Genomic DNA, 57,671 nt, shown 5'->3' on the forward strand with positions numbered 1-57,671 from the left:
GACCATCTGACCGAAGATCCCGGTCATGTCCGTGGTGAGGAACTCCCAGCTGAACCTCGTCAGCCCGTCCCCGACGACGATCCAGAGCAGGGACACCAGCGGGATGAGCGCGATGATGAAGGCGAACGTGACGAGGGTGGTGGCGAGCCGGTCCTTGGCCCAACGCTCCCCCTCGACCACGCGCGAGGTCACGGTCATCACGATCGCGAACAGGATCGCGCCGATGAAGAAGACGCCGGCGATGGTGGGCCCTTCACCGAGGAACTGGATCCCCACGGCGAGCAGCAGCGAGACGGCGAGGACCGGGATCGGTGCCCACTTCGGGAGCCTGCGGGTGGTCCGGACCGGGACCGGGGGCGTGGTGACAGTCATCAGTTGGCTCCCGAGAACTCGGCGCGGCGCGCGATGATCCAGCGGGCGATGAGGTTCACGCCGAAGGTCATGACGAACAGGATCAGCCCGGACGCGATCAGGGCGTCGACGCCGAGGCCGCTGGCCTCCGGGAAGTGGCTGGCGATGTTCGCCGCGATCGACTGGTGCTGCCCGGGTTGGAGCAGGTAGAAGTTGATCAGGTACCCGGGCGAGAGGACCATCAGCACGGCCATCGTCTCACCGAGCGCCCGCCCGAGCCCGAGCATGGTCGCCGAGATGAGGCCGGAGCGCCCGAACGGCAGCACCGCCTGGCGGATCATCTCCCACCGGGTGGCGCCAAGGGCCAGGGAGGCCTCCTCGTGCAGCCGAGGGGTCTGCAGGAACACCTCGCGGACCGTCGCGGTGATGATCGGCAGGATCATGATCGCGAGCACGAGTCCGGCGGTGAGGATGTTGCGGGCCGGGGCCTGGTACCCGGTGAAGATCGTCGGGCCGACGTTCTCCTCCAGCCACGCGGTCGCGGGGTTCGTGCTGAGCCAGGTGAACAGCGGGCTGACCAGCGGCTGCAGCCATTGGATGCCCCACAGGCCGAAGATCACGGACGGGATCGCGGCGAGGAGGTCGATCAGGTAGCCGAGGCCCTGGGCGAGCCGGCGCGGCGCGTAATGCGAGATGAACAGGCCGATGCCGATGCTCAGCGGCACCGCGACGACGAGCGCGATGACCGAGGAGATCGCCGTGCCGAACAGCAGCGGCCAGACCCAGGACCACAGGTCCCGGCCGAGCATGAAGCCGATGTCCTCGAACTCCGAGGAGGCCGCGGTGAGTGCCGGCCACGCGCGGACGAGCAGGAAGATCGCGACCGCCGCGAGGATGATCAGGATGAAGATCCCACTGGCAGTGGAGATCCCCTGGAACACACGGTTGCCGAGCCGTCCTGGGGTCCGGCCGACCCGCACCTTCGGCGGCGCTTCGGGTTCCGAGGGGGGTGATTCGGCGACTGCCACTGGTCCTCCGGGGCGATTTGGGGGGATGGGAGGTTACGACGTGCGTCAGGCGAGTCGGTGCTCAGCGTACTGAGGCACCGACCCGCCTGACCTGGTGGGCTGGATCAGCCGGCGACCGTGATCTGCTCGAGGGCCGCGGTGACCTGCTCGCGCAGGTCGTCCGAGATCGGGGCAGAACCCGCGACGTCCGGCTGTGCGGCGCGGTCCTGACCCTCAGGGCTCGCCACATACGTGAGGTAGGCCGCCACGTTCGCAGCGTCCTCCTCGGTCTCGTAGACCGAGCACGCGATCGAGTAGGAGACCAGCACGATCGGGTAGGTACCGGCCTCGGTGGTGTCGCGGGCCAGATCGATCGTCAGGCGCAGGTCGGTCGCACCCTCGGCCGCCGGGGAGGCGTCGATGATGGCGGCCGCGGCCTCCGGGGAGAACGGCACGAACTCGTCGCCCACACCCACCGCGACCGTACCGAGGTCACCCGCACGCGAGGCGTCGGCGTAGCCGATGGTGCCCTCGGCGCCGCTGACCGTGTCGATCATGCCGGAAGTCTGGGCGCCGGACTGGGTGCCCTCGATCGGCCAGGTGCCGGACGCCTCGTTGGTCCACACGTCGGGGGCGGTCGCCACGAGGTACTCGGTGAAGTTCTCGGTGGTGCCGGACTCGTCGGAGCGGTTCACCGGCACGATGGCCAGGTCGGGCAGCCCGACGTCAGGGTTCGACTCGGCAATGGCCGGGTCGTTCCAGTTCGTGATCTCACCGGCGAAGATGCCGGCGATGGTGGCCGGGGTCATGTTGATGTTCTCGGCGTCCACGCCGGGGAGGTTGTAGATGACGGCGATCGGGCTGATGTACAGGGGCAGCTCGATGACCTCGCCGCCGAAGCAGCGGTCCACGCCCGCGGCCAGCTCCTCGTCGTCCATCGCGGCGTCCGAACCGGCGAACAGCACGGTGCCGTTGAGGAACTGCTCGCGACCGGTGCCCGAGCCCGTGGGGTCGTAGCTCACCGTGACGCCCGGGTTCGCCTCGGTGAAGCCGGCGATCCAGCCGCCCACCGCGTTCTCCTGGGAGCTCGCGCCGGAACCGGCGATGGAGCCGGAGAGGTCGCTGGTGGCGTCGCCACCGTTGTCGCCACCGGTGTCGCCGTCGGTGGACGTGTCGTCGCCGTCGCCGCCACCACAGGCAGCGAGGGTGAGCGCGAGGGCGCTGATCACAGAGATGCCCGCCAGGCGGCGGCTAGGTGCAAGCTTCACGTTCGAATCCCGTTTCTGTTGGCTGGGTCGGGACTGCGCACCCGGTGATATCCCACGGCGTGCCGCAGCCACGCTTGACGGTAGGGAGCGTGGGTGTATGCGCCTCCTGATTCAGGTGAACAGCAGGTGAACGAGCCACAACAATGGGCGTGACCTTCGCCACGCGTCAATGGCACGGCGCTCGACCTTGAGCCGCTGGTGGGAACAGTCGAACCTTGGATTACTGCTCAGGCCTCGAGACCACGCTGGCGCTCCAGGGCGACCAGACGGGCCTTTCCCGAGGACCTCCGCGCCATATGGATCACCAGGAGCTCACCGGTACGCAGGTACGGGTCCCGGTCCGGGATGGCCTTCGAGAGCCGGTAGGGGCTGCGAGCCGAGATGCTGGTGAGGATGATCGGCAGCACCGGACGATGGGTGGAGACCACCGTGGGCCGGTGCCGTGCGCCGAGCAGCGAACCCATGAACGAGCGCACGCCGGACCTGTTCTGCTTGGCCGCGGTCTCGGTGAGTTGTGGCGCCGTCATCAGGTCCAGGCCGCTCGCGTCCAGGTACGGCCGCACGGTGGCCACGCACCGTTCCCACGGCGAGGAGATGACCTCCTCGACCCCATAAGCCGCGAGGATCGGCACGATCGCCGTCGCCTGCTTCGCGCCGACGGGGGTGAGCGGCCGAGACTCCTCGCCGCCCTTCCAGGAGGATCGGCTCCTGGCCCGCCCGTGCCGGGCCACGATCACCGTCCAGGTGTCCAGCAGGCCGTCCTCCCAGAGGTCGAGCAGGGCCCCGAGGGGCTCGACGTCATCGGACCGGGTGAGGAGCTTGCGGGCCGCCCTGGCCTCGACCCAGCGGGACTCGTCCACCTCATGCTTGGACGCGTCCTTGATCTTGCCGCGCGGCGCGATCGCGTGGCTTTCGTCGGAGATCTGCCTCGCCGCCCAGTACGTGCAGACCTTCACGCGGCCGTCCGTGAGCTTGTACTTCACCAACGGCAGCGGGACGCCGAGGAGCACCGAGAGACCCGTCTCCTCCTTGACCTCCCGCACGGCGCACATCGGTAGCGACTCGCCGTCGCCGTCGAGCTTGCCCTTGGGCCAGGACCAGTCGTCGTACCGCGGCCGGTGGATCAGCAGCACCTCGAGGCGCCGCCCCACCACGCGCCAGATCAACGCCCCGGCGGCCTGTACCACCGGCACAGACGAGTTGCCCACGCCTCAGCGATCCACGCTCGCGCGGCGCCGATGCGCCGCCATGAGGGACTCCTGCAGGTCCACCAGCCGGTTCCCGTCGTCGTCGAGGTAGCGCCTGGTCCACACGTGCCGGCCGTCGCCTTCCGGAGCGAGGTGCCAGGCTGCCGTGGTGTCGGCAGCCGACCGATCGATCAGGCCGACGAGCTCGGCGACGTGGTCGGGGTCGATCACCCGGATCAGCACCTCCACCCGCCGGTCCAGGTTGCGGTGCATGAGGTCGGCGCTGCCGATGAAGACCTCGGGATCGCCATCGCCGGCGAACGCGTAGATCCGGGAGTGCTCCAGGAAGCGCCCGAGGATCGAGCGCACCCGGATGTTCTCGCTGAGCCCGGGGATCCCCGGTTTGATCGCGCAGATCCCGCGGACGATGACGTCCACCGGGACTCCGGCCTGGGACGCGCGGTAGAGGGCGTCGATGGTGACCTCGTCCACGACCGAGTTCATCTTGAACTTGACCCACGCCTCGCGGCCGGCCCGCTTGTTCTCGATCTCCCGGTCGATCCGTTCCACGAGCCCGTTCCGGATGGAGCGCGGGGCGACCAGGAGCCGGTGGAACCGGGACTTCGGGGCATACCCGGAGAGCTGGTTGAAAAGCCGGGTGAGGTCCTGGCCCACCTCGGAGTTGCACGTGAGCAGCCCGTGGTCCTCGTAGAGGCGAGCCGTCTTCGGGTTGTAGTTCCCGGTGCCCACGTGACAGTAGCGGCGGAGCCCGTCCGCCTCCTGGCGCACCACCAGGGAGAGCTTGCAGTGGGTCTTCAGGCCGACGATGCCGTACACGACGTGCACGCCCGCCTGCTCGAGCTTGCGGGCCCAGGTGATGTTCGCCTGCTCGTCGAAGCGCGCCTTGATCTCCACGATGGCGAGCACCTGCTTGCCGGCCTCGGCGGCGTCGATGAGTGCGTCGATGATCGGGGAGTCACCGGAGGTCCGGTACAGGGTCTGCTTGATCGCGAGCACGTTCGGGTCCGCCGCCGCCTGGGCGAGGAACTGCTGCACGCTCGTCGAGAACGAGTCGTAGGGGTGGTGCAGCAGGATGTCGTGGTTGCGGATCGCTGCGAAGAAGTCGGTCGGGTTCGCGCTCTCCACCTCGGCCAGGCCGCGGGCGGTGGCGGCCACGAACCGGGGGTACTTCAGCTCGGGCCGGTCGACGTCCGTGAGCACGCCGAGGCCGGTCAGGTCCAGTGGGGGCGGCAACTCGTAGACGTCCGCATCACCGATGTCCAGCTCGCGGATCAGCATCTCCCGGAGTCGGTCGGTGAACCCGGCCGCGAGCTCGAGCCGAACCGGGGGCCCGAAACGGCGCCGCAGGAGCTCCTTCTCGAGCGCCTTCAGGAGGTTCTCCGCGTCGTCCTCCTCGACCTCGAGGTCTTCGTTGCGGGTGACCCGGAAGATGTGGTGCTCCACCACCTCCATGCCCGGGAACAGGTAGTACAGGAACGACGCGATGACGTCCTCGATCGGCACGAACGAGGCGATCTCGGTGGTGTCGGTGGCGTCCTCGGGGCGCACTGGCCGGCCGGTGGCGTCGACGGCGATGAACCGGGGCAGCAGCGGCGGCACCTTCACCCGCGCGAAGTGCTCCTTGCCGGTGCTCGGGTTGCGCACGATCACGGCCAGGTTGAGGGAGAGCCCGGAGATGTACGGGAACGGGTGCGCCGGGTCCACGGCGAGCGGGGTGAGCACCGGGAAGATCATCTTCCGGAAGTACCGGTGCAGCCGCTCCTTCTCGGTCTCGTGGAGATCGTCGAAGTGCACCAGGGTGATGCCCTCGGCCGCGAGCGCGGGCTGCACCAGGTCCGTGAACACAGCCGCATGCCGGGCGGTCAGTTCGTGGGCCTTGACCGAGATGGCGTCGAGCACCTGGCGCGGCAGCAGCCCGGACGCGCCCGGCACCGCCATGCCGGTGGCGATACGACGCTTCAGACCGGCGACCCGGACCATGAAGAACTCATCGAGGTTGGACGCGAAGATGGACAGGAACTGGACCCGTTCGAGCAGGGGCAGTCCCTCGTCCTCGGCGAGCTCGAGCACCCGCTCGTTGAACGCGAGCCAGCTCAGCTCCCGGTCGGCGAACCGGTCCTCGGGCAGCTCGTGCGGCTCCGCGTCGTTGAACGCGTCGACGTCGAGGGTGATCGAGTTGACGCCGTCCAGACTGTCCACCTGCTCGCTCATGAGCCCCATCGTGGCACCTCCCGGCGCTCAGTGTGAACCGGTGCGTGCGTACTGGACGTGGGCGCGGGCCCGATGGAATCCGGCGCGCTCGTACACGGCGATCGCCGGGGCGTTCTCCCCCTCCACATACAGCTCGAGCCCGGTGAGATCCCGGGCCGCGAACGCCGCCATCGCGTGCGCGGTGAGCAGCCCGCCGATGCCGCGACCCTGCGCGTCCGGGTCCACGCCGAGCACATAGATCTCCCCGACCCGATCGGAGATCTTCACCCACATGGAACCGAGTGTTCGGCCGCTGTTCACGTCCTCGGCGAGCCAGAACAGTCGTCCGTCGAACCACGGCTGGGCCATCCGAGCCTCGAGGTCGGCGCGCGTCATCCGGCCCTGCTCGGGGTGGTCGGCGAACGCGCGGGCGTTCACGGTCAGCCAGGCCTGTTCGTCGCTGCCGGGTTCGAACGTGCGCACCCGAACGCCGTCGACGGCGGAGGTCGGTTCGCTCTGTGACGGCACCTTCGTGGGCTCGGGCACGGTCGGTGCGGGTGCGGTCATCACCCAGAGGTCACGAACCACGCCGAGCCCGCGGGTCGCCGCCAGAGCCCGTGCGGGCGCGAGGTCACCGTGCGCCCAGACGCGCACGTCCTCCGGGCCGTGCAGCCCGTCCGCGCCGTCCGGCGTATCCAGCCCGTCCAGCCCGTCCAGCCCGTCCAGCACCGCGTCCAGGAGTGCCCCGCCGATCCCCCGGCGACGCGCTGCCGGATCCACGGCGAGCTCGCCCGACCCGTCGGCCACCTGGGCGTACCCGAGGATCGGGACCGGCCCCCCGCCGTCGGGCCCTTCCGGCCCACCTCGCACGATCAGGTGCCGCACGGGCCGGCCGCCGCCCAGGTTCAGCAGCGACTGCTCGTCGAACGCGGCCTCACCGTCGGCGGCGGCGACCCGGGCGGCCAGGTCCCGCACGGCGGCGACGTCCGCGGCTGGCAGCGCCCGCGCGACCTCGATCGCCATCAGTCCAGCCGCCCGGCCCGCCACAGGGCCGCGGCGTTCTCCAGGTCGGTGGCGGTGTCCAGCAGCGCTCCGGCGTTGCGGGTGAGCCGGGTGGCCCGATCCCGGTCGTCGAGCTCGACCCAGTCCGCGTCCATGGCAGAGCCGGTCGCGAGCACCCGCAGGAACGCGGCGGCGCGGTCAAGGGTCACGTCGAGGTCGCCCCGGAACACACCGGAGAGCACGGCGTCGGCGAGCTCGCGGATCTGGTCCGGGCCGGGCGGGGACGCGACGCCGGCGACGACCCCGGCGACCTCCGCGCGGTGCAGGCCGAGGTGGTAGCGCTCGGCGATGGTGTGCGGGTCCCGCCGGGTCCACTCACGCAGGAGGTAGAGGCGCCAGAGCGCCCCGGGCAGGGTGTCAGCCGGGCTCTGGGACCACATCGAGGCGACCGTGTCCAGACCCTCGGTGTCCACGAGCGTGATCAGGCGCCGCACCAGGTCCGGGTCCTCGGCGCCGTCCCGGCCGCCGAGCACGAGCGCGCCGGCCGTCGTGTGCGCGAGTTCGGACCGGACCGCCGGGTCGATGTCACCGGCGATCTGCTCTGCCTCCTGCGGGCTCAACATCGCAGGGCGGCGGAAACGGTGCGTGCTCAACATGCTCCTCGAGGTCGGCGATCATGGGCCTGGCGACCCGGACGCCTCGACAACGCCGCGACGCCACCGGGCATTCCGGGTGGAGCGGATCGGCACTCACCCGAAATTTCGGCCCTCACCACGATACGTGGGCACCGTCTCGCGCACACGTTCGCCCCGGACCAGGTGCACGGCGTCGAACCTCTCCAGCAGCTCCCCGGCCTTCGCGTGCCGGAACCAGACCCGGGAGCCGATGGCGGGCACGCGGTGCCCACGCCGATAACGCAGCGGGGTCTGCACCTCGCCCGCACCCTCGGAGCGCAGCAGCGCCGAACCATCGACGGCGCGCGGCAGCCGGTCCTTGCCGGGCGGTCCGGACGCCGCGTACCCACCGCCGAACGCGGTCGCGATCCGGGCCGCCGGCCGCCGGACCACGTCCAGCCCGAAGAAGGCGGCCGGACGGGCGGTGAAGCCGGAGTAGTCGTCGAACAGGGTCGGACAGAACAGGCCGGATCCGGCGGTCACCTCGGTCACGGTCGGGTCCGGTGCGACGTCGTGCACGGACCCGCTGCCACCTGCGTTGACCAGCAGCTGCCTGCCCAGATGATCCTCGAGGGCGGCCACCACGGCGGGGCGACGGCCGGCGAGCTCGCGCAGCGAGGCCCGCTTGAGGATCCGGACCCCCACACCGCGCAGCCCGGCCTCGCCAAGACCCGCCACCTGCGCGTCGTAGAACATCACCCCGCGGACCCGGACCCGTCCGGTGCGCTCGACCGCCCGGGCCAGCGCGACGGCGTCGGCCGGGCTGCGCAGCGGTGAGCGCCGCACGCCCAGGTGGACCCCGAGCGGGGCGATCCGCAGCGAGGCGTCCACATCGATGCAGACCTGCACGGCCGGACCGCCCGGGGACCCGGCCCGGATCAGGGCCCGCTCGATCAGCGCGATCTGGGCGACGTCGTCGACCATCAGCGTGATGGCCTCCCGGGCCGCCGGGTTCGAGGCGAGCGCTACCAGCGAGGCGGTGTCCACGCTCGGGTATCCGACGAGTACGTCCGAGATGCCGTCCTCGGCGAGCCAGAGCGCCTCGGCGAGTGAGTAGGCCATCACGCCGGAGAAGCCGTGCACGTCCAGGGCCCGGTGCACCAGGTGCCGCACCCGGACCGACTTGGTCGCCAGCCGCACCGGGGTGTCGCCGGCGCGGGCGATCAGATCCCGTGCGTTGATGTCGAAGGTGTCCAGGTCCACGACGGCGAGCGGTGCACTGAGGGAGCGGGTCGCGTCACGCCATGGCGCGGGCCGGCCGACGGCCCCTGATCGACTCATGCCCCCATTGTCACGTGTGCGGGCAAGTCCGCGCGATGATGTCCCGATGACCGCACCTGCGACGTGGCGGAACTGGGCCGGGACCGCGTCGGCCGAGCCCAGCCGGTTCGCCCGCCCTGCCTCCGAGGATGAGGCCGCGGCGCTGGTCCGGGCGGCCGCCGAGAGCGGCGGGCGGGTCCGGGCCGTCGGGGCCGGGCACTCGTTCAGCCCGGCCGTCGTCACCGACGGCACCCTGATCAGCCTCGACCACCTCGACCGGGTGGAGTGGGTGGGACCCGAGGAGGCCGACGGCGCCCGCGAGGTCCGCGTCGGAGCGGGCATCCGGCTGTCGGCGCTGTGCGAGGAGCTCGCGCGGCGTGGCCTGGCCCTGGAGAACATGGGCGACATCGACGCCCAGTCGCTGGCCGGGGCGATCTCCACCGGAACCCACGGCACCGGCGCCGCCTTCACCGGGTTCGCGGCCCAGGTGCGCGCGGTGCGGCTGATCACGCCCGACGGCGACGTGGTCGCGGCGAGCGTTGCGCAGCGCCCGGAGCTGTTCGAGGCGGCCCGGCTCGGGCTGGGTGCCGTGGGGCTGCTCACCGCGATCACGATGCGGTGCGTGCCCGCGTTCGGGCTGCGTGCGGTGGAGGCGCCGATGCCGCTCGGGCAGGTGCTGGAGTCGCTGCCCGAGGCGGACGGACCGGTCGCCACGAACGAGCACTTCGAGTTCTACTGGTTCCCGTACACGGAGATCGCCCTGACGAAGGCGAACAACACCGTTCGGCCCGGTGAGGGCGGGACGCCGCTGCCCACCTGGCGCCGCGTCCTCGACGACGAGGTGCTCTCCAACGGCATCTTCAGCGCCACGAACGCGCTCACCGCGAGGCTGCCGGCGCTCACCCCGACCGTGAACCGGGTGGCGTCGCGGCTGCTGACCGCCCGGACCTACACGGCGTCGTCGGCGGCCGTGTTCACGTCCCCGCGCCGGGTGGTGTTCAAGGAGATGGAGTACGCGCTGCCCGTCGAGGCCGTGGTGCCGGCGCTGCGCGAGGTGGACGCCTGGGTGCGCCGGACCGGGGAGAACGTGCCGTTCCCGGTGGAGGTGCGGTTCGCCGCGGCGGACGACGTGTGGCTCTCCACCGCGCACGGGCGCGCGACCGGGTACATCGCGGTGCACCAGTTCCACACCCTGGCGCACGAGCGGTACTTCCGCGCGGTCGAGGACATCATGATCGCCCACGCCGGCCGGCCGCACTGGGGCAAGATGCACCGCCGCGACGCGGCCGGCCTGGCCGACCTCTACCCGAGGTTCGCCGACTTCCTCGCGGTACGGGACGCCGTCGACCCCCGAGGGCTGTTCGCGAACGGCTACACCGACACGGTGTTCGGCCCCGCTGGGAGGTAGCATCGCCGGGTCCGCCTCGCCGACCTTGAGAGGTGCCCGCCCATGCGCCGGTCCGTGAGCGCCGACCTCGACTTCAGCACCGGTGAGGGCGCCACCCAGGTGGCCCTGCTGATCGCCGTCGCCCGCGCGCCGGGGCTCGAGATCACCGACGAGCTGGCCGTCACCAAGGACGGCGACCCGGTCGAGGTCGTGGAGATCGGAGCGCCGCACCACGGCGTGATGCACCTCGTCGAGTTCGACGCCGCGACCGTCCGCGGCGCCGAGGTGCGGATCCGGTACCGCGCCACGATCGACGGCGACCCCGCATCGGCGCTCGCCCTCGCGCCGGCGCCGAGCACGTCCGACCTGCTCACCTACCTGCGCCCGAGCCGGTACGCCGAGTCCGACGAACTGCTCCCGACGGCGCGGCGCGAGTTCCGTGGGCTGAGCGGTCTCGCGCTGCTCGACGCCGTCGCCGCGTGGGTCCGCGAGCGCCTGTTCTACGTGCCCGGGTCGAGCCGGGTGACCGACGGCGCCGTGTCCACGATGCTGCTCGGGCAGGGCGTCTGCCGTGACTACGCGCACCTGGTGGTGGCGTTGCTGCGCGCGATGGACACCCCGGCCAGGCTGACCGCGGTGTACGCGCCCGGGCTGAGCCCGATGGACTTCCACGCGGTCGCGGAGGCCTGGGTGGCGGGCCACTGGCACGTGGTGGACGCCACCGGGCTGGCGCCGCGCGAGTCCCTGGTGCGGATCGCCACCGGCCGCGACGCCGCCGACACCGCGTTCCTGTCCAGCTACGGCGGCGGCCTGCGGATGGGTCCACAGCGGGTGCTGGCCACGGTGGCTGGCGACCTGCCCGTGGACGAGCCGTCAGCGGCGGTCCGGCTGCCCTGACGCCCCGCTCGGGACGGGCAGAGGTGCCCCCGCGATCCGGACCGGGACGTCCGGGCCCGGGCCTAGAGTTGGTGGGCACCCGGCGTGGGCCGCCGGGCGACCAGCGAGGGGACCGGCAGATGTCATACAACAACCAGTACGGCCAGCCGCCGCAGGATCCCTACCAGGCGAGCGGCCCGCAGTCCTGGGCCGGCAGCGGCCCCGCGGTGCCGGGCGGAGAGGCCTACGGGCAGGGGGTCGTCCCGCACGCGTACGGGCAGAACTCCTACGGGGACCCCGGTCCCCACGGACCTGCCGCCGGCGCGTACGGCCCGCAGCCGGGCGCGTATGGCCCGTCGCCCGGGACGTATGGGCCGCCACCCGGTGCCTACGGCGCGTACGGTCCGATCGCACCACCACACAAGGACACCACCACCGCGTACCTGCTCTGGTTCTTCCTCGGCGGATTCGGTGTGCACAACTTCTACCTGAACCGTGTCGGGCCAGGGATCGGCCAGATCGGACTGAACCTGCTCGGGTGGCTGACGGTGTGGATCCTCATCGGCTGGTTCGCGTTTGTCGCTCTGGCCATCTGGTGGATCATCGACGCGTTCATGATCCCCGGCATCATCCGGGAGCAGAACTACCGGGCCACCGGCTACCCGCAGCCCTGGTAGCCCGAGAGGACAGGCACCGCGAGCCGCCGAGTAGACTTCCCCGGCGAGTACGAGCCGGCGTGCCGCTCGCGGGCCTCTAGCTCAATCGGTAGAGCTGCGGACTTTTAATCCGTAGGTTGTGGGTTCGAGCCCCACGGGGCCCACTCACCGGTTCTGCACCCAGCCGCTCTCATCAGCGCGAGGCGAGCTGATCTATGTGGTGGCAGTGGAACCAGACCATCAGGAGAGCCCTGTGTCCGGCCCGCGTTCGTGCTCTGCGGGACCAGGATCATCCCGATGAAGCGGTTGATCGTGACCGTCACGGCCCAGCCTGCGGCGAATGCGCACGCCGACAGCGTGTACGCGCGGGACCCGGCGGGTGCGAGCAGGTGGACCGAGCACCAGATCGGGATGCCGATGAGCGGGCCGACGAGGTTGAGGACGTTGAACACCGTCCCCAGGGCGCAACCGTCGGGTCGTCGGCTCCGGAGACGATCATCACGACGAGCGCGACGAGATAGACCACCGCGGCGACGACGAAGACTCCGCACGCCCATAGTCCCAGGAGCGGACTCGGCGCCTCGCGACGATCCATCACGCTCTCCATTCGATTCACGCCGCGGCGGCGAAGCCTGACGAGGCCGCACGCCGTCGTTTGGCGATCGCATGTCGGTCGCGTACATACTAGTTGTTACACTGTTCCCATGAACTCACGCGATCAACTCACGGACGCGATGGCGGAGCTCCTGTGGGAGCGCGGCTACGCGGCGACGAGCCCACGCGAGGTGATGGTGCGCGCCGGGGTCGGCCAGGGCAGCATGTACCACCACTTCAGCGGCAAGCACGAGCTGGCCGTCGAGGCACTGTCGGCGGTCACCGGAGAGATGACGGGCGAGTCCTCGTTGCTCGAGGGAGGCGCCTCGCCGCTGGAGCGGATGAAGCGCTACCTGTCGATCCCCCGCGCGGGGACCCTCGGCTGCCGGGTGGGCCGGATGACCCAGGATCCGCAGGTGGTGGTGGATGCGGAGCTCATCGCGATCGTCGCGAACGCCTTCGACACGATGCTGGGCCGTTGGGAGCAGACGATCACCGCTGCGATCGCGGTTGGAGAACTGCCCGCGAGCATCGTCCCGGCCGACCTCGCCCGAACGCTGGCCGCGGTCATCCAGGGCGGCTATGTGCTCGCCCGGGCGAAGGGCGAACAGGGCCCCATGGACGCCGCGATCCGGGGCGCCGTGTCCCTGCTCGACGCCGCGCACGCTGCCGGCAACGACAACTGACCAACCCGAGAAGGAGAACCCCATGACAGTACGAGTCGGAATCAACGGATTCGGCCGCATCGGCCGCAGCTACCTGCGCGCCGCCCTACGCAGCGGCGCCGACGTCGAGGTAGTCGCGATCAACGACATCGCCGACGCCGCGACCCTCGCCTCGCTCCTGGAGTGGGACTCGCTGGCCGGGCATCTCGACGGCGTCCAGGTCGACGAGGACGCCATCGTCGTCAACGGTGCTCGCATCCGCGTCACCGCGGAACGAGAGCCGGCCACCATCCCGTGGGGCGAAGAGCGCGTCGACGTCGTCATCGAGTCCACCGGCCGGTTCGCTGACTCTGAGAGCGCGCGTCAGCACCTGGTGGCGGGTGCACGAAAGGTCATCATCTCCGCGCCCGCGTCCGGCGATGTGCCGGCGGTCGTGCTCGGCGTCAACGACGAGGCGATCGACGTGGCGCAGGACGTGTTCTCCAACGGCTCCTGCACCACCAACTGCCTCGCCCCGATGGTGAAGGTGCTGCACGAGGCGTTCGGCATCGAGTCCGGGATCATGACGACGATCCACGCCTACACCAGCGACCAGCGTCTGCACGATGCCCCGCACGGCGACCTGCGGCGTGCCCGCGCCGCGGGCCTGTCCACGATTCCGACGTCCTCGGGCGCCGCAGGCACGATCGGGCGCATCATCCCCGAGCTCGACGGGAGGCTCACGGGCCTGGCCCTGCGCGTGCCGGTGCCCGTCGGATCCATCACGGACCTCACGGTCAAGCTCACGCGGCCGGCGACCGTCGACGAGGTCAACTCGGCCTTCCACACCGCGGCAACGACCCCCGGACTCTCGCCCTACCTCGCCTACTCCGAGGCACCCATCGTGTCGGCCGACATCGTGGGCAACCCCCACTCGGCGATCTTCGACGCGCCGCTGACCCAGGTCGTCGGCGATCAGGTCAAGGTCTTCGCCTGGTACGACAACGAATGGGGATTCTCGAACCGGCTCGTCGAGCTGTCCGAGCGCATCAGCGGGTGAGTGCGGACCCACGAGACAGGTTAGGCTTGCCTTACGGGAGCGCCGCTGACATGTGAGCGTCTCCTGCGTCCTCACCTTGACGTGGAAGGCATCACATGACTGTGTCCGAACGCCCTCAGCGCGCCCAGCGGGTCCAGCGCCCCCAGATCGTGCTGCAGGTCCTCGAGCGCATCCAGCTGACCCCGCACATGGTCCGCATCGTCGCCGGCGGACCCGGGATCGCCGATGTCGCGGACAACGGTTCCACGGATGCGTACACGAAGATGGTCTTCGCGCACCCGGAGACGGACCTCACGCCGCCCTACGACCTCGCCGCGCTGCGTGAGGAGCTGCCGACCTCGCTGCTGCCCTCGATGCGCACCTACACGATCCGCCACTTCGACCTGGCGAACGGTCACATCTGGATCGACTTCGTGGTGCATGGCGCCGAGGGCCTCGCCGGTCCGTGGGCGGATGCCGCCCGACCCGGTGACGCGGTGGTGCTCGGCGGCATCGGCGGCGGCTACGCTCCGGACCCGGATGCCGACTGGCACCTGCTCGCCGGTGACGACTCGGCACTGCCTGCGATCGCCGCCGCGCTGGAAGCAATGCCTTCCGACGCCCGCGGTGTCGCACTGCTCGAGGTGGACGGCGTCGCCGACCGGCTCGAACTCACGGCCCCCCACGGCATCCGGATCGAGTGGTTGCACCGGGATGGCCGCGAAGCGGGCACCACCACCCTGTTGGCCGACGCGGTGCGCGCCCTCGACTGGCGGGAGGGCCGCGTGCAGGTCTTCGCCCATGGTGAGCGCGGTGCGATGAAGTCGCTGCGCCCGTACCTGACCGACGAGCGCGCCCTCGACCGCTCACAACTCTCACTCTCGGCATACTGGGCCCACGGTCGCAAGGAGGACACCTTCCAGGCCGAGAAGCGCGAGCCGATCGGACAGATCTAGCCACCGCCCGCCTCACACCGGCTAGCGTCAGCCCACATGAGTCACCTCGATTCCACGCCGCCGGACCGGCTGAGCCGGTTCACGCGGACGCGGCACGTCGCCAACTGGGCCAACCTCTCCACCGCACTCGGACTCGGCGTGGCCACGGCCGGCGGGGCGACGATCCGCCGCGGCCCGCAGCTGCTGTACCTGGCCGAGCACTACCGGTGGCACTTCCCGACCGGCGGCGCGTTCACCGTCGGTGACGTCGTGATCAGCCGTCACGACATCAGCAAGCTGACGGCCAGGAACCCCACCCTCCTCAGGCACGAGGAACGGCACAGCCGGCAGTGGATGGCCTGCCTCGGTCTGCCGTTCATCCCGCTGTACCTGCTGTCGATGGGCTGGTCCTGGCTGCGCACCGGGGACCGCGCCGCACGGTGCTTCTTCGAACGCAACGCGGGCCTCGCCGACGGCGGGTACCTCGAGGTGCCGCCCCGCCCCATCGGGCCCGTGCTCGCGCGGTCCGTGACAGTGCTCGCACGTCGGGTCCGGCGCGCACCAGCGACGGGACCGACCGCGTGACCGGCCGCGATCACGCCCTCGACCGGCTCGCGCACGCCGTCCTCTGGCCCGGCTTCGCGGGCACCACGGCCCCGGCCTGGTTGTTGCGGGCACGGGCGGCCGGCGCACCCGGCGCGGTGCTGTTCGCCACGAACATCGACGACGGCGACCCGCACCAGGCGGCGCGTCTGGTCGCCGAGCTCGGTGGTCAGGATGCCGTGACGGGCATCGACGAGGAGGGCGGGTCGGTCACCCGGCTGCACGCGCGCACCGGGTCCCCCGTGCCCGGTCACGCCGTGCTCGGCCGCGCGGACGACGTCAAGGCGACCGCCGCCGTCGCCGCCCGGATCGGGACCGAACTCGCCGAGCGGGGCATCGGGGTGGACCTCGCCCCGGTCGCGGACGTGAACAGCAACCCGGCGAACCCGGTGATCGGAGTGCGCTCGTTCGGCGCCGATCCGGACCTGGTGGCCCGGCACACGGCCGCCTATGTGCGCGGCCTGCAGAGCACCGGCACGGCCGCCTGCGCCAAGCACTTCCCAGGACATGGGGACACCGCGACCGACTCCCACTTGGGCGGCGCCCGCTCCTCCGCAACCGTGGCGGAGCTCGAGGAGATCCACCTCGCGCCGTTCCGCGCCGCGATCGACGCCGGCGTCCGCGCCGTGCTCACCGCGCATCTGGTGGTCGATCACCTCGGCCCCGAACCGGCCACGGTCAATCCTCGGGCGACCGCGCTGCTGCGCGGCCTCGGGTTCGACGGCCTGATCGTCTCGGATGCGCTGGACATGCGCGCGATCTCGGCGACCCTCGGGATCGGGGGTGGCGCCGTCGCCGCACTGCGGGCCGGCGTGGACCTGCTCTGCCTCGGCAACGCCGGCGTCTACCCGGTCACGGCGGCGGACCCACACCCGGACGAGCGCACGTACGCCGAGACCCAGCACGCCATCGTCGAGGCGATGCGCTCGGGCGCGCTCGATCCCGAGGTCCTCGAGGCGGCGGCTGCCCGGATCGAGGCACTGCGGTCCTGGATCGCCCAGCAGCGGGCAGCCCACGCCACCGCTCCGATCACCGACCGGGCCGCCGTCGACGTGGCCCGCGACGCCTGCGAGGTGCACGGCGACGTCGCCCTGCGGACCGGATCGACCGTGGTGGTCGTGGACGGCCGCGCGGGCCGGAACGAGGCTGCGGGGGTCGTCCCCGATCCCGTGGCAGCGGCACTCGCGGAGCGTCGGTCGGTCACCGCGATCACCGCCGCCGGGACGGCCTCCGGTGACCTCCTCGATGCGACCCGCGACGCCCAGCTGGTCCTCGTCCTGGACCAGCCACACCTGCATGACGTCGAGCGGGAGCTGCTCGGGTCGGTGCTGGCCGCACGTCCGGACGCGGTGGTGGTGCGCCTGGGCTGGCCCGACGAGCTCGCGTCCGCCCCGGCGCGGATGGTGACCACGTACGGGTCGGGTGCCGCGAGCGGCCGGGCGGTGGCGGACCTGCTCTGCGGGCCGCAGTAGCCGCCCTCTGGCGCTGCCGACAGCGCGCGCCCGAGAGCAGCGTCGGCGGGAGACGACGGAGCGCCTACCCCGAGGGCGACCCCTGCCGCCAAGAAACGCCAGACACTGCACTCCTCAGGCTCACAACGAGAGCTCACCTGGCACGGTCCACCCACCCAAGGGGACGATCTCGGGCAACGGTGGCACCGCCGCGCCGTCGACGACTGGGTCGAACACGACCGCCAACGCGAAGCACGAAGCCTCACTCACGCGAATCGTCAGCTTCGACTGCGCATTTGCCGCCTGACCATCCGGGTTGGGCGATGTCGGCAGCGGCACCGTGTCCAGCACCGAGAACACAGCCCCCGCAGGAGCGTCCGCGATGCGTGCCAGCAGGGTCCGCCCATCGAACGTCAGCACCGCCGACCGGCCATCCGGTGCGATGTCGACCGTGGCCGAGGTGTGCATGAACCACCACGCATCCGCCGGCTCCGAGGCCTGCACCTCATCCTGCACGACCACACGGGTGCGGTCATCGATCATCGCAACCCCGCGCAGCCAGGCATCGACACCGCGATCAGCGTAGGCAGATGTGAGGTCGGCGACCGTGAAGGCGGCGATCGGAGCAGAACCCTTGGCGATCACCTCCCCCGCGCCCGTCACCGACTGATCGGGTCCGCCGCCGGGATTGATGACGAGCGTGTTCTGCCCTTCCGCACGCTTGCGGTAATAGGTCCAGCGCTGGCTGCCGAAGTAGCCCGGCAGGCTGTAGGAGTCCGCACCCAGATCCTCCGCCCAGCGGACGCCCCCGGCATCGAGCACGAAGGTCCCCATGTCCAGGTCGCCGTGGCTGCTGGCGTTGTCACCGGGTCTGAAGCCGGTGAACAGGCCGGTCGAGCCTGCCCAGGCCGACCTGGAGAGCGCGATGCCGACGTGTTCGTACACGACGTCGGTCGCCAGCCCTGCCTGCGCCGGTGTCGCTCGGTCCGAGAGTCCGTACCAGACCATCGCCGCGGCTGGATCGACCGACGCCAGCCCCTCGTCCGCCCACCACGCGTACTCAGGGTGCTCGTACCGCTCCGCCAACCAGTACATCTCCGGTAGAGGTACCTGGGCAGGCGACGCGTCAGCGACGTTGAAGCTGAGGCCGCTCGTGCCAGCCATGTGAAGCGCGAACGCCCCGGTCTCAGCAAGGCCGGGGGCATCCGACATGCCGAAGTCGCGGCCCGTGGCCGATACCAGGCTCGCGATGTACTGGACAAGGAACTTGGTCGCGTACTTCCAGTAGACGATCCCCTCGGGGAACCCGCCCGAGGGGGCGTACTCGTCGATCGCCGGGCCGACGTGCCTCATGCCCAGCTGCAGGAGCCTCTCGGTGAGTCCCGGATCGACCTCGGCCAGGGCCAGGCTCGCCATCGCGATCCCACCCACGCACACGATCTGCCAGTTGTTCGTCTCGGTTGTCCAACCGGCACCGTTCTCGTAGGCCTCCAGCGCAGGTAGCAGACCCCTGTCGAGCATCGCGGCCGCGATGCTCGATCGCCGTTCGTCATCGAGGTAGGCATGGAGCCAGTCGTAGCCGATGGCGAAGCCGTTCAACAGCTCCGCCACCGACAGGAAGCTCTCCGGGTTCCAGTCCGGGAACGCGGCAGCAGCCTCGAGTTCGACGGCGGCGCGCTCGGCGTATGCCCGGTCCTCAGTCAGCCGGTAACTCAGTGCGAGCGTCCACACGCGAGTCTTGACCTGACGCGCCGGCCACAGCAGGGACCGCCCGTTGGTGAACTCGTACACCGTCGTCGGCTCGTCCAGGAGCGCGTCGGCGCCGGCCAGCAGCCGCCCCTGCAGGGCGGCAGCACCACCGCCCGACTCGACCCACGCGTGGATCTGGGCCAACCGGTCGTCGTCAGCGATCAACCGTGGATGGTCGCTACGGACCAGTTCGATCACACGCTCCGGCACAACCGGCGCGAAGCCCCCGCGTGGCGACCTCATCGGCCACACCCGCTCGTCGGACCTGTGGCCGTGGGTGAGTGCGCAGCGCCGACGTCGACCGTGGCCCAGGACGAGCGCAGCAAGACGGTGCGCGGCGCGGAGGTCGAGGTCACGGTGTCCTTCCGTCGGCATCGGTGCCCGCTGCTGGTTGTCGCCTCCGACGAACCTCTGACGAAACATTGCGGACGCATCGGTGCGGCACACGGTAACGCTTGACGCAACGTCGCGTCAAGGAGCCCGAACTGGGCCCGACACGGCCCGCGCTCTCCTTCTGGGTGGCCACTCCGCTCCTGGATGGCCGAGCCCACCTCGTCCGGGACCGGGGTATTCACCACCGTTCAGGTAAGGCTATCCTTAGCGCCTATGAGTGAGCGTTCCGAGACCCAGGGACCACCGCGCGTGCCCGTCGCGGTGCTGGCGAGCGTCGACCCGATAGACCGGGAGATCGCGCTCGGCAGCGCCCTCGTCGACCGCCCCGACGTGGTCGCCGTGGTCCACGACCTGGAAGGCCACCGGCTCCGCCGTCGGGTCCTGCACGCCGGCACCGCCCTCGAGGACACGTTCGTCGACCTCGACCACGTCTGCCCGGCCTGCGCGGTCCGTGAGGACGCCGTGCCGGTGCTGGCCCGACTCGCGCAGACCGGCTCGTACGGCGGCATGATCCTCGCGCTGCCCGCCGCTGCCGAGCTGCTGCCGGCGGTGCGCGGCCTCGCCCAGCACCTCGGGTCGGACGGCGACCTGCGCACGGTCCGCCTCGGCGCCACGGTCAGCCTGGTGAACCCGGACACGCTCGCCACGGACCTGCTCGGCGAGGAGGACCTCGCCGACCGTGGCCTGATGCTGACCCATGGTGATCACCGGACGATCGGCGAGGTGCTGCTCGGCCAGCTGCCGGTCGCGGACGCGGTGCTGCTCACCGCACCGGCGCAGACCACCCTGCCCGAGCGGGTCGGCGTCAGCCCGACCACCCACGCCACCCACGGGGCGCACCTCGGCGCGGACCTGCTCGAGGCGCTCCGCGCCCCCGAGAGCACCCGCTGGGACGACGCGCACGAGCCGTGGCTGAGCGGCGTGCTCGGCCACCCGCACTCCACGCTCGCCACCGAACGCCGCGCGCACCCGCTGAGCATGACGCCCGGACCGGGCATGCTCGCCGACGCTGCCGGGGCCGACGCGGAGGGTGCCGGTACCCACCCGGGCGAGGCAACGCCGTCGGGCGTGTGGACCCTCGACCTGCGCTCCCCCGCCGCCGTGCACCCGAGCCGCCTGCTCACCCACATCGACGCCCTCATCAACGGCCCGCGAGTGGTCCGAGGCCGGTTCTGGGTGCCGAACCGGCCCGACTCCGTGTGCGGTGTGCTGGGCGCCGGCCGGCAGCTGAGCGTCGGGATCGCCTCGCGGTGGAACCACCACGCCCCGCACACCCGGTTCCTGGTGGTCGGCGCCGGCCCGCACCGCGCCGCGGTGGCGCAGGCGTTCGAGGAGTCGTTGCTCACCCCGGCCGAGCAGGCCGAGGGCCTCGCCGCGTGGCTCGACCGGGAGGACGACCTCGAGCCGTTCCTCGGCGCCCGGTCCTCCTCCGGGATGGCCTGAGCCGGGCGGGCTCGCCGGTGCCACACGCGTCGGCACCGGCAACAAATGCCGTGCGCGGGCGCGCGTCCAGGCCTACCGTCCGTGACATGCCTCTGCGACTGCTGGCCGTGACCTTCGATGTTCGTGACCCCGCCCGGGTGGCGGAGTTCTGGGCCGGCATGCTGGGACGGGCCGTCGTCGACGACGCGCGCGGGCGGCTCCTGCCCGGCTCCGAGACCCAGGTCGGGCTGCGGTTCTCGCACACCGCGGCCGAGAAGCCCGGTCCGAACCGGGTCCACCTCCACCTGACCAGCACGACTCCCGCGGACCAGCAGGACACGGTCACCGCGGCGGTCGAGCGTGGTGCCGCCCACCTCGACGTGGGCCAGCTGCCGGAGGAGGGCCACATCGTGCTGGCCGACACCGGCGGCAACGAGTTCTGTGTGATCGAGGCCGGCAACCAGTTCCTGGCCGGCTGCGGCTTCCTCGGCGAGGTCGCCTGCGACGGCAGCCGCGAGGTCGGCCTGTTCTGGGCGCAGGCACTGGGCTGGCCGCTCGTCTGGGACCGGGACTCCGAGACCGCGGTCCAGTCCCCGCACGGCGGCACGAAGGTCGCCTGGGGCGGCCAGCCACAGACCCCGGGACAGCGGCACGACCGCCAGCGGTTCGATCTCGTCGCCGAGGGCGACCCAGCCACCGAGGTCGACCGGCTGGTCTCCCTCGGCGCACGCAGGGTCGGCGACGGCGACGACGGCTCCGTGGCGCTGGCCGATCCCGACGGCACGGTGTTCACCGTCTCGCCGCGCTGACCTGCACCCCACTGTCCCGGACCGACCGACCCGGCCCGGCAGGGCTCCGTCAGAGCGCCCGCACCTCCAGCAGCACCGCGTGCTCGGGGTTCAGCCGCGGCAGTACCAGGCCCACCCGGTGCAGCATCCGCCCGGACAGCCGCACCCCGTGCTCGGCCCACGGCAGCGGCCGACCCCAGCCCCCGCCGTCGTCCGTCCCTACGCCGACCAGCGTGACCTCATAGGTGAGGTCCTCGTCCAGCCCGGCCAGCGTGACGGGCGGCGTGGGCTGGTGCGCCGACGTCGCCAGCATGACGCCCGCGAACAGGCCGTGCCGTCGGTCCGGCGCGACGACGCCGTGCACGAACCGGCTCGGGTCCGGCTCGTCCGCGCGGACCGTGCGGCCGGTGTGCAGGAGCTCGCGGTAGCGCTTGTGCGCGGCGATCCACTCGGCCACCCGGGCCCGCTCGGTCTCCGAGGCGGCCGTCAGGTCCCACTCGAGCCCGAAGTGCCCGAACATGGCGGTCGCGGCCCGGAAGGACAGGTCGTGGGTGCGTCCGGTGCTGTGCGAGGTGGGCGAGGCGACGTGCGCCCCGACGAGCTCGGGCGGCAGCAACAGCCCGGTCCAGCGCTGGATGTGCTGGCGTTCGAGCGGGTCGATGCAGTCCGAGGCCCAGACCCGGTCGGTGCGTTCCAGGACCTCGAGGTCCACCCGCCCGCCGCCGGAGGCGCAGCTCTCGATCTCGACCTCGGGGTGCGCGGCCTTGAGGTCGTCCACGAGCCGGTAGAACGCCGCGGTCTGGGCGTGCACGAGCGCCTTCCCGGTGGCCGGGTCGCACGCCTCGATCAGGTCGCGGTTGTGGTCCCACTTCAAGTAGGCGATGTCATAGGTGTCCAGCAGCGCGATCAGCCGGCCGCGGATGTGCGCGAACGCCTCCGGGATGGTCAGGTTCAGCACCTGCTGGCTGCGGAACTCCATCGGCAACCGGCCCACCGGCGCGAGGATCCAGTCCGGGTGCGCGCGGGCCAGGTCGGAGTCGACGTTGATCATCTCCGGCTCCACCCACAGCCCGAACTCCATGCCGGTGCCGCGCACGTGGTCGATGAGCGGGCCGAGCCCGTCCGGCCACACGTCGGCGGAGACCTCCCAGTCCCCCAGCCCCGAGGTGTCGTCACGGCGCGAGCCGAACCAGCCGTCGTCGAGCACGAACCGCTCCACCCCGACGGCGGCGCCCGCGTCCGCGAGCTCCGTCAACTTCTCGAGCCTCTGGTCGAAGTAGACGGCCTCCCAGGTGTTCAGGGCGACCGGCCGGGGCCGGGTCGCCCGGCCCGGGCGGGCGCGCAGCCACTCGTGGAATCGCGCGGACAGCTCGTCCAGGCCGACACCGTAGGAGTAGTAGAGCCACGGGGTGGTGTAGTCCTCGCCCGGGGCGAGCACGATCTCACCGGGCAGCAGGAGCTCGCCCCCGCCGAGCAGCTTGCGTCCGTCGTTGTGGTGCTCGGCGTACATGCGGTGGTTGCCGCTCCACGCCGTGTGCACGCCCCAGACCTCACCACCGCCGAAGGAGAACCCGGCCTCCCCGGCGATCATCAGCGTGGTCGAGGACAGACCGGTCCGGCCGCGCCTGCTGTCCTGGCTGCGTACGCCGAGCTGCCACGGGGCGCGCTGCGGTGCGCGTTCGCGCAGGTGGTGACCGGTGAAGTCGAGGACCTCGGTGGCCCGGGCCGGCACCGGCAGGATCAGGTGGGCGGCGTCCAGGGTGTAGGGCGCGGCCGCGTGGTTGGTCACCGTGGCACGCTGGCGGACCAGGCCCTGGGGCGACAGCTCGAGGACGACGGCGAGGCCGAGTCCGCTCGGGTCGCTCGCCTCCAGCTCGGCGCGGTCGGCGTCGAAGCGCGCGTCCGTGACGGCGAACCGGTGGCTCGAGCGGGCACCGGCGAAGTGGCCGCTCAGCCCGGGCGTGCCGAGCCAGCCCGCGGACAGCTCCGGCAGCAGGCTCACCTGGACCGGGTCGTTCGTCTGGTCGGTGACCTGCTGGGGGCGCGAGGCGAGGTCCAGGTCAGCCAGTGCGGCGCCCGGCACGTCACCGAGGTCGGCGCCCCAGTGCAGCACCTCGGGCAGCCGGTCGCCGATGGTGCGCAGCACGACGGAGACCCCGCCGGCGCGCAGGTGATGGAGCACGGGCTCGGACAAGGTTGACCTCCGGCAGGGTTCTGGATCGGGCGTGTGGACCGTGGCTAGCCCGGTCCGCACCGCTGGTTAGGCTACCGACCGTGACCCGCACCGACGCCCCGGCCGCCCCTGTCCTGAGGTCCACCTTCGACCCGGACCGCATCGCCGAGGCCCTCTCCCGTGGTGGGGCCCGGGTGCCGTTCCCGAGGGCCGGGGACCGGGCGGCGTGGGCGGCGATCACTCCCGCGAACTCGGCGATCCTCACCCGGGTGAGCTCCGCCGTCGCCGACCGGCCCTGGCCGGCGCCCACCTACTCGCAGCGCCTCGCCTTCACCCGCAGCGGCAGTCGGCGCGCGTTCGAGGAACCGTACTTCGACCGCCGCCGGAGGCTGACCGCGCTCGCGCTCGCGCTGGCCGCCGAGCCGGGCCGCCACGACGTCGACGACCTGATCGACGGCCTCGGGTTCGTCCTCGAGGAGGCGAGCTGGTGTCTGCCCGCCCATGACACGCAGCCCGGGCAGCAGCGCCGCGACCTCCCCGACCCGCAGGACCCGGTGCTCGACCTGTTCGCCGGTGAGACCGCCGCGACCCTGTCCTGGATCGCGTGGCTGCACGCCGACCGGCTCGCCGCCGCCGGAGGGCTGCTGGAGCGGATCCGTGCGGAGATCTCGCGCCGCGTGCTGGTCCCGTTCGAGACCTTCGGCCCCGCGTACACCTGGTACGCGGTCGGCACGAACTGGAACCCCTGGATCGTGGCCAACGTGCTCACCGCCACGGTGCTGCACCCTCCTTCCCCCGAGCGCACCCGCGCGATCGTCGCCTCCGCCCTGACGAGCCTTGACGGCTACCTCGCGCACGCACCGCAGGACGGCGGTTGCACCGAGGGGATCATGTACTGGTGGCAGTCGGCGGCCCGGCTGTACGAGGCCGTCGACGTGCTCGGCTGGGCCGATCCCGACGGCGCCGCTCAGGTCCTCGCGCATCCACTGCTGCGGTCGATGGTGCGCTACCCGCTCGTGGTGCACCTGGGCGGCGAGTGGTCCGCGAGTTTCGGCGACGGCGTCGGCCGGGTCCCACAGCCCGGTCCCGGCATCGACAAGGACCGGCACCCGCCGGCGCTGCTGCACCGGTTCGCGCTGGCCGTCGGCGACGACGACGTGGTCGCCATGGCCCGCACCCTCACGCCCGAGCTCGAACTGCCGGTCGCGATGTACCGCTCGCTGGTCACGTTGTTCGATCCGACCTGGCCCGACGGCGGCGCCTCCGGCCCCGAGCAGCCGTCGCCTCCCACGGCGGTCGGCTCGTACTGGCTCGGTGAGTCCGAGGTGGTCGCCCTCGGCAGCGCCGACGGCCGGCTCCGGCTGGTGGCCAAGGGTGGTCACAACGACGAGCCGCACAACCACAACGACGTCGGCAGCTTCGTGCTGGCGGTCGACGGGCAGCAGTTGCTCATCGACGTGGGCACCGGCCAGTACACCGCCGCCAGTTTCTCGCCGTCGCGCTACGACACCTGGTACCTGCGGTCCGAGTTCCACTCGGTGCCGCAGGTGGACGGAGTCGGGCAGTCCCCGGGCGCGCAGTTCCGCGGCGAGGTGTTGGCCCGGGACTCCTCCTCCATCCGGCTCGAGCTCGCCGGCGCCTACCCGGCGCAGGCGGGCCTGACGTCCTGGCAGCGGGAGCTGCGCCTGGCCGACGACGGCCTGCGGATCACCGAGCAGTGGGCCCTGGCCGGTCGGGCCGACGGCGCCGAGGACGACGCCGAGGACCCGGACGTGCGCGTGCACCTGCTGCTGGCGCGACCGCCGCTACGAGCCGCGGACGGCTCGCTCGGACTCCGCGGCCCGGACGGCGACGCGGTCCTGGCGCACCTGCACATGGACGCCGGCGACTTCGAGCTGAGCGTCGAGACGATCGGCCTCGAGGACGCCATCCTGCGTGGCGTCTGGGGCCCGGAGATCGCCAGGGTGGTGCTGCGCGCGACCGGAGGTGGCCGCACGGGCCGCGGGCGGGTCACGATCTCGCTGCCCTGAGTCGCGGCCTACCTACTGGGCGATCCACACGTGGTCGTCGTTCTTCACCGCGTGCGAGCGAACCAGGTGGCGCTGCCCGGCCCTGCTGACCAGCCCGTTCTCGGCGGCGGACGTGGCGATCCGCTCCCGGAACCTGCGCCACTGCTTGGACCCGTTCACGGTGCCCATGAACTCGATCGTCTCGGCCACGTAAACCTCGGAGCCGTCCGCGACCGGCGCGATCCGGTAGGTGATGTCGTCGTCGTGGTACATCTTCTGGGTCCACTCGGTCGGTGACTTCTGCGTGACCCAGGTGCCGGTGAGGATCGGAGCCACGAGGCCGGCGACGACGTCGACGGGCGCGTTGACGACCACGCTCTCGCCGAGAGAGCCCGCCTTGCCCGACTGCCGGCCCGCGGAGCGCCGGGCGCCAATCTCGGCGCCCTTCGCCACCGCCTTGCGCTTGACGATGGTGCCGACGACGGACATCACGAGAATCAGCGCGACCACGCCGATCCCGAGAAGGGTGGGGGTATCCATGGGGGTCAATATGTCACGGCGGTCACCGGCGGCGGTACCGCCCGGGAGGCACACCGTGGTGGGCGCGGAACCGCCGGGAGAAGTGGAACTCGTCGACGTAGCCCAGGGCACGCGCGACCGCCCGATTGGTCAGGTCCGTGTGCCGGAGCAGGGTCGCGGCCGCGGCGAGGCGTCGCTCGTTGCGGAACGCCAGGGGCGAGCGGCCCACCTCGGCCGAGAACCGTCGTCGGAACGCGTCGTAGGAAAGCCCCACCTCGGCCGCCAGGGCGCGCAGGTCGACCGGCGCGTCGAGGGTGCCCGAGAGCCGTTCCACCGCGGTCTGGATCGGTGCCGTGAGCGACTCCCCGGCGTCGGACCGGCCGGCGTCGAGCAGCCAGTCCGCGAGCGCCATGAGCTGGTGCTCGGCCGCGAGGCGACCCGAGGGGGTCATCCGCAGCACGGCCTGCAGGGCTGCCATCGCCGGCGTCGGGGACGGGTGCTGCGGGCCGGGCGCGGGCAGCGCCCCGGCTGCGTCGAGGCCTTCGAACAGTGGTCCGTCGAACACGGCGAAGACCTCCGTCCACCGTTCGCCGGGCGCCGTCGCGTACCGGTGCGGCACCCCGGGCCGGACCACCGTGACGGTGCCCGGGCGGATCGGCCGCGTGCCCTCGGCATCCTCGTAGACGCCGTGCCCGGCGAACACCGCGGACAGCACGTAGGGGCTCATGACCCGCAGATTCGCGGGCATCACAGGTTCGTCATCGATGACCTGACCGGCCAGCACGAGCCGGCCGATCCTGGTCACCGGCGCGTCCGCGACGAGCAGACGGGTGCGCTGGTCCATGGTCCGATTGAACCGCGATCGCGCCAGAACGTACATGGCATTGTCCACTCCGAGCATTCCGGCCCGGGTGTCCAACTGCCTAGCGTGGACGGTTCAGATCCGATCGATGGTGAGGTCCCGATGAGCAGCGTCCAGCACACCCACACACCCCTGGTCACCGAGCAGATGCGTGCGCAGTACCGTGACGAGGGCTACTTCATCCTGGAGAACGTCCTCAGTGACACCGAGCTCGAGCTGCTGCGCGGGGGCGCCCAGTTCGCCGTCGACCGGCTCGACGCCGAGATGGACGCCCAGGGCGTGGATCGGATCGGCATCAATGCCCGGGGCAAGCGGTACTTCTCCGCGATGGTCTACCAGCAGCGGCCCGAGCTGAGGCAGTTCCTGTTCGGGGACACGATGGCACAGATCTGCCGCGCGACCCTCGGGGACGACGCGTACCTGTTCTGGGAGCAGTACGTCCTCAAGGCGGGCGATCCGGACACCGCGTTCGCCTGGCACCAGGACTCCGGGTACGTCCATGAGAACCACGAGCCGTACCTGACCTGCTGGATCGCCCTCGACGACGTCACCGAGGAGAACGGCTCGGTGTACCTGCTGCCGTACTCACGGTCCGGGATCCGCTCCTACATCAAGCACATCCCGGACCCGCAGGTCAATGACAAGGTCTGCTACTTCGGGTCGGACCCGGGGATGCCCGTCGTGGTCCCGGCCGGGTCCATCGCCGTGTTCTCCAGCATGGTGATCCACCGCAGCGGGCCGAACCTGACCGACCGGATGCGGAGGGTCTACCTGGCGCAGTACTCGGCGGAGGTGATCATGTCCGCGGACGGCTCCGAGCCGTGGGGATCGTTCGACCCGTTCCTGCGCGACGGGGCCGTCATCGCCTGACGGCGCTCGTCGCGCGGGTGCGCGAACGGCGGATGCTCTCGCGGCCGGTCCTCGCCCGACGAGGCTCGCCCCCGACCGACGAACGGTCGCTCAGATGCCCTGCCAGGCCGGCTTTGACTCGTACGTCTGGCGGTAGTAGCTCGCGAGCTGCAGGCGGGACGCGGCGGCCTCGTCCACGAGCACGGTCGCGTGCGGGTGGTGCTGCAGGATCGTGGCCGGCCACATCGCGCTGACGCTGCCCTCGACCATGTGGTGCACGGCCTCGGCCTTGGCCAGGCCGGTGGCGACGAGCACGAGGTGCCGGGCACTCATGATGGTGGCGAGGCCCTGGGTGAGGCAGTGGGTGGGCACCTGCTCGAGGTCGCCGTCGAAGAACCGGGCGTTGTCCGCCCGGGTCTGCACGGTGAGCGTCTTGATCCGGGTGCGCGAGGCGAGCGAGGAGCCCGGCTCGTTGAAGGCGATGTGCCCGTCGGTGCCGATCCCGAGGATCTGCAGGTCCACCCCGCCGGCGTCCACGATGGCCTGCTCGTAGGCGGCGCAGGCCGCGGGGATGTCCGCGGCGAGCCCGTCGGGGCCCTGCACGTTGGCGGGGTCGATGTCCACCCGGCCGGCGAACTCCGTGTCGATCACGTTCCGGTACCGCTGCGGGTGGTCCGCGGCAAGTCCCACGTACTCGTCCAGCATGAACGCACGTGCGCCGGCGAGCGAGATCGCACCGGCGGCGTACCGGGTGGCGAGCTCGTCGTAGATCGCGAGCGGGGAGGACCCGGTGGCGACGCCGAGCACGGCATCGGGCTTGCGATCCAGCAGCGCGGCGATCGCGTCGGCGACGATGGTGGCGATGGCCCGGGAATCCGGCGCGATGATGAGCTCCATGGGCCCACTCTCCCAGAATCGCGGCATCGATCTCACCTGCGTCCGGACAGTGCCCCACAGGGCGAGGGTCCGGCGGCCGACCGGCCACCGGACCCTCGCTTCGCGGACCTCGATCCCACCAGGACCGAGGTCGGCGATCACTTCCTGACGGAGTTCCCGCCCGTGCTCTTCGCGGTCAGCCCCAGGTAGACACCGAGCAGCACGACGGCCGCGACGATCGAGATGACCCAGCGGATCCAGTCGATCCCCGAAGTGTCCTGGACGCCGAGCCAGCCGGAGATCAGGTAGCCGAGCAGGGCGCCGACGATCCCGATGATGACCGTCCAGAGCATCCCGATCTTCTGTGGCCCGGGCCGGACGAGGCGTGCGATGACGCCGATGACAGCGCCGAAGATGATGACACCGATGACTTCGCCCATGGATGAACCTCGATCCTTCTCGAACAGACATTCGCAGCGATGGCTGCAGTCGAAAGCGTGGCACAGGCGGTCCCGTCCCGCCCGTTGGGCGGATTCGGCGGCAGCTTCAGCCCGGCTCCACCGCGGGCCGTCGCCCGCTTCCCGAGATCCACACCGCAGCACTGACCGCGAGGACGCCGACCACCTCGCCGGCCGTGGGCAGCTGGGCCAGCGCGATCACGCCGATGATGGTGGCCGAGACCGGGAGCAGGGCATTCATGAGCGCGAACGTGGCCGTGCCGAGCCGCTTCAGGGTGACCTGGTCCAGCACGTACGGCACCACGCTGGAGAGCACCCCCACGGCGGCCGCGGTCACGAGGATCTCCGGGCGGACGGCGGCGCCGGCGAACGGTGCGGAGAACGGCGCGAACGCGACCGCGGCGATCGTGAGCCCCACCGCGAGGGAGGACAGTCCGTCCCGCGCCCGCACGATCCGGCCACCGATGACCATGTAGGCGGCCCAGAGCACCCCGGCGGCAAGCGCCGCAGCGAGACCGAGGAGGAGGTCCGCCGTCGACCCCGTCACCGACCAGTCCAGGCCGACGAGGCTGATCGAGAGCACCCCGAACAGTGCCAGCCCGATCGCGATCCGGGCCCGCGCCGTCCGGCCGCCCCACGCGGCCACGGCCACGGGGCCGGTGAACTCGACGGCGACGGCGGCGCCGAGCGGCAGGTGCTCGATCGCCACGTAGAACAGCATGTTCATGCCGAGCAGGACGAGCCCGAAGACGCCGGTCTGGGTGAGCGTGCGGCGGTTCCAGTCGGCGCGCCAGGGGCGCACCACGAGCAGGAGGACGACGGCGGCGAACACCGCGCGCAGCCAGGCGACGGCGTGCGGGGGCATCGTCGGGTACAGGCCCACCGCGAGGGCGGCGCCGATGTACTGCGAGAAGCCGCCGACCAGGAAGAGCAGTGGTGCCGGGGTCCGGTCCACCAGTTGTCTCATCGCTGCCCGCTCACCCGGTTCATGATGCCAGCGCACCCGGCCCGCCACGGCCGGCGGTCCGAGTCCCGGGACGGCCCCACGCCCGGCGAGGGTCAGGCCAGGTCGATCGTCACCTCGAGGGCCCGGTGGTCGGAGACCGGCAGCCGGGTGGCCGACGTCGAGACGATCCGGGCGCCGCGGACCAGAGCGTGGTCGATCTGGCGGCGGGGGTGATCGGCCGGGAACGTGTCCGCACGGGCGGTGCCGTAACGGCGCGCGAGTCGCGCCACCGTGGCGTGATTCAGGTTGAGGTCGCCGCAGACGATCCGCGCGCCGGGGAGGGTCTCGACCGACCGGAGCAGCCGGGGCAGCTGCAGCGCCGCCATCGGGCCGGCCTGGGACAGGTGCGTGCTGCAGAACCCGAGCGGCCCGTCCGGGGTGGCAAGGACTGCCGCCAGGGCGCCCCGGGGCTCGTCGCGCCAGGTGAACGGCGCCGAGGCCTTCCAGCCCGGCAGCGGGATCCGGACCCGGGGCAGCGGCCGCGCGAACCAGGCCGTGATCGGGTACCGGGACAGGATCGCCAGCCCGTACCCGGCGCCGGGGTGGTCCCCGAGGCGCGTGGTGGCGTGCTTGCCGAGGCGGACGTCGCCGCCGAGCACCGCGGCGAACCGCACGTGCGCCAGCCCCAGGGCATCGGCGATCACGTGCGCCTGGTCGAGGTGGCGCGACCGGGGCTGGTCGCGGTCCACCTCCTGCAGTGCCACCACGTCCGCGCTCACGCCGGCGAACGCGTCGGCGAGCGTGCGCTCGTCGGTGGCGCCGCCCGCGGACGCCAGGCCCCTCTGGATGTTGAAGGAGAGGACCCGCAGCCGGGTCATCCCTGGGTGGGCTCGAACGTCATCGACACCGAGTTCATGCAGAACCGGTCCCCGGTCGGGGTCTGCGGGGCGTCGTCGAAGACGTGACCCAGGTGCGAGCCGCAGTTGGCGCAGCGCACCTCGGTGCGGACCATGCCCAGCGTGCGGTCCTCGTTCAGCTCGACCGCGTCCGACTCCTTCGGCTGGTAGAAGCTCGGCCAGCCGCAGTGTGCCTCGAACTTGGTCTCGCTGCGGAACAGTTCGGCGCCGCACGCGCGGCAGTGGTAGACGCCCACCCGCTCCTCGTTCAGGAGCTCGCCGGTGCCGGGGCGCTCGGTCCCGGCCTGCCGCAGCACCTGGTACTCCTGCGGGCTGAGCTCGTTACGCCATTCGTCCTCGGACTTCGTGACCTTGTACATGCGGCCATTGTCTCTCGGGATCCACCTCGAGGCTCCTCACGGCCGAGATCGCACGTCCCACCTCGAGATCGCCCGTAACGACGTGCGATCTCGAGGGCGGGACGTGCGATCTCGGTGCGCGGGAACACGCGGGGTTGGGGACGGGTCAGCGCTTGCCGCCGCCGAGCAGGCCACCGAGCAGGTCCCCGAGGCCGCCGCCGGACTGGGCCGAGCCGGACCCGCCCGAGCCGGAACCACCGCCGAGCAGGCCACCGAGGAGGTCGCCGAGGCCACCACCGCCCGATCCGGACCCGGTCGAGCCTCCGGCGGCACCGCCGAGCAGCCCGCCGAGGAGGTCGCCGATTCCCCCGCCGCCCGACTCCGCGTCGGCACCCGTTCCGCCGCCCTGCCCGAACTTCTTCGCGAGGAAGGACAGCACGATCGGAGCCAGGATCGGCAGCAGCTTCGGCAACAGGTCGCCGAGCCCGCCACCGGAGCCCTCCGCGCCGGAATCCGCCTCGGAGAGCGTGTTGACGACGGCGTCGGTGTTCTGTCCGAACACGTTGCGGACGATCTTCGCGCCGTCGTCGGTGTCCACCTGGTCGAGGTCCACGCCGCCCTCCACGAGGGCGGATCGTGGTTGGAGATGGCTCCGACGAGGGACCGGGCGCCGTCCGGGTCCGCGGCGTTCGCGTTCATGCCGGCGAGCAGGGTGGGCAGCGCCGCGCGGGTGGCGCGCTCGGCGGTGGCGCGGTCCACGCCGAGCCGGGCGGCGACCTGGTCCATCGGGACGGCGTCGAGGATCTCTTCGGTGGTCGACATCACGGGCCTCTCATCATCGAGTGTGGGCGCCGACGGCGTCCCATCGGCGAGCGTAGCGAGCCCCGCCCGGCATGGCACCCCCTCGCGGTGCCCACCGGCACGCCCGGGCGAGGCACCGCCGTCGGGCACGTGGACGCCCGACCCACGATCTCTGCGAGCGGGGCAGAATGGGAGCAGAACCCGCGCCGGGCGCGGGCCGGCCACCAGCCACCTCTCAAGGGAGTTCCACCGCGATGCGGGTCCTGATCACGAACGACGACGGCATCGATTCACCCGGGTTGGTGACCCTGGCGCACGTCGCCGCGGACGCCGGTCACGACGTGATCGTCGCCGCCCCCAACCACCAGTACTCCGGCTACAGCGCCGCGCTGAGCGGTGAGAGCGAGAACGGCGCCGTGAAGACGTCACCCGGCCGCCCGGACGGCCTGCGGGAGGACATCGAGTCGATCGCGGTGCACGCCAGCCCCGCCCTGATCGCCTACGCGGCGGGCCTCGGTGCCTTCGGCCAGCGCCCCGACCTGCTGCTCTCCGGCATCAATCTCGGCCCGAACGTCGGGCCCGCGGTGATCCACTCCGGCACGGTCGGCGCGGCCCTGTCCGCCTCCGCCCAGGGCATCCCGGCGCTGGCGAGCTCGATCGCGGCCGAGCACCCGAAGCACTGGGACACCGCATACCTGGTGCTGACGCGGGCCTTCGAGTGGTTCACCAGCCAGACCCAGGACGCCCGCGTCCTGAACGTGAACATCCCGGACGTGCCACCGGCCGAGCTGCGTGGGCTGCGGGCGGCGCGGCTGGCCACCTTCGACGTCGACACCGACGTGGTGAACCAGCAGATCGACAAGCTCCTGTTCCGCCCGTTCGCCTCTCATGACGTGCACTTCGAGGACGACACCGACGCGGGCTACCTCGCGCGCGGGTGGGCCACCATGTCGCTGCTGCGCTCACACTCCCACGACGACGGCGCCGTGGTGCTGCCCGGCTTCGACACCGAGAGCGAGGAGGCCCGGCGATGACCTGGTTGGTGACCGGCGGGGCCGGCTACATCGGCGCGCACGTGGTCCATGCGTTCCGGGACGCAAACATCGGCGTCGTGGTGCTGGACGACCTGTCCAGTGGTCACGAGGAGTTCGTGCCCGACGGCGTCCCGTTCGTCCGCTCATCCATCCTCGACACCGACGTGGTCGCCCGGACCCTCGAGGAGCACAACTGCATCGGCGTGGTGCACGTGGCCGGGTTCAAGTACGCGGGCGTCTCCGTGCAGCAGCCGCTGCACACGTACACGCAGAACGTGACCGGGACCGTGTCGGTCCTGGAGGCGATGCAACGCGCCGGGGTCGAGGCGATCGTGTTCTCCTCCTCGGCGGCCACCTACGGCACCCCGGACGTGGACCTGGTCACCGAGGCGACCCCCACTCACCCGGAGTCGCCGTACGGGGAGTCCAAGCTGATCGGCGAGTGGCTGCTCGCCGACCAGGGCCGAGCCAGCGAGCTGCGGCACACCTCGCTGCGGTACTTCAACGTGGTCGGCTCCGGCTCGATGGAACTGCGGGACACCTCCCCGCACAACCTGTTCCCGCTGGTGCTCGAGGCCCTCGCGCAGGGGCGCACGCCGCGGATCAACGGCACCGACTACCCGACGCCGGACGGTACCTGCGTGCGCGACTACATCCACGTCGCCGACCTCGCGGACGCCCACGTGGGCGCCGCCAAGGCACTCGCGCAGGGCCGGGAACTGCTGCCCGTGTACAACCTCGGCAGCGGCGACGGCGTCTCGGTCCGGCAGATCATGGACACGATGGCGGCAGTCACGAAGATCCCGTTCGAGCCGACCGTCGCCGCGCGTCGGCCCGGGGACCCGGCGCGGATCGTCGCGTCCGGCGAGGCGGCCGCGCGGGATCTGGGCTGGCGGATGAGCTACTCGCTGGAGCAGATGGTGGCGACGGCCTGGGAGGCCCGGCAGTCCGCGCAGGCCTGACCGGACCTTCCCACGCCCCCACCCAACCGCCCCAAGGCAAGTTCCGCCGTCGAGCGCGAGGTTGTTGGCTGCCAAAAGAGCTCGCGGGCCAACAACCTCGCGCTCGGCGACCGGCAGCCCGCGGCGTCAGGCCCAGCCGAGCTCGTGGAGCCGGTCGTCGTCGATCCCGAAGTGGTGGGCGATCTCGTGGATGACGGTGACCGCGACCTCCTCGGCCACCTCGTCCGTGGACTCGCAGAAGCGCAGCGTCGGGTTGCGGAAGATCGTGATCCGGTCCGGCAGCGAGCCGGCCGCCCACCACTCCCCACGCTCGGTGAGCGGAGTGCCCTCGTAGAGGCCGAGCAGGTCCGGGTCGTCGGAGTCGGTGGGCGGTTCGTCCTCGACCAGGATCACGACGTTGCTGATGTGCCTGGCAAGTTCCTCGGGGATCAGGTCGAGGCCGTCGGCGACGGCCTCCTCGAACTCCTCGCGGGACATCTCGATCACCGCCCCAGTGTGACAGCAGATGGCGGATCTCCCAGGTCCACGGCGGCCATGCGTGCCCGCCGGACCGCCCCGGAACCACCCCGACGTGACCTCGCACACAGAGGGCCCGGGCGTTTTGCTCCGCGGGCCTCGCGTACCGTATGCTTTCGGAGGTCTTGGGGCGCCGAACAGCGTCACGGGCGCTCAGCTTCAACCGGGCCCCCATCGTCTAGCGGCCTAGGACCCCGCCCTTTCACGGCGGTAGCACGGGTTCGAATCCCGTTGGGGGTACGCACCACAATTGCATCGCACGTAGACTCAAGCCTCACCTGAGGCCCCGTAGCTCAGTTGGTTAGAGCGCCGCCCTGTCACGGCGGAGGTCGCCGGTTCAAGTCCGGTCGGGGTCGCGAAACATCCGCCCGGTCATGCAGATGACCGGGCGTTCGTTTCAAGGCTCTGTAGCTCAGTTGGTAGAGCGTTCGACTGAAAATCGAAAGGTCACCGGATCGACGCCGGTCGGAGCCACACACGGAGCAGACGCCGCGAACCACTCGGTCCGCGGCGTTTCTCATGCCCGACGGCGGAGCGCGGCCCGGGCGGTCGGGCTCGGGTGGCTGAGGGTCCGGCTCACCTCGCACCGGTCCGCGGCCGACGCCCTGGGAACTCGTCCACCGGCAGCCGACGCAGCCCGCTCTGCGCCCCCGGTCGTAGGACGCCGCAGGGATCTCACCCTCCTGAGTGATCCCCTCGCGCGACCGGACCACGAATAATCGCACCATGGGCCGACACGCCGCTCCCGCCTCCAGCTCCCCCGAACCCGCTGATGACCCGATCGCCTCGGCCCGTGGGCTGACCAAGGTCTACGGCGCCGGCGCCACGGCCGTGCACGCCCTGCGCGGCGTGGACGTCGACCTGGGCCGTGGCCGGCTCACCGCGATCATGGGCCCCTCGGGCTCGGGCAAGTCCACCCTGATGCACTGCATGGCCGGTCTGGACACCCCCACCTCCGGCACGGTCGAGGTCGACGGCCAGGTCATCTCCTCGATGTCCCAGCGTCAGCTCACCAACCTGCGCCGCACCCGGATCGGCTTCGTCTTCCAGGCCTACAACCTGGTCCCCACCCTGACCGCGGCGGAGAACATCACGCTGCCGCTCGACATCGCCCGCACCCCGGTCGACCGCGACCGCTTCGACACGGTCATCAACACCCTCGGCCTGGGCGATCGGCTCACCCACCGACCCACCGAACTCTCCGGCGGCCAGCAGCAGCGGGTCGCCTGCGCGCGCGCCCTGGTCGCCAAGCCGTCGATCGTGTTCGCCGACGAACCCACCGGCAACCTCGACTCCAAGGCGGCCGGCGAGGTGCTCGGGTTCCTGCGCCGCAGCGTCGACGACCTCGGCCAGAGCGTCGTGATGGTCACCCACGACCCCCGGTCGGCCTCCTACGCCCACCGGGTGATTTTCCTCGCCGACGGCGCCCTGGTCGGCGAGCTCCATGACCCGGCCGAGGCGGACATCCTCGAGGCCCTCGCCGCGTTCGGTGAGGCGCGGGAGCAGGACGCCTCCTGATGCTGCGGGTCAGCCTTCGCGAGATCCGCGCACACGGGGTCCGGTTCGCCCTGTCCGTGCTCGCCGTGATCCTCGGCGTCGCGTTCGTCGCCGGCACGTTCATCCTGAGGGCGATGCTCTCGGACACCTTCGACTCCATCGTCGAGAGCTCCCTCCAGGGCGACGCCTACCTGCGCAGCGTCGCCACCACCACCGACGACGGCCTTCCGGACGGCCCGCCGGACCCGGGTGCCGGCTTCGGTGGCGCCCGGGACGGCATCGACATCACCCTCGCTGACGAGGTGGCCGCCGTCGACGGCGTCTCGCGGGCCCTGCCCGACGTCCAGGGACCGATCGTGATCGTCGGCGCGGACGGCACCGCCGTCGTCAACGGCCAGGCGCCCAGCCTGGCGCTCGCCCTGCACCCCGACGACCCGGCGGTCGACCTGGTCGCCGGCGAGGTACCCGTGGGACCGAACGAGATCGGGTTGGAAAGCAGTGCGCTGGACTCCTCCGGCCTTGCCCTTGGCGACACCACGACCGTCGTGCTGGGGGGCGAGGTCCGGGAGGTGACTGTCGTCGCCGAGGGTTCGTACGGCTCCCCCACGTCCGGCGCCACCCTCGCGTTCCTCGACGCGGACGTGGCCGCCGACCTGTTCGCCCCCGACGGGCTCGTGAACTCGATCGCCGTCTACGGCGAGGACGGCGTCAGCCAGTCGGACCTGGTCGATGCCATCACCGAGACCGTGCTCGCCGACCATCCCGACGCGAACCTCGAGGCCCGCACCGGCGACGACGTCCGGGCCGAGGCGTCCGAGGCGATCAACGAGATCATCGGCTTCATCGGCACGTTCCTGCTGGTGTTCGCGAGCATCGCGCTGTTCGTCGGCGCCTTCATCATCACGAACACGTTCGCGATGTCCGTGCGCCAACGCCAGCGCGAGTACGCACTCCTGCGCGCGCTCGGCGCCTCGCCGGGGCAGGTCTTCACGGTCGTGCTCACCCAGGCGTTCGCCGTCGGCCTCGTCGGCTCGGCCATCGGTCTGCTCAGCGGCGTGGCCCTGGTGGACCTGATCCGCTGGATCCTGTCCCGGTTCGGCATGAACCTCACCGGCGAGGCCCCGGTCACCGCGTTCACCGCCGTCCTGTGCTTGGGCATCGGCACCCTGGTCAGCCTCGTCGCCGCGGCCGTGCCGGCCCGCCGGGCGGCGCTGACGGCGCCGGTGGAGGCGATGCGTGACGACGTCACCGTCACCGAGAAGTCCCTGCGCTGGCGCGCGCTGGCCGGCGCCGTGCTGCTCCTGATCGGGGTCGCGGCGACCTACGTGTCCGTGGCCGTGTCCACCGCCGAGGACCCGTACTGGGGGCTCGAGCCCGGCCCCTGGCTCGGCATCGGCGCGGGCGCCGTCCTCGTCGGGATGCTGGCCCTCTCGCCCGTGATCGCCCGGGCCACCCTCGGTGTGCTGGCGGCACCGTTCGTCGCCGCCATCAAGCCGCTCGGCAGGCTCGCCCGCGGCAACGTGATGCGCAACCCGCGCCGCACCGCGAGCACCGCGGGCGCACTGATGATCGGCATGGCCCTCGTCGCTGCCTGCACGGTGCTCGCCGCGTCCGCCCGTGAGTCGACGACGGCGATCGTCGAGACCGAGTACCGCGCCGACTTCGTGGTCCTGTCCGCCACGAACGCGGTGCCGGCCGAGGCCGTCGCCGCCATCGCCGACCTCGATGACGTCGCCCGTGCCGACGCCCTGTCGACGGCACCCGTCGAGCTGAGCGGGCCGGGCCTGGACCCGACCTCCACCACGGTCATCGGGGCGCCGCCCGCGGCGTTCGGCACCACCCTGGAGATCGAGACCCTCGAGGGCGACCTCGCCACCCTGGCCGACGGCGAGGCCGCCCTGCGCACGAGCGCCGCCCTCGAGTACGGCTGGCAGCTCGGCGACGAGATCACCCTGCGCACCGATGTCACCGAGCTGACCCTCACGGTCGGCGCCATCACGAACTCGCAGGCGCTGAACGCGGACGTGACCATCGGCGAGGACCAGCTCGCCGAACTCCTCGGCCCCGCCCCCGCGAACGTGGTGATGGTCGGCGTCGACGGCGTCGATGGCGTCCCGCTCGCCGAGCTCCGCGACCAGCTGGACGCCATCATCGAGCCCTACGTCGTCGTGACGGCGCTGACCGCGGACGAGCTCGTCAACCAGATCGCCGACCAGGTGAACCAGGCACTGGTGATCATCTACGCCCTGCTGGCCCTCTCCGTCGTGATCGCCGTGCTCGGCATCGTGAACACGCTCGCGCTGTCCGTGATCGAGCGGACCCGGGAGATCGGCCTGATCCGCGCGGTCGGCCTCGGACGCCTGCAGCTGTCCGTCACGATCGTGATCGAGTCGGTGCTGACGGCGATCTTCGGGACGGCGGTCGGCGTCGTCGTGGGCGTGGCGCTGGCTGCCGCCGTACGGTCGGTGTTCGCCGACCAGGGTCTGTCCGTGCTCGCCATCCCGTGGGACCAGCTCGCCGCGATCGTGGCGCTGTCCGCGGTCGTCGGGGTCCTGGCCGCCGTCTGGCCCGCGATCCGGGCCTCCCGGCTGCCCGTCCTCGAAGCGATCGCCCAGGAGTGAGGGAGGCCGCCACGCGGGCACCGTGTTGCCGATCGGCCCCCGGCACGATTGGCTGTACCCAGTACGCGTGCGCGCAACGCGCCGCGAGTCCATGAGAGGTGAGTCACGGTGGTTGACAGCAGAACACCCCCGCCCGGAGCCAGTGAACCGTCCATCGGCCAGTTGGTCGGCAAGCTCACCGAGAACTTCTCGACGCTCGTCCGGGACGAACTCCAGCTCGCCCAGGCCCAGCTGGCCGAGAAGGGCAAGTCCTTCGGCGTGACCGGCGCGCTCTTCGCCGTCGCCGGGGTGTTCGCCCTCTTCGGTCTCGGCTGGCTCCTCACTGCCGCCATGTTCGGCCTCGCGACCGCGCTGCCGTACTGGGCCGCCTCCCTGATCGTCGCCGGCGTGGTCCTCCTGATCGCCGCGATCGCCGGCCTGGCCGGACGTGCTGCGCTGAAGAGCGCACCGTCGCCGCAGACGAAGGAGAATGTGATGAAGGACATCGAGGCCATCAAGGCGGGAGTCAAGTCGTGAGCACCGAGCAGGACAAGCCGGAGACCCGCAAGCGCACGGCCGCCGAGATCGAGGCGGACCTGCTGCGCACCCGCGCCGAGATCACCAAGAACATGGACGAGCTGACCAGCCGGGTCGACCCGCGCCGTCAGGTGCGTGACCTCAAGGATCAGGCCAAGAACCTCGCGGACAACACCACCGAGCAGGCCAAGGCGTTCGCCGGCGACGTGAAGGCCGGTGAGCCCCGAGCGATCGGCATCGTCGGTGCGGCGGCCGCGGTGGTCGCCGCGATCGTTGGGATCTCGGTCCTGCGGCGCAGTCGCTGACTTCCGGCTGAGCGAGCCGTCCCGGCCGGGGCGGCGCGTTCTCCGTTAGCGGAATAGCGGTGCCACGGCATCCGTTGCACCAAACGGGTTCGCCCATCGCCACCGTGACAAGGTACGGTGGGTCCCACGACAGATAACCCACTCCCGGTCGTCACTACGTCCCCGGACGGTGTGACACCGGCACCAAAGCGGAGGGGGTCACGCCATGGGGCGCGGCCGTCAAAAGGCGAAGCAGACCAAGGTCGCTCGGCAGCTGAAGTACTACAGCCCCGAGACGGACTACAGCGCACTCGAACGTGAGCTGACGAGTCCGACCCAGACCGACCTCGCGGACCGGTACGACGTACCGCCCGCTGATGACGAGGACGAGTGGTCGCCGCAGTCGCGGCGCAACTGATCCACTGAGCGGGGGCGGGCCCGGCGCGCTGGGCCGACGTAGGTAGGTAGGGCCATCGAGGCGCGCCACCGTCCGGCGGCGGGTGTCGGCAGGTCCGGCGTGCCGTCGCAAGAGCGATGGTCGGGCCGGGTGGTCGGGCCCACGTCACGGTGCTGCCCGACGGCGTGGGCGGGCTCGCGTCGGCACGCTGTCAGAGCACTCGAACGCGAGCGAATCGCTACACCATCCCGTGGTGCCTATCCACGTTGCGGTGTGGTCTCGACGTACCCCGTACGTCGGAACCACACCATCAGCCGTTGCGCGGGTCACTGTCGCAGCAGCGATGGTGACGGATCTCCGCGGTCCTCCGGGCGGTCCGCTCGGCGTGGTGAAGGCCAGTGCACAGGTGACCCACGCGCCGTCGGCGACCCGGAGGCCCGCCCGACAGTGCTGCGGGGGGGTGGTGGCGACCTGTTGGGGTGTGAATCTGACGTACCGGGTACGTCAGATTCACACCGCTCCCGCGAATGTTGCGGGCAGGCCTCGCAGGATCTGTCGTTACGCTACGACGCGCCGTCAGGTGCTGCGCGCCGGGGTCAGGACGTCCGGTAGTCGTTCACGAGTCGAACGCCGCCTCCGTGCACGCCCTTCGTACCGGAGATCACCTCGGCCGAGGCGTCGGCGTCGAGGTCCTCCGCGGCCGCGATCGTGCCCAGCTCCCACGCGGGCAGCCCGAGTTCGCGGCACCTGGCGAGCGCGGCGTCGACCCCGTTCGCGTCGACCACCGCCACCATTCCGACGCCGAGGTTGAGGGTGTTCTGCAGGTCCGTCCAGGGCACCGACCCGAGCCGGCGGACCACGTCGAACACGGGCGGCACCACCCAGGACGACCGGTCAACGGTGGCCACGAGGCCCTCCGGGAGCACCCGGGCCAGGTTCGCCGCGAGCCCGCCGCCGGTGACATGCGTGAACGCATGCACACCCGCGCCCGGGTCGGCCGCGAGCGCGAGGCAGTCGGCCGCGTAGACGCGGGTCGGCTCGAGCAACTCGGCCCCGAGGGTGCGCCCGAACTCCGGCACGTCCCGGTCCAGCTCCCACCCGGCGAGCGAGATCACCCGGCGCACGAGCGAGTACCCGTTGGAGTGCAGCCCGCTCGCTCCCAGGGCGATCAGCACGTCACCGGCGCGGACCCGCTCCGGGCCGAGCAGCGCGTCGGCCTCCACCACGCCGGTGGCGGCGCCGGCCACGTCGTACTCGTCGGGCTCGAGCAGGCCGGGGTGCTCGGCGGTCTCGCCGCCGACGAGCGCGGCGCCGGCCACCTCGCAGGCGCCGGCGATGCCACGGACGATGTCGGCGATCCGCTCCGGGACCACCTTCCCGCAGGCGATGTAGTCCGTCATGAACAGCGGCTTCGCACCGACCACGACGATGTCGTCGATCACCATCCCGACCAGGTCGTAGCCGATGGTGTGGTGGATGTCCATCGCCTGGGCGATGGCGACCTTGGTGCCGACGCCGTCGGTCGACGTGGCCAGCAGCGGCTTGCGGTACGTCAGCAGGGCGCTGGCGTCGTACAGGCCGGCGAACCCGCCGACTCCGCCGAGCACCTGCGGCCCGTGCGTGGCCCGCACGGCGTCCTTCATCAGTTCCACGGCCTTGTCACCGGCGTGCGTGTCCACACCGGCGGAGGCGTACGTGACCGGGGCGGCCTGGTCGCTCACGGGTGCATCAGCGCCCCGGCGCCACCGCTCGCGACCGTGAGCGAGGTGAGTCCGTCCTCCGGTGCGCCGAGCCTGTGCTCGGGGCCGAGGCCGTCGCCGGGGCCGGGGCCGGGGCCGGGGCCGTCCAGGATCGGCAGTTGGGTCTGCTCGGACAGTTGCACGGAAGCGCCGTACTCGGAGATCTCGATCGGGTACTTCCCGGTGAAGCACGCCGCGCAGAGCTTGGACTCCGGCTGCTCCGTCGCCCGGATCATGCCCTCGAGACTGATGTAGCCGAGCGAGTCCGCACCGAGACCGTGGCCGATCTCGTCCACGCTCAGGCCGTTCGCGATCAGTTCGGCCCGGGTCGCGAAGTCGATGCCGTAGAAGCACGGCCACTTCACCGGCGGCGAGGAGATCCGGATGTGCACCTCGGCGGCCCCCGCCTCGCGCAGCATCCGCACGAGCGCACGCTGGGTGTTGCCGCGCACGATCGAGTCGTCCACGACCACCAGGCGCTTGCCGGCGATGACCTCGCGCAGCGGGTTCAGCTTGAGCCGGATGCCGAGCTGGCGGATGGTCTGGCTCGGCTGGATGAAGGTGCGGCCCACGTAGGCGTTCTTGGTGAGCCCCTGCGCGAACGGGATGCCGGACTCTCCTGCGTAGCCGATGGCCGCGGGGGTGCCGGACTCCGGCACCGGGATCACCAGATCCGCGTCCACCGGGTGCTCCTTCGCGAGCGCGCGGCCCATCGCCACCCGGGCGGCGTTCACCGACTTGCCGGCGATCGCCGTGTCCGGCCGGGCCAGGTACACGTACTCGAACACGCAGCCCTTCGGTGCCGCCTCGGCGAACCGCTGCGTGCGCAGCCCGTCCTCGTCGATGACGATCAGCTCACCGGGCTCCACCTCGCGCACGAACGAGGCGCCCACGATGTCCAGCGCCGCGGTCTCCGAGGCGACGACCCAGCCGCGCTCCAGCCTGCCCAGCACCAGCGGGCGGACCCCCTGCGGGTCGCGCGCGGCGTAGAGGGCGTGCTCGTCCATGAACGCGAGCGAGAACGCGCCACGCACCCGCGGCAGCACCTCGGCCGCCGTCATCTCGAGCGTGTGCTCGGGGTCTCCCGAGAGCAGCGCGGTGAGCACCATCGTGTCGGAGGCTCCGCCGTCGAGCAGCTTCTTGCGCTGCTCCGGCCCGTAGCGCTCGCCGACGAGGGTGATGAGCTCGCCCGTGTTGGTCAGGTTGCCGTTGTGTCCGAGGGCCACGGTGCCCGACGACGTCGGCCCGAGGGTCGGCTGCGCGTTCTCCCAGGTGCTCGCGCCGGTCGTGGAGTAGCGGGCGTGGCCGAGCGCGATGTGACCGGTGAGCGTCCGCAGCGACATGTCGTCGAAGACCTGGGACACCAGGCCCATGTCCTTGTAGACGAGGATCTGCTGACCGTTGCTGGTCGCGATCCCGGCCGACTCCTGGCCGCGGTGCTGCAGGGCGTAGAGCCCGAAGTAGGTGAGCTTCGCCACCTCCTCACCCGGGGCCCAGACCCCGAAGACGCCACAAGCGTCCTGAGGGCCCTTCTCGCCTGGGAGGAGTTCATGCGACAGCCGACCATCTCCGCGTACCACGCGCCTATCGTCCCACAGGCGCCCGGCGTCGCGAACTCCGGAGCACGAGCTGCCCTCAGTCGGTGACGAGCTCGAACCGGACGTCCCGTGAGCCCGGGTCCGCGACGGTCAGGCGGATGCGCACGGACTCGCCGAGCGGCAGGTTCGCGCCCGTCACCGTCGCGCGGACGGCCGGGTCGGCGAGCACCACGGTGCCCTCCTGCACAACGGCCGGTACGACGGCGGAGGTTGCGTCCGCTGCTTTGGCGTCGCCTCCGCGGTCGGTTGCGTTCGTGCCGCTCGCGCCAGCGGTCGCGTTGCCGCCGTTGTTCGCGTTCCTGCCGTTGCGGCGCTCGTTCAGGTCGACGATCACGCCGTCGAAGGTCTCCCCCACCCGGGGCTGCAGCAGCACCGCCTCGATGAGGTCCACGCAGGCCCGTTCGTAGGAGTTCGCGCGCTGACCGGACCGGCTCATGATCTTGGGGAGCCCCGGCAGCGCCTCGCGAACCCAGTCCGGCACGTCGGTCCCGGCCGTGGCCGCGAGGCACACCTCGAGCCCGTACCGGTCCACCAACCGGCGCAGCGGCGCGGTGACGTGGGCGTACTCGGCGGCGATCGCGGCGTGCTCGGACGTCGGGGGCAGTTCCCCGTCGAAGGCGAGGTAGCCGGCGCCCCGGAACAGGGACGTCGCCTCCTGGGCGAACGCGGCGTGGGCCGGCACGGCCGCATCGAGGGTCGCCAGCAGGTCGCCGTAGGAGGCGTCGGCCGGCCAGTCGATGCCGAGACCGTGCGCAGCCCGGCGCAGCCGTTTCACGTCGCGAGGGTCGGCCTGCTCCAGGGTGCGGAAGATCCCGGCCCGCTTGCCCCGCATGAGGCTCGCCGCGGCGATCCCGGTCAGCAGGGAGATCTGCGCGTTCCACTCCTCGACCGGCAACGTGGCGCGGTATTCGAGGCGGTAGCCGCCGTCGTCGACGTCGACCTCCTGCTCGGGGATCTCCAGGGACACCCCGCCACGGGCGCGCTCCCGCTCCTGGCGCAGCCCGCCGACCACGGCAAGCAGGGCGAGGGAGTCGCTCGCGGTGCCGGCGTCGATGCGCTCCTGGACCTCGTCGTAGGTGAGCTGCTCGCGGCTGCGCACCCGGGCCCGGTGGACCTTCGCCGACGTGATCTCTCCGGTGGCATCGAGGACGATCTCCCACAGGCAGGCGGGCCGTTCGACGTTCTCGAGCAGGCTCGCGGCACCCTCGGAGAGCACCGGCGGGTGCAGCGTGATCGAGCCGTCCGGGCCGTAGAACGTCACGCCGCGGTCGGCGAGCTCGGTGTCGATGGCGCCGCCCGGCGTCACGAACGACGCCGGGTCCGCGATCGCGTACCGGACCAGGTAACCGTCCCCCTGGCGGGCCAGGTGCAGCGCCTGGTCGAGGTCCTTCGCGCCGGGCGGGTCGATCGTCACGAACTCGACGTCCGTGGCGTCCAGGCCACCCGTCGGTGCCGCCGCGGCCGCGACCTCGGCCTCGGCGACCGCGTCCTCGCTGAACGGTCCGGGGACCTCCAGTTCCTTGCGGATCTCGGCGAGTGCCGGTCCCACGGTCTGGGTGGCCGCGGAATCGAGGTGAACGGTTCGTCGGGGCACGTCGGGCTCCTCTGGATCGGGTCGGTGCTGCGGTGCTCCAGCGGCCGCGGCCGGAGTCAGTGCTGGTCGGCGTCCAGGTGACGCTTGCTGGTCCGATCCAACAGCACCGCGATCAGGCACGCGACCAGAGCGCCGAACGGGGCGAGCATCGCCATCAGCAGGATGAACATGCCGCCCCGGTCGAGGTACTCGGTCGGTTCGCCGAGCCGGGACAAGGCGAAGGCGATGATGATCCCGAGGGCGACGCCGAAGCCGGCGAACCGGCCGAACCGGGGCGCCCGGCGGACGTGGCTCCGGTCGGCGATCGCGGCCAGGTCGAGGTCGGTGGTGTCCGAGACCTGCTCGGCGGACTCCGCCCAGGCCGGCGCCGGCTCGTCGTCGGCTGGATCGGCCGGATCGGCGCCGTCGGCGGCGTCTGCGCCGTCGTCGGGCTGCTGGGCGACCACGTCGGAGTCCAGCACCGCCGGCTGGTCGACCGGAGCCTCACCACCCTCCGCCGCGACCGGGGTGGGCATGACCGAGGGGACGGGCGGGACCGGCTCCCGTTCGCCGTCGGGCTCGGTGTCGCCCTGTTCCAACGTGCTCATGCCGGAGACGTTACCCGCCTGGAATGGGACCGGAGGACGCGGGCGCACTCCACGTCGGGCTACCCGTCAGAACAGCGGGAGCACGGCGCTCAGGTCCGCGCGCTGCCCGGAGGCTCTGACCCGGCCCGACGCGACGCCGTCGGCCCAGGTCAGTTCGCCCGTGGCCAGGCCGAGCCAGGTCTGCGGATCCATCTCCACCACATTCGGCGGGGTGCCGCGCGTGTGCCGTGGTCCCTCGATGGCCTGCACCACCCCGGCCGGTGGGACCCGCACCTCGACGGAGTTGCCGGGCGCCACCTCACCGAGTTCCTCGAGGCTGTACCGCACCGCGGTGCGCACGTCGGCCGGCGCGGACTGCGCTCCGTCGGCCCGCCACGCGGACAGTGCCGCCTCGCCCTGCTCGGTGCCGATCCGCCGTCGTGCCATGGCAGAGAACCTACCCGTCCTCCCGCCGGCCCTCGGCCCGCTCAACCCTCACGAGCGTTCGCTGCTGCTGAACGACCGGACGCCCGGTCCCACACCTCGCGGTGCGGGACCGGGCGTCCGGCTCTGCCTACCGGGCTAGGGCCTCCAGGAGGCCCGGCCCGGGCTCATCACGGCCACGGCCACCACGGGAAGAGGAACTTCAACAGCGCCCAGAGGAAGCGGGCGAACGCCTCCCACGGGGACGTCGGCTCCTCGGGCTCCTCGTCGGCCGCCACCGTGACGGTGGTGGTCACCGAGGTCCCGTTGTCATCGCTGATGACCAGGTCGACGGTGCCCTCCAGGCCCTCCGGCACGGTCACCCGCACCTGGGCCCGGCCGGCCTCGTCGGTGGTGTCCACGATGGCCGGGTCGACCGCCGCGGTGCCGACCTGCTCACCACCGAGGGTGATGGCGACCTCCGCCGGAACCGGCTCACCGGCCGAGAAGGCCAGCGAGGACAGGTCCAGGGCGATCTCGTCACCGGCCGCGTACTCGGCCGCCGGGTCGGAGACCCAGCTGACGCCGACGCCGCGCTGGGCGAGGTCCGGCGTCGCGGACCCGAACGCCGCCATGTAGTCCACCATGGCGACGAGGTCGCTCTGGCCGGAGTCCTGGGTGTTCGTGCCCTCACCGAGGGTGGCGAAGTTGTCACCGCCGGAGGCGAGGAACGAGTTCACCACGACCGTGTACTGACCGGCCGGATCGATCGGCTCGCCGTTCAGGGTCATGTCCAGGATCCGCTCGCCGACCGCGGCGTTCGGGTCGTAGGTGAAGAGGAACCCGGCCGAGGCACCGAGCCGCAGGAACGGCCGGGAGGCACCGCTGGGCTGCCACTGCTCCTCGAGCACCTGGGCGAGCTGGTCACCGGTGAGCACGGTGGTGACCAGGGTGTTCGCGAACGGCTGGACGATCGCCGCCTCACGGTAGGTGAGCACGCCGTCGCCCTCGTTGCCGGAGGCGGCGTACGTCATGTCCGCCCGCAGGCCGCCCGGGTTCATGAAGGCGATCTGCGCGTTCGGGTTGGTCCGCTGCGCCGCCCAGAGCTGGACGTCCGCGACGAAGTTCCCGAGGGTGGACTCGCCACCGCGGTTCTCCGAACCGTTCGTCTGACGCGCCCGGTTGAAGTCCGCTGTGATCTGGCCGAGCGGCACCGCACCGAGCTCGTCGGCGACGGCCACGGCCTCGTCGATGATCTCCTGCACCGCAGGGTCACCCTCGCAGTAGGTCTGCCTCGGGATCGGCGGGGTCGCCGTCGGGTTACCGGCAACGGGGACCAGGTCCACGTTCTCGGCGGTGGCGGCGGTGACCTCACCGGTGGCCCGGTCCACGGTCAGGGCCAGGTTGCCCATGGCCTCGCCGTACTGACCGGTCTGGGTCACCCAGGTGCCGTCCACATCGTGGACGTAGGCCTGGTGGGTGTGCCCGGAGATGATCGCGTCGATGTTGGAGTCCGCGCCGGCGACCAGGTCACCGTACGGCGTGCCGTCGGCGCTGGACAGGTCCGGGGCGGACGCACCGTCGTGCACCAGCACCACGATCACGTCGGCCTCACCGTTGGCGTCGTCCCCGTCGGACAGCTGCGCCGAGTAGGAGTTGACCGCCTCACCCATGTCGCTGAAGGTGAGGCCCTCGATGCCGGCCGGGGAGACCAGGGCGGGCATCTCCTCGGTGATCGCACCGATGAAGCCGACCGAGATGCCGTCGACGTCGAGGATCGTGTACGGGTCGTACACGGGGTCCCCGTTGGCGTCCACGATGTTCGCGGCCACGTACGGCCAGTTCGACGCCGGGATGACCCGGTCGTTCACGTCGTCCTGACCCTGGTCGAACTCGTGGTTGCCGAACGCCGAGACGTCCAGGCCGATCGTGTTCAGCACATCGATCGTGGGCTGGTCCTGCTGGATGAACGAGGTGAACGTGGACGCCCCGATGCTGTCCCCGGCGGAGACGAACAGGGTGTTCGGGTTCTGGGTCCGGAACGTGTTCACCGCGCAGGACAGGACGGCGCCACCCGCGGACTCACCGCTCGCCTCGATCCGGCCGTGGAAGTCGTTGATCGAGAGGAGGTTGATGTCCACCGTGGGCGTGACCGTCTCCGGCACGTCGATCCCGACGATGATCGGGTCGTGGTCCGAGGCCCGGAACTGCGTCCCGGCCTGGAAGTGCTCGCTGGCGAAGTAGTTGTAGCGCGAGTACTCCGCGAGCACCGACTCGACCGAGTTGATGCTCCACACGTCCACGCCGGTGACCTGCTCCAGCGCGGACGCGTTGCCGAACACGTGGTCGAGCGAACCGACCTTGCCGTCGAAGACGTAGGTGGTCTCCTCGGTGTTCAGGTTCGTGTAGCCGGCGTCCTCCAGTGCGACGACCGGGTTCTCCGCGCCGTAGGAGTTGAAGTCACCGAGCAGGAAGATGTCCTCCACCTCGGCGGCGTCGGCCACCCCCTGCGCGAACACCGTCAGCGCCTGCGCCTGAGCCACCCGGTCCGCGTCGAAGCAGCCCTCCGGCAGGTCGCCGCAGTCGCCTCCCTTGGACTTGAAGTGGTTCGTCACGGCGAGGAACGTGTAATCGGTGCCGACGGCGGTGAACGCCTGGGCGAGCGGCTCACGAGCGTTCTCGAACGCCGCTGAGCCGACGAGCACGACCGACTCACCGGCGAGCTCCACGCTGGCCGGCTGGTAGATGAACGCGTTCCGGATGACGTCCTGATCGGCGAGATCCGGGAGCACGGCCGGCGAGGGCGCGAACGCCCAGGTGCCGGCACCGGCGTCGGCGTTCAGGGCATCGACGAGGGCAGCGAGTGCGGTGTCCCGGTCCTGCCCGAACTGCGCCGAGTTCTCGATCTCCTCGAGGGAGACGACGTCCGCACCGAGTCCGTTGATCGCCGCGACGATCTTGTCCTGCTGGCGCTGGAGGTTGGTCTCGTCCCAGGCTCCCCGGGCGTCACAGCCGGTGTTGACCGTGATCGGGTTGCCGTCCCGGTCGGTGAACGGCACGCAACCGGGCAGGTCCGCGCCGAGGGTGGTGAAGTAGTTCAGCACGTTGAAGGTGGCGATGGTCAGGTCGCCGCCCACATCCTGCGGGGTGGCGTTGGCCGCCTGGGTGTTGCCCGTGTTGAACAGCACCACGTCGTCGGCGTTGCCGTCGACGGGGCTCGTCGGCTGGAAGTTCCACTGGAACCGGAAGTCGACGATCACCGGGCTGACGAACGTGAGCCCGACGCCGGTGCGCGCGTCCGGCGCGCCGGTCAGGTAGGGAACCTCCGCGCTGGGGTCCGTGCGGTTGGACTGGCCGTCGTCGAGCGTGATCGCACGGGCGGCGTTGTCGGCCGCGACGGCGTCGAACTCGGGCGTGCCGGGCAGGGCGACGTCGGTCTCCTGCACGAGCGGCCCACCGAGGCCGAGCCCGATGGACCCGAATCGAGTGGTGCCGAACCCGCCGAGGGCGTACGTGTCGGAGACGACGTAGTCGGCCACGGGGGCGACGAGCATGCCCTCGAAGACCTCACGCTCGGTGTCGGTACCGGGCAGGGCGAACGCCTCGATCGGCTTGACCGCCTCGGCCGGGGTGTCCAGCACCACGGCCCCGCCGGCCGCGACGGTGATCTCGGTGAGTCCGTTGAACTCGACGACGGTCCCGGTCACCTGGACGTGGTCACCGATCTGCACGTTGGCCACGGTGGCCGCCGAGAACACGAACACCGCGTCGGAGGAGGTACGCGTGCTCGGATCCACGTCGCCGCCGCTGCCCGCGGTCTGCAGGTAGTAGCCGTTGAAGCCACCGGTCGGGTATGCGGCGGTGACCACACCGGTGGTCGTCACGGTCTGACCGACCACCGGCGAGGCGTCGCCGGTGCCCTGGATCTGCGCGATGGTGTGGGTGTCCTCGCCGGGCTCACCGGGCTCGCCCGGGTCCTCTGCGGTGTTGATGGCGCCGAACGAGCTCGTCGCCGGGCCGGTCCAGACGCCGTCGATGAGCTGCAGGGACTGACCGATCGGTGTGGAACTTGCCTCGCTGACACCGATGTCGGTGCCGGCCACCCCGGCCGCCGGTCCGTTGTTCGCGGTGAAGGCGCCCTCGTAGGTGAGGAACTCGACGAGGTTGCCGTCCGCGTCCACGAGCGCGACGCCGTCGGGCGAGCCGTTCTGGACGCCGTCGGTCGGGTAGTTCACGACCAGGACGCCCGCGTCCGGCACCACGCCGCCGACCGGGTCAGTGTCGTAGCTGTTGCCGCCGTTGCCGTTGTACAGAACCAGGGTCCAGCCGGTCAGGTCCGCCCCGACCGTCGCCTGGACCTCGATGGCCTCGCCGGTGTCGGCACCGGCGTTGTCGTAGTGGATCTCGCTGATGAACGCCTCGACCTCGGGCTCCGGCTCCGGGTTCAGCGCGCCCTGCGTGCTCGCGACCGGGCCGGTCCACGTGGTGCCGATCCGCTGCAACGTCAGGCCGCGCTCGGTCTCGGCCTGCTGCACGCCGAGGTCGGTGCTGGCCAGACCGGCCGCCGGGCCGTCGGCCGCGGTGATCGACCCGCCGTAGGAACCGAACTCGACGACACCGCCGTCGGGGTTCACCAGGGCGACCCCACCGGTGCCGTTGACGATGGACTCGGAGCCGTAGTTGACGACCACCGTGCCATTGCTCGCGGAGCCGCGGACGTTCGAGGTGTTGTAGGCGACGCCGTCGGCGCCGTAGAGCACCACGGTCCAGCGGTTCAGGCTGGTGCCGGCCGGCGCCTGGATCTCGATGAACTCGCGGGCGTCGGTGCCCGCGTTGTCATAGTGGATCTCGCTGATGAAGATCGACCCATCGGTCTGCACGAAGGTCGCGGCGCTCTCATCCCCCGAGGAGAGTCCGGCCGAGGCACTGCTGGGGTCGTCCTGCGGTGAGGCGGCGGCGAACGCGGGGACCGCGGCGCCGAGACTCGCGAGCGCGAGTGTCGTGATCGTTGCTATCGGGCGGAACGCATGCCTGCGTCCGCCCCTGGAGGATGGTGACATGTGGGGGCATCCTTTGTGTGATCCAGATAACAGGGGTACCGGCACGGTAGCGCCCCCGGGTGAGGGCCGGAAGAGGTTGGGCTCTGTCGGCGAGTGAGTTCACCGCTGGGTCATGGAACGTTCAACCGGCTCGTGGTGCTCGATGGTCGCGGTTCATCCGCCTCCGTGCCGGACGGCGTGCCCCGGCTCCGGTCAGTGCCGGGACTTGATCCGGGACGCCTCCCTGGCGTCTCGACCGCGGGAGCGGACCTGCCGCCGTTGCTCGGCGGCGATCCGGTGGTCAGCGCGGGCGGCCTGACGGCGTGCCTCGCGCTGGAGCTTGCGCCAGGACTCGAACCGCCGCTCACTGAGCTCCCCGGCGTCGAGTGCCGCCACGACGGCGCAGCCCGGCTCCCGCTCGTGCGCGCAGTCGTTGAACCGGCACAGCTCGACGAGGGCGGCGATGTCCTCGAAGGTGGCGGCGACGGCCTCCTCGGTGGCCACGATGCCCACCGACCGCAATCCCGGGGTGTCGATCAGGAGGCGGCCGCCGGGCAGCGGCACGAGCTGACGGTGCGTGGTCGTGTGCATCCCGCGGCCGTCGCCGCGGACCACGCCGGTGACCATGACGTCCGCGCCCGCGAGCGCGTTGACCAGGGTCGATTTGCCGGCACCGGAGGGACCGATCAGCACCAGGGTCTGCGCCTCGCCCAGCTGCGCCTCGAGCTCGTCGAGCCCGGCACCGGTGCTCGCGCTGATGGCGACCACGCCGACGCCCGGAGCGACGGCGCCGGCCTCGGTGACCCAGTGGGCAGCGTCGGAGACCAGGTCCGCCTTGGTCAGGACCACCAGTGGGATGGCGCCGGAGCGCCACGCGATGGTGAGCATCCGTTCCAGGCGTCCCAGCGACGGCGCCGGCTCCAGGTGCTCGACGATGACCACCACGTCCACGTTCGCGGCGATCACCTGCTCCACGGACGTGCGGTCCGACCCGTCCCGGGCGAGCTCACTCGTCCGCGGCGCGACCAGCGTCCGGTCGCCGTCGAGCACCACCCGGTCCCCGACGGCGGGGTGCAGCGGGTCGCCGACCACGGCCGGCAGGGTGCCGTCCCGGCCGGTGGCGATGGTCAGCTCCGCCGGTTGCTCGCGCGGACCCGCCGCAGGCAGCAGCACGCAGACCGAACCCCGGTCCACCCGGGAGATCCGCCCCTCTTCAGTGCGTGTGCCACCTTCGTCCACACCATCGACGGTAGGCAGCCCGGCAAGGGAATTTGAGGCGGGCCGGTACGCGCACCCGGCGCGAGCGCTCGCGGACGGCCGTGGTTCAGTCCGGTGCGACCGCCGTCGGATCGGCCTCGGCGGCCGCCTTCACGGCAGCCGCGATCGCGGTGTGCAGGTGCGGGTGGAACACGCTGGGGACGATGTAGGTCGCGTTCAGCTCGTCGGCGGTCACGACGCCCGCGAGGGCGTGCGCGGCGGCGAGCAGCATGTCGTCGGTGATGCGCGTCGATCGGGCGTCCAGCAGGCCGCGGAACACGCCGGGGAACGCGAGGACGTTGTTGATCTGGTTCGCGAAGTCGCTGCGGCCGGTGGCCACGACGGCGGCGTGCCGGGTCGCGATCGCCGGGTCCACCTCGGGCACCGGGTTCGCCATCGCGAACACGATCGAGTTCGGCGCCATCGCGGCGATGTCCGCCTCGGTGAGCAGGTTGGGTGCGGAGACGCCGATGAACACGTCCGCGCCGACCATGGCCTCGGTCAGGGTGGCGCCGTACCGGTCCCCCTGGGTGGCCTCCGCGATCCAGGCGAGGGTCGGCTCCAGGTTCGGCCGGTCGGCCCGGATGATGCCCTCGACGTCGGCGAGCACCACGTCGCGCGCCCCGGCGGCGAGCATCAGGCGCAGGATCGCCGAGCCGGCGGCGCCCGCCCCGGACTGCACGATCCGGACGTCTCCGATGTCCTTGCCGACCACCTTGAGCGCGTTCGTGAGGGCGCCGACGGCGACGATGGCGGTGCCGTGCTGGTCGTCGTGGAACACCGGGATGTCGAGCTCCGCGCGGAGCCGGTCCTCGACCTCGAAGCACCGCGGCGCGGAGATGTCCTCCAGGTTGATGCCGGCGAACACCGGCGCCACGATCTTCACGGTCCGGACGATCTCGTCGACGTCCTGGGTGTCCAGGCAGAGCGGGAACGCGTCGATCCCGGAGAACCGCTTGAACAGCGCGGCCTTGCCCTCCATCACCGGCAGCGCCGCGATCGGGCCGATGTTGCCGAGGCCGAGCACGGCCGACCCGTCCGTCACCACGGCGACGGTGTTGCGCTTGATGGTGAGCCGGACCGCGTCCTCGGGGTGCGCGGCGAGCTGCTGCGAGACCCGCCCGACGCCCGGGGTGTAGATGAGCGAGAGGTCGTCGCGGTGGCGGATCTGCATCTTGGGCTGGATCTCGATCTTGCCGCCCAGGTGGGCGAGGAACGTCCGGTCCGAGACCCGCCCGATCGTCACCCCCTCGACCGTGCCGAGCGCCTCGACGATCCGGGCGGCGTCGTCCTCGCCGCCGGTGGCACAGGTGACGTCCACCTGGAGGCGGTCGATACCCGACGCGGAGACGTCGACGGCCGTGACGACTCCCCCGGCCTCCTCGACGGCGGTCGTGATCGAACTGACCGCCGCCGGCCTGGCCGGCATCTCCAGTCGGACCGTGATCGAGTAACTGACGCTGGGTGCACTCATCGCCTGCTGGACCGCCTTCACCGCACTCGGAGGGAGTTCGCGCCCCGCGTCGTCGATCGGAGCGCCGTTCGTCATTGTGCCGCAGCCGCTGCGCGGTGGCAGCGCGGCTCGGCGCGAGCGTCAGACGAGCGGGGCCGTGGAGCGGCGTACCACCAGTTCGGCGGCGAGGTCGAGGCGCCGGTTGATCGGCGCCTCACCCCTGGCGATGCCGAGCAGCATCCGGGTGGCGGTCGCGCCCATGTCGTAGAGCGGCTGGTTCACGGTGGTCAGCTGGGGTACCACCCACTCGGCCAGCGGCAGGTTGTCGTAGCCCACCACCGAGACGTCCTCGGGCACCCGCAGGCCGAGCTCGTCGGCCGCTCGCAGCACCCCGAGGGCCTGCATGTCGGAGCCCGCGAAGATCGCCGTCGGGCGGTCCGGCAGGCTCAGCAGCTCCATCCCGTACCGGTACCCGCCGTCGACGCTGAAGTCGCCGTACCGGGTCAGCGTCGGGTCGAGCGCGATGCCGACCTCGTCATGTGCCGTGCGATACCCGTCCACCCGGGCCCGGCTGCACAGGACGTCCGCCGGCCCGCTGATCACCGCGACCCGGCGGTGGCCGAGCTCGAGCAGATGCCGGGTCGCACTGAGGCCGCCGCTCCAGTTGTTCGAGCCCACCGTGGGTACCCCGGCCGGCGGCTCGCCGTCGGTGTCCACGACCAGGAACGGGATCGAACGGCTCTCGAGCTGGTGCCGCTGCTCCCGGTCGAGTCCGGACAGGACCAGCACGACCCCCAGCGGGCGCCGCGCCAGGACCGCGTCGAGGAGGTCCTGTGGCGGGCGGTGCTTGCCACCGAGCTCGGAGAGCACCACACCGACATGCTCAGTCGCGGCGACCGCCTCGACCCCGCGGATGATCTCGATCGCCCAGGGAGAACCCAGCTGGTGGAACACCAGGTCGATCAGCGCGGGACCGGCCGAGCCGTTCGAACGTCGACGCCGGTAGCTGTTCCGGGCGAGGACCTCCTCGACCCGCTCGCGTGTCTTCTGGGAGACGTCCGGCCGCCCGTTGAGCACCTTCGAGACGGTCGGCACCGACACCCCGGCCTCGGCGGCGATCGACGCGATCGTCGCCTTGCCGCGCGGCGTACTCGGCTCAGGCCCCGTCTCAGGACCCGACGACTGCGCCATGGCTGACCTCACTCCTACCCGCAACTTTCGGTGCGACGCTACCACCTGACCCGACCGGACTCGCAACCGTTTCCGTTCCGTGACCTACCGTCCGTTGACATCGCTCACATCATCGACCTACAGTCACCACCACAAAGTATCGGTGCAAATCCGAAAGTTTCGTGTCGAGGCATCGCTGCCGAGACCCACAGCGCGGTGGAGGAAGGTCTCGATGACCACAGAGATCACGAGGGGTGCGGCCACGTCGAATCTGCCGCCCGGCCCGGCCGGGTCGACGCACCCCTGGCACGACCTCCGGCTCACCGGCGCCGAACGGGCCGACGCCCTCATCGCCGAGATGACGCTCGAGGAGAAGATCGGTCAACTCGTCGGCCTGTGGGTCGGTGCGGACGCCTCCGGGGGCGGCGTGGCCCCGCACCAGGCGGACATGACCGGCACCGACCACGCCTGGGCGGATGTGATCGACGGCGGCCTCGGGCAGCTGACCCGCCCGTTCGGGACCGCGCCGGTGGCGCCGGCGGCCGGGGCCCGGTCCCTGGCCAGCTCCCAGCGGGAGATCATGGCCGCGAACCGGTTCGGCATCCCGGCCCAGGTGCACGAGGAGTGCCTCGCCGGCTTCGCCGCCTGGCGGGCCACCGCGTACCCGGTCCCGCTGTCCTGGGGCGCGACGTTCGACCCGGACCTGGTCGCCGAGATGGCGACGCTGATCGGCGAGTCGATGCGCGCCGTCGGTGTGCACCAGGGCCTGGCCCCGGTCCTGGACGTGACCCGCGACTACCGCTGGGGCCGCACCGAGGAGACGATCTCCGAGGACCCGCAGCTGGTCGCCGAGATCGGCGCCGCGTACGTGCGCGGACTGGAGTCCACCGGGATCGTCGCCACCCTGAAGCACTTCGCCGGCTACTCCGCCTCCCGCGCCGGCCGCAACCTCGCCCCGGTCGCGGTCGGCCCACGCGAGTTCGCCGACGTGATCCTGCCCCCGTTCGAGGCGGCGCTGCGCGAGGGCGGGGCCAGGTCGGTGATGCACTCCTACACCGAGATCGACGGGGTCCCCTCCGCCGCCGACGAGCGTCTGCTCACGGGTCTGTTGCGGCACGAGTGGGGCTTCGAGGGCACCGTGGTCGCGGACTACTTCGGCGTCAGGTTCCTGGAGCGGCTGCACCGGGTGGCGGCCGGGCCGGGCGAGGCGGCCGGCCTCGCGCTGCACGCCGGGGTGGACACCGAACTGCCGAGCGTGGACGCGTTCGGGGCACCGCTGCTCGAGGCACTCCGGGCCGGCCGGGTGGACGTCGCGCTCGTGGACCGGGCCCTGCGCCGGGTCCTGCGCCAGAAGATCGACCTCGGCCTCCTCGACCCCGACTACGCCCCCGAACCCGCCGGGTCGGACGGCAGCGGGCTCGACGACGGCATCCTCGACACGGCGGCCTCGCGGGACGTCGCGCTGCGCCTGGCCCGCGAGGCGGTCGTCCTGCTCAGCAACCGCGCTGGGACCCTGCCGCTCGCGCCCGGGGCGAGGGTCGCCGTCGTCGGCCCGCTCGCGGACGAGGAGATGGCGATGCTCGGCTGCTACTCCTTCCCGGCGCACGTGGGCGTCCAGCATCCCGAGCACCCGATCGGCCTGGAGATCCCCACCCTGCGGGCCGCCCTGGCCGGCTCCGGGCTGGACGTCAGCCACGCCCGCGGGTGCGACGTCACCGACGCCGAGCCCGATGGCCTCGAGGAGGCCGTCCGGGTCGCGGCGGCGGCGGACGTCGTCGTGGTGGCCGTCGGCGACCGGGCCGGGCTGTTCGGGCGCGGCACCTCGGGTGAGGGCTGCGACGCCGAGGACCTGCACCTGCCCGGCATCCAGGCCGATCTCATCGAGGCCGTGCTCGCGACCGGGACCCCGGTGGTCCTGGTGCTGCTGACCGGTCGCCCGTACGCGCTCGGCGCGTACGCCGACCGCGCCGGCGCCGTCGTGCAGACGTTCTTCCCGGGCCAGCTCGGCGGGCAGGCGATCGCGGAGGTGCTCACCGGAACGGTCGCGCCGTCCGGCCGGCTGCCGGTGAGTGTGCCGCGCCGCCCCACGGGCGGTCCGGGCACCTACCTGACGGCGCCGCTCGGCGCCCGCTCCGGCGTCTCGAACCTGGACCCGACGGCGTTGTTCGGCTTCGGTCACGGCCTCACCTACACCTCGTTCGCGTGGGAGTCGGCGACCGTGGTGAACGAGGCGGGCGGTGACGGCCTCCCCGAGTGGGACGTGACCGGTGACGCGAGCGTCGAGGTGACCGTACGCAACACCGGGGAGCGCGCCGGCACCGAGGTCGTCCAGCTCTACCTGCACGACCCGGTCGCCCAGGTGACCCGCCCGGTGCAGCGACTGATCGGCTTCGCCCGGGTGCCGCTCGAGGCGGGCGCTGCGGCCCGGGTGCGCTTCACCGTGCCGGCGGACCTCACCTCGTTCACCGGGCTGGCGGGCCGACGGATCGTCGAACCGGGCGACGTCGAGCTGCGGCTCGCGCGCTCGAGCGCGGACGTCGCCGCGGCGCTGCGCCTGCGGCTCGTCGGCACCGAACGCGAGACCGGACCCGACCGCGCACTGGGCTGCGCCGTCGTCATCGAACAGGCCGACCCACCCGCGGAGGTGACCCAGTGACGATCCGGGACCCGCTCGCCCCCGAGAGCGCACCCAGCGAGGCCGGCGGAGCCGTCGCCGTCGAGAAACCGCCGCCGGCCCGCACCGGCGCCCGCCGCGCAGGT

The 57,671-nt window shown here is 71.6% G+C and carries 49 protein-coding genes, 4 tRNA genes and 1 pseudogene (2 of these 54 running past the window's edge); 25 read left to right on the top strand and 29 right to left on the bottom strand.

Annotated features, from left to right (window positions below):
- The 8 genes from pstA to GKS42_RS22775 form a co-directional block, all read right to left on the bottom strand.
- Positions 1-372, bottom strand: partial view of a phosphate ABC transporter permease PstA gene (pstA, locus tag GKS42_RS22740; protein WP_154795897.1) — the start only. It extends 678 nt beyond the left edge of the window; only the first 372 of its 1,050 coding nucleotides appear in the window; it begins with the start codon at positions 370-372; the stop codon falls past the left edge of the window.
- Positions 372-1,379, bottom strand: coding sequence for a phosphate ABC transporter permease subunit PstC (gene pstC / locus GKS42_RS22745; RefSeq protein WP_210769244.1), 1,008 nt, complete (start codon positions 1,377-1,379; stop codon positions 372-374). Before pstC ends, pstA begins: the two co-directional genes overlap by 1 nt.
- 104 nt (positions 1,380-1,483) lie before the next feature.
- Positions 1,484-2,626 carry a phosphate ABC transporter substrate-binding protein PstS gene (locus tag GKS42_RS22750; RefSeq protein WP_154795899.1) on the bottom strand — a complete coding sequence of 381 codons (1,143 nt, stop codon included), beginning with the start codon at positions 2,624-2,626 and terminating at the stop codon, positions 1,484-1,486.
- Between the two features lie 227 nt (positions 2,627-2,853).
- Entirely contained in the window at positions 2,854-3,834 is a 981-nt protein-coding gene (locus GKS42_RS22755; protein WP_154795900.1) for an NUDIX hydrolase, read from the bottom strand.
- A gap of 3 nt (positions 3,835-3,837) precedes the next feature.
- Positions 3,838-6,045 (bottom strand): RNA degradosome polyphosphate kinase, encoded by a 2,208-nt coding sequence (locus tag GKS42_RS22760; protein ID WP_232847811.1) that lies wholly within the window; start codon positions 6,043-6,045, stop codon positions 3,838-3,840.
- Between the two features lie 27 nt (positions 6,046-6,072).
- The gene (gene mshD, locus GKS42_RS22765) at positions 6,073-7,047 is read right to left on the bottom strand and encodes a mycothiol synthase (protein ID WP_154795902.1); all 975 of its coding nucleotides are present in this window, start codon (positions 7,045-7,047) and stop codon (positions 6,073-6,075) included.
- The gene (locus tag GKS42_RS22770; RefSeq protein ID WP_232847812.1) at positions 7,047-7,682 is read right to left on the bottom strand and encodes a hypothetical protein; all 636 of its coding nucleotides are present in this window, start codon (positions 7,680-7,682) and stop codon (positions 7,047-7,049) included. Before GKS42_RS22770 ends, mshD begins: the two co-directional genes overlap by 1 nt.
- 93 nt (positions 7,683-7,775) lie before the next feature.
- The gene (locus tag GKS42_RS22775) at positions 7,776-8,981 is read right to left on the bottom strand and encodes an alanine racemase (RefSeq protein ID WP_154795903.1); all 1,206 of its coding nucleotides are present in this window, start codon (positions 8,979-8,981) and stop codon (positions 7,776-7,778) included.
- Positions 8,982-9,027: 46 nt separating this feature from the next.
- Here GKS42_RS22775 and GKS42_RS22780 point away from each other — a divergent pair, with 46 nt between their 5' ends.
- From GKS42_RS22780 to GKS42_RS22820, 9 genes are all read left to right on the top strand, one after another.
- On the top strand, positions 9,028-10,368 hold the full coding sequence (locus GKS42_RS22780; RefSeq protein WP_154795904.1) for a D-arabinono-1,4-lactone oxidase: 1,341 nt from the start codon (positions 9,028-9,030) through the stop codon (positions 10,366-10,368).
- Between the two features lie 42 nt (positions 10,369-10,410).
- Complete coding sequence (locus tag GKS42_RS22785; protein WP_154795905.1) at positions 10,411-11,244, top strand: transglutaminase-like domain-containing protein; 834 nt, start codon at positions 10,411-10,413, stop codon at positions 11,242-11,244.
- A gap of 119 nt (positions 11,245-11,363) precedes the next feature.
- Complete coding sequence (locus tag GKS42_RS26300) at positions 11,364-11,900, top strand: TM2 domain-containing protein (RefSeq protein ID WP_210769245.1); 537 nt, start codon at positions 11,364-11,366, stop codon at positions 11,898-11,900.
- Positions 11,901-11,970: 70 nt separating this feature from the next.
- Positions 11,971-12,043, top strand: a tRNA-Lys gene (locus tag GKS42_RS22795).
- 540 nt (positions 12,044-12,583) lie between these two features.
- Positions 12,584-13,159, top strand: coding sequence for a TetR/AcrR family transcriptional regulator (locus GKS42_RS22800; protein ID WP_154795906.1), 576 nt, complete (start codon positions 12,584-12,586; stop codon positions 13,157-13,159).
- A 22-nt stretch (positions 13,160-13,181) separates the two neighbouring features.
- On the top strand, positions 13,182-14,177 hold the full coding sequence (gene gap, locus GKS42_RS22805) for a type I glyceraldehyde-3-phosphate dehydrogenase (protein WP_154795907.1): 996 nt from the start codon (positions 13,182-13,184) through the stop codon (positions 14,175-14,177).
- A gap of 95 nt (positions 14,178-14,272) precedes the next feature.
- Complete coding sequence (locus GKS42_RS22810; RefSeq protein ID WP_154795908.1) at positions 14,273-15,112, top strand: siderophore-interacting protein; 840 nt, start codon at positions 14,273-14,275, stop codon at positions 15,110-15,112.
- Positions 15,113-15,148: 36 nt separating this feature from the next.
- On the top strand, positions 15,149-15,676 hold the full coding sequence (locus GKS42_RS22815; protein ID WP_154795909.1) for a hypothetical protein: 528 nt from the start codon (positions 15,149-15,151) through the stop codon (positions 15,674-15,676).
- Entirely contained in the window at positions 15,673-17,166 is a 1,494-nt protein-coding gene (locus GKS42_RS22820) for a glycoside hydrolase family 3 protein (RefSeq protein ID WP_168217957.1), read from the top strand. Before GKS42_RS22815 ends, GKS42_RS22820 begins: the two co-directional genes overlap by 4 nt.
- 120 nt (positions 17,167-17,286) lie before the next feature.
- Here the strand turns inward: GKS42_RS22820 and GKS42_RS22825 are convergent, their stop codons facing one another.
- A complete protein-coding gene (locus tag GKS42_RS22825; RefSeq protein ID WP_168217958.1) occupies positions 17,287-19,059 on the bottom strand; it encodes a heparinase II/III domain-containing protein in 1,773 nt (590 codons plus the stop codon).
- 441 nt (positions 19,060-19,500) lie between these two features.
- Between GKS42_RS22825 and GKS42_RS22830 the strand changes: the two genes are divergently transcribed.
- Both GKS42_RS22830 and GKS42_RS22835 read left to right on the top strand, forming a co-directional pair.
- Positions 19,501-20,730: a GTP-binding protein gene (locus tag GKS42_RS22830; protein ID WP_154795912.1), complete on the top strand. Its 1,230-nt coding sequence runs from the start codon at positions 19,501-19,503 to the stop codon at positions 20,728-20,730.
- A gap of 86 nt (positions 20,731-20,816) precedes the next feature.
- Positions 20,817-21,518 (top strand): VOC family protein, encoded by a 702-nt coding sequence (locus tag GKS42_RS22835; RefSeq protein WP_154795913.1) that lies wholly within the window; start codon positions 20,817-20,819, stop codon positions 21,516-21,518.
- 49 nt (positions 21,519-21,567) lie between these two features.
- On the opposite strand, the gene GKS42_RS22840 is transcribed toward GKS42_RS22835, so the two are convergent.
- Positions 21,568-23,691 (bottom strand): alpha-galactosidase, encoded by a 2,124-nt coding sequence (locus GKS42_RS22840; RefSeq protein ID WP_154795914.1) that lies wholly within the window; start codon positions 23,689-23,691, stop codon positions 21,568-21,570.
- An 80-nt stretch (positions 23,692-23,771) separates the two neighbouring features.
- On the opposite strand from GKS42_RS22840, the gene GKS42_RS22845 reads away from it, so the two are divergent.
- Positions 23,772-25,700 (top strand): heparinase II/III domain-containing protein, encoded by a 1,929-nt coding sequence (locus tag GKS42_RS22845; protein ID WP_154795915.1) that lies wholly within the window; start codon positions 23,772-23,774, stop codon positions 25,698-25,700.
- 12 nt (positions 25,701-25,712) lie between these two features.
- Here the strand turns inward: GKS42_RS22845 and GKS42_RS22850 are convergent, their stop codons facing one another.
- On the bottom strand, positions 25,713-26,219 hold the full coding sequence (locus GKS42_RS22850) for a hypothetical protein (RefSeq protein ID WP_154795916.1): 507 nt from the start codon (positions 26,217-26,219) through the stop codon (positions 25,713-25,715).
- Between the two features lie 22 nt (positions 26,220-26,241).
- Complete coding sequence (locus tag GKS42_RS22855) at positions 26,242-27,042, bottom strand: helix-turn-helix transcriptional regulator (protein ID WP_168217959.1); 801 nt, start codon at positions 27,040-27,042, stop codon at positions 26,242-26,244.
- A 120-nt stretch (positions 27,043-27,162) separates the two neighbouring features.
- Between GKS42_RS22855 and GKS42_RS22860 the strand changes: the two genes are divergently transcribed.
- Entirely contained in the window at positions 27,163-27,930 is a 768-nt protein-coding gene (locus GKS42_RS22860; protein ID WP_154795918.1) for a phytanoyl-CoA dioxygenase family protein, read from the top strand.
- A 90-nt stretch (positions 27,931-28,020) separates the two neighbouring features.
- Here GKS42_RS22860 and nagB read toward each other — a convergent pair whose 3' ends face one another.
- The 7 genes and pseudogenes from nagB to GKS42_RS26990 form a co-directional block, all read right to left on the bottom strand.
- Positions 28,021-28,806, bottom strand: a complete 786-nt coding sequence (gene nagB, locus GKS42_RS22865; protein ID WP_154795919.1) for a glucosamine-6-phosphate deaminase — start codon at positions 28,804-28,806, stop codon at positions 28,021-28,023.
- A 137-nt stretch (positions 28,807-28,943) separates the two neighbouring features.
- Complete coding sequence (locus GKS42_RS22870; protein WP_154795920.1) at positions 28,944-29,225, bottom strand: GlsB/YeaQ/YmgE family stress response membrane protein; 282 nt, start codon at positions 29,223-29,225, stop codon at positions 28,944-28,946.
- 106 nt (positions 29,226-29,331) lie between these two features.
- Positions 29,332-30,210 carry an EamA family transporter gene (locus GKS42_RS22875; RefSeq protein WP_154795921.1) on the bottom strand — a complete coding sequence of 293 codons (879 nt, stop codon included), beginning with the start codon at positions 30,208-30,210 and terminating at the stop codon, positions 29,332-29,334.
- A 92-nt stretch (positions 30,211-30,302) separates the two neighbouring features.
- Positions 30,303-31,067, bottom strand: a complete 765-nt coding sequence (locus GKS42_RS22880) for an endonuclease/exonuclease/phosphatase family protein (protein ID WP_154795922.1) — start codon at positions 31,065-31,067, stop codon at positions 30,303-30,305.
- Positions 31,064-31,465, bottom strand: coding sequence for a peptide-methionine (R)-S-oxide reductase MsrB (gene msrB, locus GKS42_RS22885; RefSeq protein ID WP_154795923.1), 402 nt, complete (start codon positions 31,463-31,465; stop codon positions 31,064-31,066). The genes GKS42_RS22880 and msrB overlap by 4 nt, the downstream gene beginning before the upstream one ends.
- A gap of 145 nt (positions 31,466-31,610) precedes the next feature.
- Positions 31,611-32,057: a DUF937 domain-containing protein gene (locus GKS42_RS22890; RefSeq protein ID WP_210769246.1), complete on the bottom strand. Its 447-nt coding sequence runs from the start codon at positions 32,055-32,057 to the stop codon at positions 31,611-31,613.
- 80 nt (positions 32,058-32,137) lie between these two features.
- Positions 32,138-32,266: pseudogene (locus tag GKS42_RS26990) on the bottom strand (DUF937 domain-containing protein); the annotation flags it as partial.
- A 233-nt stretch (positions 32,267-32,499) separates the two neighbouring features.
- Between GKS42_RS26990 and surE the strand changes: the two are divergent.
- Both surE and galE read left to right on the top strand, forming a co-directional pair.
- On the top strand, positions 32,500-33,279 hold the full coding sequence (gene surE, locus GKS42_RS22895; RefSeq protein WP_154795924.1) for a 5'/3'-nucleotidase SurE: 780 nt from the start codon (positions 32,500-32,502) through the stop codon (positions 33,277-33,279).
- On the top strand, positions 33,276-34,241 hold the full coding sequence (galE, locus tag GKS42_RS22900; protein ID WP_154795925.1) for a UDP-glucose 4-epimerase GalE: 966 nt from the start codon (positions 33,276-33,278) through the stop codon (positions 34,239-34,241). The genes surE and galE overlap by 4 nt, the downstream gene beginning before the upstream one ends.
- A gap of 126 nt (positions 34,242-34,367) precedes the next feature.
- On the opposite strand, the gene GKS42_RS22905 is transcribed toward galE, so the two are convergent.
- Positions 34,368-34,718, bottom strand: a complete 351-nt coding sequence (locus GKS42_RS22905; RefSeq protein WP_154796915.1) for a metallopeptidase family protein — start codon at positions 34,716-34,718, stop codon at positions 34,368-34,370.
- A gap of 206 nt (positions 34,719-34,924) precedes the next feature.
- Between GKS42_RS22905 and GKS42_RS22910 the strand changes: the two genes are divergently transcribed.
- The 8 genes from GKS42_RS22910 (at position 34,925) to GKS42_RS22945 (ending at position 40,093) form a co-directional block, all read left to right on the top strand.
- Positions 34,925-34,997 (top strand) — tRNA-Glu (locus GKS42_RS22910).
- 42 nt (positions 34,998-35,039) lie between these two features.
- Positions 35,040-35,113: transfer RNA gene (locus tag GKS42_RS22915), tRNA-Asp, on the top strand.
- Between the two features lie 45 nt (positions 35,114-35,158).
- Positions 35,159-35,231: transfer RNA gene (locus GKS42_RS22920), tRNA-Phe, on the top strand.
- Between the two features lie 252 nt (positions 35,232-35,483).
- A complete protein-coding gene (locus GKS42_RS22925) occupies positions 35,484-36,275 on the top strand; it encodes an ABC transporter ATP-binding protein (protein ID WP_154795926.1) in 792 nt (263 codons plus the stop codon).
- Positions 36,275-38,875 (top strand): ABC transporter permease, encoded by a 2,601-nt coding sequence (locus GKS42_RS22930; protein WP_154795927.1) that lies wholly within the window; start codon positions 36,275-36,277, stop codon positions 38,873-38,875. Before GKS42_RS22925 ends, GKS42_RS22930 begins: the two co-directional genes overlap by 1 nt.
- Before the next feature lie 108 nt (positions 38,876-38,983).
- The gene (locus tag GKS42_RS22935; protein ID WP_154795928.1) at positions 38,984-39,391 is read left to right on the top strand and encodes a phage holin family protein; all 408 of its coding nucleotides are present in this window, start codon (positions 38,984-38,986) and stop codon (positions 39,389-39,391) included.
- The gene (locus GKS42_RS22940) at positions 39,388-39,696 is read left to right on the top strand and encodes a DUF3618 domain-containing protein (RefSeq protein WP_154795929.1); all 309 of its coding nucleotides are present in this window, start codon (positions 39,388-39,390) and stop codon (positions 39,694-39,696) included. The genes GKS42_RS22935 and GKS42_RS22940 overlap by 4 nt, the downstream gene beginning before the upstream one ends.
- A gap of 205 nt (positions 39,697-39,901) precedes the next feature.
- Entirely contained in the window at positions 39,902-40,093 is a 192-nt protein-coding gene (locus GKS42_RS22945; protein ID WP_154795930.1) for a DUF3073 domain-containing protein, read from the top strand.
- A 575-nt stretch (positions 40,094-40,668) separates the two neighbouring features.
- Here the strand turns inward: GKS42_RS22945 and purM are convergent.
- From purM to GKS42_RS22990, 9 genes are all read right to left on the bottom strand, one after another.
- Positions 40,669-41,793, bottom strand: coding sequence for a phosphoribosylformylglycinamidine cyclo-ligase (gene purM / locus GKS42_RS22950; RefSeq protein WP_154795931.1), 1,125 nt, complete (start codon positions 41,791-41,793; stop codon positions 40,669-40,671).
- Positions 41,790-43,391 (bottom strand): amidophosphoribosyltransferase, encoded by a 1,602-nt coding sequence (gene purF, locus GKS42_RS22955; RefSeq protein ID WP_154795932.1) that lies wholly within the window; start codon positions 43,389-43,391, stop codon positions 41,790-41,792. Before purF ends, purM begins: the two co-directional genes overlap by 4 nt.
- A gap of 55 nt (positions 43,392-43,446) precedes the next feature.
- Complete coding sequence (locus GKS42_RS22960; RefSeq protein WP_174791109.1) at positions 43,447-45,003, bottom strand: RNB domain-containing ribonuclease; 1,557 nt, start codon at positions 45,001-45,003, stop codon at positions 43,447-43,449.
- A gap of 56 nt (positions 45,004-45,059) precedes the next feature.
- Positions 45,060-45,590: a hypothetical protein gene (locus tag GKS42_RS22965; RefSeq protein ID WP_154795933.1), complete on the bottom strand. Its 531-nt coding sequence runs from the start codon at positions 45,588-45,590 to the stop codon at positions 45,060-45,062.
- A gap of 66 nt (positions 45,591-45,656) precedes the next feature.
- Complete coding sequence (locus GKS42_RS22970) at positions 45,657-46,016, bottom strand: sterol carrier family protein (RefSeq protein WP_154795934.1); 360 nt, start codon at positions 46,014-46,016, stop codon at positions 45,657-45,659.
- A 167-nt stretch (positions 46,017-46,183) separates the two neighbouring features.
- Positions 46,184-51,052 carry an ExeM/NucH family extracellular endonuclease gene (locus GKS42_RS22975; protein ID WP_154795935.1) on the bottom strand — a complete coding sequence of 1,623 codons (4,869 nt, stop codon included), beginning with the start codon at positions 51,050-51,052 and terminating at the stop codon, positions 46,184-46,186.
- 192 nt (positions 51,053-51,244) lie between these two features.
- Entirely contained in the window at positions 51,245-52,270 is a 1,026-nt protein-coding gene (rsgA, locus tag GKS42_RS22980) for a ribosome small subunit-dependent GTPase A (protein WP_232847813.1), read from the bottom strand.
- Between the two features lie 85 nt (positions 52,271-52,355).
- Positions 52,356-53,762, bottom strand: a complete 1,407-nt coding sequence (locus GKS42_RS22985) for an NAD-dependent malic enzyme (RefSeq protein WP_154795937.1) — start codon at positions 53,760-53,762, stop codon at positions 52,356-52,358.
- A 120-nt stretch (positions 53,763-53,882) separates the two neighbouring features.
- Positions 53,883-54,932: a LacI family DNA-binding transcriptional regulator gene (locus GKS42_RS22990; protein WP_154795938.1), complete on the bottom strand. Its 1,050-nt coding sequence runs from the start codon at positions 54,930-54,932 to the stop codon at positions 53,883-53,885.
- 211 nt (positions 54,933-55,143) lie between these two features.
- Here GKS42_RS22990 and GKS42_RS22995 point away from each other — a divergent pair, with 211 nt between their 5' ends.
- Both GKS42_RS22995 and GKS42_RS23000 read left to right on the top strand, forming a co-directional pair.
- Positions 55,144-57,567, top strand: coding sequence for a beta-xylosidase/alpha-l-arabinosidase (locus GKS42_RS22995; RefSeq protein WP_154795939.1), 2,424 nt, complete (start codon positions 55,144-55,146; stop codon positions 57,565-57,567).
- Positions 57,564-57,671, top strand: partial view of an ABC transporter permease gene (locus GKS42_RS23000; RefSeq protein WP_435529651.1) — the beginning only. It continues 909 nt past the right edge of the window; the window shows 108 of its 1,017 coding nt (coding positions 1-108); its start codon is at positions 57,564-57,566; its stop codon lies off the right edge, out of view. Before GKS42_RS22995 ends, GKS42_RS23000 begins: the two co-directional genes overlap by 4 nt.

It is taken from the genome of Occultella kanbiaonis, assembly GCF_009708215.1.
GTDB lineage: Bacteria > Actinomycetota > Actinomycetes > Actinomycetales > Beutenbergiaceae > Occultella > Occultella kanbiaonis.

What these genes read in the sequence shown, in the direction of transcription:
- GKS42_RS22760 (WP_232847811.1), bottom strand. Translation starts at nt 6,045, where the DNA reads ATGAGCGAGCAGGTGGACAGTCTGGACGGCGTCAACTCGATCACCCTC.
- mshD (WP_154795902.1), bottom strand. Translation starts at nt 7,047, where the DNA reads ATGGCGATCGAGGTCGCGCGGGCGCTGCCAGCCGCGGACGTCGCCGCC.
- GKS42_RS22770 (WP_232847812.1), bottom strand. Translation starts at nt 7,682, where the DNA reads ATGTTGAGCACGCACCGTTTCCGCCGCCCTGCGATGTTGAGCCCGCAG.
- GKS42_RS22775 (WP_154795903.1), bottom strand. Translation starts at nt 8,981, where the DNA reads ATGAGTCGATCAGGGGCCGTCGGCCGGCCCGCGCCATGGCGTGACGCG.
- GKS42_RS22780 (WP_154795904.1), top strand. Translation starts at nt 9,028, where the DNA reads ATGACCGCACCTGCGACGTGGCGGAACTGGGCCGGGACCGCGTCGGCC.
- GKS42_RS22785 (WP_154795905.1), top strand. Translation starts at nt 10,411, where the DNA reads ATGCGCCGGTCCGTGAGCGCCGACCTCGACTTCAGCACCGGTGAGGGC.
- GKS42_RS26300 (WP_210769245.1), top strand. Translation starts at nt 11,364, where the DNA reads ATGTCATACAACAACCAGTACGGCCAGCCGCCGCAGGATCCCTACCAG.
- GKS42_RS22800 (WP_154795906.1), top strand. Translation starts at nt 12,584, where the DNA reads ATGAACTCACGCGATCAACTCACGGACGCGATGGCGGAGCTCCTGTGG.
- gap (WP_154795907.1), top strand. Translation starts at nt 13,182, where the DNA reads ATGACAGTACGAGTCGGAATCAACGGATTCGGCCGCATCGGCCGCAGC.
- GKS42_RS22810 (WP_154795908.1), top strand. Translation starts at nt 14,273, where the DNA reads ATGACTGTGTCCGAACGCCCTCAGCGCGCCCAGCGGGTCCAGCGCCCC.
- GKS42_RS22815 (WP_154795909.1), top strand. Translation starts at nt 15,149, where the DNA reads ATGAGTCACCTCGATTCCACGCCGCCGGACCGGCTGAGCCGGTTCACG.
- GKS42_RS22830 (WP_154795912.1), top strand. Translation starts at nt 19,501, where the DNA reads ATGAGTGAGCGTTCCGAGACCCAGGGACCACCGCGCGTGCCCGTCGCG.
- GKS42_RS22835 (WP_154795913.1), top strand. Translation starts at nt 20,817, where the DNA reads ATGCCTCTGCGACTGCTGGCCGTGACCTTCGATGTTCGTGACCCCGCC.
- GKS42_RS22850 (WP_154795916.1), bottom strand. Translation starts at nt 26,219, where the DNA reads ATGGATACCCCCACCCTTCTCGGGATCGGCGTGGTCGCGCTGATTCTC.
- GKS42_RS22855 (WP_168217959.1), bottom strand. Translation starts at nt 27,042, where the DNA reads ATGGACCAGCGCACCCGTCTGCTCGTCGCGGACGCGCCGGTGACCAGG.
- GKS42_RS22860 (WP_154795918.1), top strand. Translation starts at nt 27,163, where the DNA reads ATGAGCAGCGTCCAGCACACCCACACACCCCTGGTCACCGAGCAGATG.
- nagB (WP_154795919.1), bottom strand. Translation starts at nt 28,806, where the DNA reads ATGGAGCTCATCATCGCGCCGGATTCCCGGGCCATCGCCACCATCGTC.
- GKS42_RS22870 (WP_154795920.1), bottom strand. Translation starts at nt 29,225, where the DNA reads ATGGGCGAAGTCATCGGTGTCATCATCTTCGGCGCTGTCATCGGCGTC.
- GKS42_RS22875 (WP_154795921.1), bottom strand. Translation starts at nt 30,210, where the DNA reads ATGAGACAACTGGTGGACCGGACCCCGGCACCACTGCTCTTCCTGGTC.
- GKS42_RS22880 (WP_154795922.1), bottom strand. Translation starts at nt 31,067, where the DNA reads ATGACCCGGCTGCGGGTCCTCTCCTTCAACATCCAGAGGGGCCTGGCG.
- msrB (WP_154795923.1), bottom strand. Translation starts at nt 31,465, where the DNA reads ATGTACAAGGTCACGAAGTCCGAGGACGAATGGCGTAACGAGCTCAGC.
- surE (WP_154795924.1), top strand. Translation starts at nt 32,500, where the DNA reads ATGCGGGTCCTGATCACGAACGACGACGGCATCGATTCACCCGGGTTG.
- galE (WP_154795925.1), top strand. Translation starts at nt 33,276, where the DNA reads ATGACCTGGTTGGTGACCGGCGGGGCCGGCTACATCGGCGCGCACGTG.
- GKS42_RS22905 (WP_154796915.1), bottom strand. Translation starts at nt 34,718, where the DNA reads ATGTCCCGCGAGGAGTTCGAGGAGGCCGTCGCCGACGGCCTCGACCTG.
- GKS42_RS22925 (WP_154795926.1), top strand. Translation starts at nt 35,484, where the DNA reads ATGGGCCGACACGCCGCTCCCGCCTCCAGCTCCCCCGAACCCGCTGAT.
- GKS42_RS22930 (WP_154795927.1), top strand. Translation starts at nt 36,275, where the DNA reads ATGCTGCGGGTCAGCCTTCGCGAGATCCGCGCACACGGGGTCCGGTTC.
- GKS42_RS22945 (WP_154795930.1), top strand. Translation starts at nt 39,902, where the DNA reads ATGGGGCGCGGCCGTCAAAAGGCGAAGCAGACCAAGGTCGCTCGGCAG.
- GKS42_RS22965 (WP_154795933.1), bottom strand. Translation starts at nt 45,590, where the DNA reads ATGAGCACGTTGGAACAGGGCGACACCGAGCCCGACGGCGAACGGGAG.
- GKS42_RS22970 (WP_154795934.1), bottom strand. Translation starts at nt 46,016, where the DNA reads ATGGCACGACGGCGGATCGGCACCGAGCAGGGCGAGGCGGCACTGTCC.
- GKS42_RS22975 (WP_154795935.1), bottom strand. Translation starts at nt 51,052, where the DNA reads ATGTCACCATCCTCCAGGGGCGGACGCAGGCATGCGTTCCGCCCGATA.
- GKS42_RS22985 (WP_154795937.1), bottom strand. Translation starts at nt 53,762, where the DNA reads ATGAGTGCACCCAGCGTCAGTTACTCGATCACGGTCCGACTGGAGATG.
- GKS42_RS22990 (WP_154795938.1), bottom strand. Translation starts at nt 54,932, where the DNA reads ATGGCGCAGTCGTCGGGTCCTGAGACGGGGCCTGAGCCGAGTACGCCG.
- GKS42_RS22995 (WP_154795939.1), top strand. Translation starts at nt 55,144, where the DNA reads ATGACCACAGAGATCACGAGGGGTGCGGCCACGTCGAATCTGCCGCCC.